Source organism: Exiguobacterium indicum HHS 31, from assembly GCF_001939065.1.
Taxonomy (GTDB): Bacteria; Bacillota; Bacilli; order Exiguobacteriales; family Exiguobacteriaceae; genus Exiguobacterium_A; species Exiguobacterium_A indicum.
The window spans coordinates 632,983-688,242 of the sequence record NZ_MPSZ01000001.1 but is presented as its reverse complement, the minus strand read 5'-3'; the positions used below and the strand labels follow the sequence as shown (position 1 = coordinate 688,242).

Here is a 55,260-nt window from a genome sequence, read left to right as displayed (position 1 = left end):
GGAACGAAAACGACGTATCATGTTTTACACTTGAAAGCTTCAAATTAAAAGGACATGACGATAAAAAGCTTTTAGGTCATTTACACCACGATACTTTACGAACTAAAAATAAGCTTAGATCTACTCAATTGAGAGATCTAGGCTTATTTTAGTTCGATGACGTAATAGTAGCGATTTTTTTAAATCCAAATGACATCAGAACATTACGTTAAATATAAATCTAATATATCCGATACTTATTTGAAAGCTATTTAAACATAAGGGAGGAAAAAAATTGCGTACAACTATAAGTTATCCCTTCCTTCTGTCCATCGGAATTGGTTTATTGTTTTGGTATGGGAACCATTTTTTTGAAGGATCTGAATGGATGCGATTGGTTCTATTAAACACGGTCCAGTTGTTCGTCGGTATTTTAAGTACGAGTTGGATCATAAAAAGTTATCTCAAGAATGAATCCGCTAGACGTTTTTGGATGTTTTTAGGTCTTGGAACGAGTTTTTCTGCCTTTGGCACACTTGTTTGGATCATCTTACTTGTTACGAATCATGTCATAAATACACCGGACTTATCATCTTTAACTTGGGTCTGCTCTTACTTTTTTTACTTTGCTGCCCTGTTAAATCAACTTATGAATCAAACGAGAAAATTTTCAAACTCGGCATTCTTCTTTAATACAATGATTTATATGATAGCCGCGACTTCAATTAGTTATCATTACCTGCTTTATCCGCTTTATCAGATTAATCAGCAGTCTTTGTGGTACATCGCCCACACGTTTCTTTTCCAAATTGCCGATTTAGGAATTCTTTTTTTTATCATCACGCTTTATTATTTAATTCTATTCAACAAACGAAATGCATATTTGACTTATCTCATCATCGGTTTATTTTTACAAGTCATCGGAGATATCACTTTTGCACAATTTACAATTAAGAATAGCTATATATCAGGTGGCAGTGTCGATTTGATTTGGACTATCGCATTACTATTTATCGGTTACACCGCTCGATATCATGAAAAAGAGCCTAAACAAGAAAGTATGATTGATCCATTTGCTCTTAATGTCTCAACCAAAAAAGAATTTATCTTTCCTTATTCGAGCATCTTGATCCTCTCCATCCTAATGATGCAAAGTTATGCCTGGAATTTAAATGCCTTAAGTACAGGATGGATCATGATTTTTTTTCTTATCATCATTAGACAAGCTTTTACTGTCATGAAAAATAGTGAATTATTAGCTGAATTAAACCAAATCGCATATATCGATCCATTAACGAGCTTAGGTAATCGTGCATCATTTTTACAAGACACCAAAAATAGCCTCAAAGATGAACACGCACCGCTTGCCTTCATATTGCTTCAAGTAGAACGAGTGCGGATGTACACAGATATTTTCGGGCATCATGTTGGAGAACAGATCATGAAAGAAGTATCTTTCCGCTTAAAACATGTATTGAAAGAGAATTTTAAAATGTATCGGTACAGTGAAGATGAGTTTATGATTGTGCTTCTGAAAACAGAGAGATCTAATATCACTGTTGTGAATGAAAAGATACTTATTCATCTTGCAGCTCCTATCCGTTTGAAGGAGCTAGAATTGAATATTGTAGCGCATGGTGGTGTCAGTGTATTTCCTGACCAAAGTTTGACGATCGAAGAAATACAGGCTCATACAGCTGAAGCTCTTTATCAAGCTAAACAGAATGGAAATTACGCATTTGTTTACTATGGAACTGAACTTCAATCCAACTTAGTACGAAAGCTTGAAATTGAATCCTATTTACGAAATGCGATACGTGAGCATCAATTGAGCGTCTACTATCAACCTAAAGTCAATCTTCGTTCTGGGAGAATCGTTGGTATGGAAGCATTGCTCCGTTGGCATCATCCAAAGTTCGGATGGATTTCACCAGCTGAGTTCATTCCAATCGCTGAAGAAGCAGGTCTGATCAATGAAATCGGAGAGTGGGTCCTATTCACTGCGACTTACCAAAGTAAACAACTTCAGCTTTTAGGATTCGAACCCTTACTTCTATCGGTCAACGTTTCTGTTCTTCAATTTCAGAGTCCAAACTTCTGCCGGCGTGTCATCGAGATTCTCGAGGAGACATCTCTTGACTCGCAATGGCTCGAGCTTGAGATTACAGAGAGCATTGTTCAAAACATCAAAGAGAGCGTTTCGATTTTGCAATGTTTGAAGACCTCGCAGATTAAAACATCCATCGATGACTTTGGAACAGGGTATTCGTCCTTGAATGTACTCGAGCAACTTCCGATTGATACATTGAAAATCGATAAGTCATTTATCGATCGCCTGACTTCTAATCAAAAATCGCCTATGGTCAAGACGATCATCGAGCTCGGCTTGAATCTTAATTTAACCGTCGTAGCGGAAGGAATCGAAACGATTGAACAAAAAGAGGTTCTTACTTCTTACGGATGTACGATCGGTCAAGGTTACTTATTCTCTCGTCCAATCGATTTTGACGCATTTGTTACATTGCTTCAAACACAAGATGTTTTGAAGACCACATCTCTCTAAAAATTTTAAAGTGCATGCCGTAGATGACGTTTGATCGTTTATGTCATGCACTTTATGATGGCGATTTATTTTTCTATCTTGATCTTAAGGAATAATTTTAAGATGCTCTGCTGATAAACCAGTATAGACCTGTTTTATAAACAAATTCTTTTCAAAAAATAAGCTCATTGTATACTAAGTGAATATGATAAGAAGGAGTATAAGATTAGCATGTTTAAACAACCTAAAAGCTTTATCCTCATCATTCTACTTTATGCTTTAGGCTATTATGGATGGATTGTCACTTTTTCTGATTCTCAATTTCTTGAAGCACTAGGGGGAAATATTTTTTCAATTGCAGGATTGTTGATCGCCCTTCTCTACTTGAGGATTGCTATCAAATGGGCTGATTCAAATGATCGTAAGTTCTGGTTACTTATCACTTTCGGCACCTTTTGTTATTTAATCGCCGAATTGATTTGGTTTTTCACAGAGAATATTTTTCACAAAAACGTGGCGTTTCCAGGATGGCCAGACGTGTTTTACATTCTACAAGTTATCTTCCTGCTTTACGCTCTGATTCACAAAATTTTGAAGGATGCAGCTATACAGCAACGCATTTCATTTTTATTTGATGTCCTAATCATTCTAGTCGTTGCGAGTACCTTCTCTTGGCACTTTTTAATCGAGCCTATTTTGGATACGAGTGCGGCAACCATGAATGCTCTCATTGTCTCCCTAATCTACCCTTTAGGAGACTTGGGCATGTTAGTCGCCGCTTCCTTTTTATTCTTTAACCTTACGAGTAAGGATAAAAGTTTATCTATGTATCTCATTATCGCAGCCGTCACGATACAAGCAATCGCTGACTCTGTTTACTTGTATTTGATTGCTCAAGACACATACATCTCAGGTAGTTTAATTGACCCTCTGTTCATCATAGCAATGATCGTTTTAGCTTTTGCAGGTCTTCAACATCAGCCAAATACTATATGTACAACGTCAACAACTCATCCTGAAAAGTTAAATATTTTTCAAATGCTCACGCCTTATGGAGGAGTCTTGATTCTGTTCGTCTTCATGGGTTTTCACTCGCGTAGTTTCGATATCGTGACAGTGGGTTCAGGACTCTCCATTTTACTCGTCATCACTCGGCAAGTCTTAATCATTGTCGAGAATCATAAGTTAGTCCGGCGCTACTACGATCAAGCACAAACGCTTGAATTAAGTGAAGAACGGTATAAATCCTTGTTCGAATATCATCCAGATCCAGTGTACTCAACTGACCTTAAAGGTCAATTTGATAGTGCGAATACTGCCTGTAGCGATCTTCTCGGCGTCTCTAAGACCGACTTGATGGGTCAAAATAGCCTTCGCTATGTCAAAGATACACATCGGATGACGGTCGCAGAAGAACTAAAGGAAGTATTTAAAGGTATGCCCCGAAGTTATGAGACCGTTGTTGAAAATGCATTCGGTTCCAGTATGTATATGAACATCACCAATGTTCCAATCATCGTCCAAAACGAAATTGTTGGAATCTTCGGTATCGGTAAGGATGTGACTGAAATAAAGCGAAATGAACAACGTATTCAATACCTTGCCTATCATGATGCGTTGACAGGATTATTCAATCGCCTTGCGTTCGAAGAACGCCTGTTAAAGCTCATTAAAAGTGATTCTTTTCATCCTCCATCAAATGTGTCTTTATTTTTCATGGACTTAAATCAATTCAAAGCAGTCAACGATACTCTGGGACACGATGTCGGTGACCAATTATTGAAAGCGGTCGCTAGAAGACTACAATCATTCGATGCGGATTTTGACATGATGGCACGGCAAGGCGGTGATGAATTTACATTACTTTTAAAGAATGTTAAATCATACGAACAACTTCATCGTATTGCAAATCAGTTGTTGAGCACGTTACAAGCACCTTATGAGATTGCCAATCATATGATTTCATGTCCGCCAAGCATCGGTATCTCCTGCTATCCGACGGATGCCTCGAGTATGCTCGAGATGCTACAGCACGCAGATCTCGCCATGTATCGTGCGAAAGACATTCCTTCAGGAAGCTACATTCTTTATAATGAACTGCAACATATGCCGAGTTAATCATGCTATATTTCATTTTCTTCGTAAAATAATCCGTAAGTTAGGCTGCCATCGATTAGAATGGCAGCCTTGTCTTCGTGTCGTATTTTTTTAGAACATTAATGATTTTAAGAATATACATCACGTACGATAGGAACGATTTTTAATGGTTTCATGTTTTCGGCTAAATGACTTTAATAGCCAGATATGATAGAAATACTCGACGACAGCAACGATCAGTGCAACATAAAGTGACATCCAAATCGAATCTCCACCAAATTCATCCCTTACTGTTCCAACAAAGAACCAGGTCAAAAGAAACGTTAGACCTAAATCCGCAATCGTAGCAACGAGATTCCCACTCTTTCTTAAAATGATGTAATCTCCGAGAATATAAGCAACTAATCCTACAACAAGCGCAATCCAAACCGAATGATACCACTGTATTTCATACCCTACGCTCAGTACGAAATAAAATACGATAACGAGAATCGGTAGTTTGACACTAATTGATTTTGTATGATTCCATTTCATGTTAGTTCCCCTCTCTTTTATTACACTGACCATATAAAACTCCTTATCTAATAAAAAAGGAAGCCAGCGAATAATTGTTACTGAGCTTAAACGGTAGACAAATCACTTTTGCTTTCTAGTGTTCGCTTTGCCACCTGCTTTATTGCGACTTATTTTGTTGCTGTTTCCTTCTACCATGATTTTCGTCCTCCTTTTGAAGTGTAATCTGTGATACTCTCTTTATATACCCAAACATATATTTTAAATACATGTTAAAGTGATTTTTTTTCTTGAGCATTTACTCATTCTCGAATTAAGAAATAATGTTTAATCTAATGGTCTAGATTTTAGTGGACACATTATGGATAGAATGGTGATGGACTTCAATCTTTTTTTCATTTATTCGTTTTTTCTCCACAAAATATAATAATTAATTACGAGAATTTATAATTTTTGTTCGTTATATAGGTTTAACAATCACGAAGTATTGGGATAGAGATACATAGCTGTTTCAAAATGATTATGCGGTTAATGAGATTTTTGATAAAAACACGACCTAGAGTTGTTCAAAAATTTTCAATTGACTCGTATACTCACATCCTCATGCTCATGGAAATGTTCCAGAGATCGTTACTCATCATGTAGATGATCGCATAGACACAATCAATCGTTCATCACGCCATATTAAAACGAAAAAGTGAGGGATAAACATGGTAGATACCAAACCTGTACATGAACAATTGACTAAAGAAGAGTACAGTCATTTAATAGAATTTGTATTTCCATTCAACATGGACTTAAAAGACCACGAAACATTCATCATTTTTCGAAATAAATATGAATTGTTCGATTTTTTATATAGAAATAAACAATCTGATCATCAAGTACTTCTCCATTTACTTCACAAACTAGATATTCTAACGATTGATGATTGTTACCCAGGTGAGTCGATACTAGACCATTTATTAAATGTTGATTATACGATTGCATTACCTGGAGGAAGATGGATTTATTATTCTGATTCTAGACCTTGAAAGATGTTAAGGTAATATCTAAAAAAATGAATGTTCATCTTTTGTATCCCGGATATTCTATGTTTTTTTGGCATAAAACACCCCTCCTGTTTCACTGTGAACTAAGAGGGGTGTTTCTTGTATATGTGTTTAGCGTAGTGTGAATCACTTTTAAGAATCTGAGCGTCTTAAACGACACAAATAAATGTCATATTACAAAATTGCTTAACTATTTCAAACGTCTAATTCCTTTTGATGAGGAGTGTTTTCTGACTCTTGATTTCTCGGACTTCCAGTAATCTTTGTTCTTCCGTATAGAAAAAAATGAGCAAATAGACAGTAAAACGCTTGATTTTCATTCAGCTGGAATAGCCGATCCTCTTTGACGATCAGACCAAACGAAATCGTTTCGTTCGAGTACGTACCTTTTTCAACATAATATTCCTTTTGAAGTCATACCATTATTTAGGTGGTTGTCCCTTCTACTATTTATGAGGTTTCTCATATCCCCTTTAAATAAGATTGCGAAAATTCATTCCACCCCCCATAATATGAACATACGTTCTTATTATGAGGAGGTCCATCATGCAGCACCTTCATACCAACCCGACACATTTAATTTCTCAACACTCGTTATACTCAACCCTCAGTCTTTCGATGAACGAAACTCTTTTCTTTCACGACACGTCCTCTACACCCAGTACCGACCAAATCGAAATCGTCCTGTTTATCGTGTTGCGCGAACGGATTCCATTGTCTTTGCAGACAACAGAAGATGCCGAACCTATATCGGAACGCGTGTATATCGAGGAGATCGATTTTCAAAAGCGTCAGCTTACACTTTGTCGAATCAATGATGCATCATTAACAAGATATTGCTACGTTCAGGACGCTTCATCGTTAGCGGCTTCAGGACTCTTACTTCGCCTCGTGTAACCAATCGTTATATGAAAACAACCTTCCTAATGCATTGTCGAATCAAGAAGTAGGAATGTTGTCATTCCTTTCTGAAACATTGTGATGAAAATTCACGGTTCTAATTGGAATTAATTTTACATACACCTTACTTAATAGTATAATAATGGTAACCTTTTCATAAGGAGGAGATCCCTTTGAAAAAACAACTTGCTTTTGCCGGTTCTTTTGCACTCTCAGCTATTACCATCATCATCATTCTTAAATTTGTTGGAGTCGATCTCTAAAGCAATCACTCAAATGATGTGGATTATCAATTTAATGATTCAATCGCTGTTATGATGCATCGTCTTTCGATCATCTGTAACAGCTTTTCTAGGTTTAATGCTATGGAACGTCGGAAGTGATGAATTGAAGAAAATCGGAATCAACCTATTTGTCGTATTCCTAATATTAGGTGGACTGCTGTTTTATTTAGACGTCCGTTACGATGAACGATTTGAGCGACATGTCAGCGCCCAAGTCGAAAACTATGTCGAGAAATAATACGGTCCAGCTCATGTCGTCTCACTCCATTCTGCTTACGATGACAAACATCGCAATAAGGAAAAACGCTATCAGATTGCCTTAAAGGTGCGTGGTCAAGGACTTCAGAAAGAGGAATACTTCCTGTATCGACTTCAAGACGACCGAGTCGTTGAGATGGGCACGACGACTAGTTTGCCAAAGCAAAACTAAATCAGAAGCCTTCCCGATTCAATCGGAAAGGCTTCTTCCTATGACCTCATTCATGGTAGACATTATTATATTTTGTTCGTTTTTTTTTGTAATTTTTTTGATTTTACTTGAACACTGAACACTCAAAAATAAGCCCTTCCATTTTTCTCAATCACTTTATTTCTCCTGCAATTGAAACGACGACGTTACCGAACTTTTTTCCCGTATCGACATAGCGATGGGCTTCGACGATCTCATCAAGGGAATAGATATGGTCGATGACGGCTTTAAATCGTCCCTCTTCAAACAGTTCATTCAAATAGTGTAGATCCTCTTTCCGTTCTCTCGCTACACCTTGCCCCGCGACGGATGCAAAGGCACCGTTTTGTTTGACGTGCCGTTTCGCTTGTATCTTCTTGATCTTTCCGGACGCATCGAAGACGGCATCATACTTCAGCAATAATCCATCATAACCGTCCCTTGTATAATCGATGACGTGATCGGCACCGAGCGCTTTGACCCGCTCCGTGTTTCGTCCACTACAGACAGCCGTCACCTGTAGCCCTTTTGCTTTGGCGATTTGAACGGCTGCTGTTCCGACAGCACCCGACGCACCGTAAATCAAGATCGTCTTCATCTGATCGATTTGAAGTTTCCGGAAGAAATGGAGCGACGTCGTACCACCGAACGGGAGACAGACCGCTTCCGTGTACGATGCGTGTTGCGGCATTTTTGCAATGCAACGTTTCTCAGACACGCACGCATATTCGGCGTATCCACCGAAGCCAAATCCCGTCAAGGCATGGACATGGTCTCCGACTTGGAACTGCTTGACGTCCTGACCGACTTCGACGACTTCACCGGCAAGAACAACGCCAAGGATCGGTTGTCGCGGTCGCTTGAAGCCGACAGCCAGACGCATTGGAAGTTTCCCTAACAGTGGGACATCGAGCGAACGCATGCGACGATCTCCGGAATGGACGGCAGATGCATATACTTTAATCAGTAGATCGTTTGATTTTGGAACCGGACGAGGTACCTCTGTGATGTGCAGGACGTCCGGGGATCCGTAGCGGGTACAGATGGCTGCCTTCATCGTAATGCCTCCTCATATCGAGATGATGGTATTCCCTTAATCATACGCCGATTTCGATCTGAATTCCTGTTGTTTTGGAGTAAGAAAATTTTTTTGTTTTACATCAATCGTTTTTGAAACTGGTAAAATTTATATAATAATACGATTTCATATAACCTTATTAACTGACGAAAGCAGGTGCCTGGTTCATGCCGACACGTCGTTGGCTTTTTGCTTTTATTCTATTCCTTTGTATACCGCTTAGTGCCTGTACACACGAGAACGATGCACGTATCGTCGAGAAAATTACAGGTGATACGTTATTCGTCGCTCCGAGTGAACAAAAGCCGGACGAGCAATATGCATTGACGGAGATTCGCATCACGCCGGACACGATCGTCTATGGCAAAACGGATAACACGTCTGCCATTCAGACGGGTGACACGATTCAAGTGACGTTTGCAAAGGACTCGATTGTCGCGACTGAAATCCGTCGAACAAAAGACTAAGAAAGAGGAGTTCTCCATGATAGTCCAAGTACTTCGCCACCAACGCAACATTTTCACGATTACCACTGCGATTTTTGGTTCATCCTATTTTTTTCAAAAGAATATCGGTAATGATCTCATTGGTTTCCTGTTCATCGAAATCATAGGTGCGATTGGTTTTTTCATTACTCTCGGACTTCTCTGGTATCTCAAACGAAAAGAAACGCACGGTTTTTAATAAACTTGTTAAAGGAGACACGATCATAATGGTACATACGAAAAAATCACACCTTGTTCGGTTAAAAGTACTCTTCGCGCTTTTGTTCACGCTATCGATGTTAAGTGCTGTTTTCGCATCTCATTCTGTCGACGCAGCGACAAAGGAATATACGTCGTATAAAAAACTAAAACTCGGTATGACCGCGACAGACGTCGCAAAATCGCTTTACGGAAAATCATATAAGAAATACATAAAGAAAGAACATGGCGTCACGACACTCAATCACAAGGTAGTATTGAGTGAGATTAAAGACGACTATGCTTTATACGCTTTCTCATTTTATCCGTACGATGAAAAAAACGATCATTGGTCTTTACAGCGCATGCATCTGATCTTCAAAACGAAACAAAAAGGTCACACGTTATATCTTGCGCAAAAGGAATACACTCCTAAAACGCCTTCGAAAAAGCGACTCTTACCTGGAAAGAAATTTAAACCAGGCATGACGATAGCTGAATTCGATCGTATTCTTTCTGGTAAGGGGCTAGGTGTCATGACGGCTCATCGCACAGAAGATTACTCTAAGATCGGAAAAGCCTATAATGACAGTACAGTCGAATATCCAGAAAAACAGACATCACTCTTTTACTCGTATCGGAATCCTACGGGTGATGATTGGATGATCGTTGAATTTAAATATGATTTCGATCAAAAGAGATACATCGCTCAAAAATAACGAGTATTCATCTTCGGATGAATACTTTTTTACTTTTAATTGAAATTGATTGAATCTTTTTACATAAAGATTCGTAAAAATCTGTATACACGAAAGGAGCTCGACACACATGTATGATTTGTTATTGGCCGTTGGTATTTGTCTCGTTGCCTATTGGTTCTACTATGTCTTCTTACTCGGATTCAAAAAAGGAAATATCGTCATGACGTTTAACGAGCGGTTCATCCATCATGAAGACCATATTCAAGCTGTTAAGCGAAGATTAAAGGATGACGGTCGCCACTTCGAGTATCTTGGAGATCGAAAATTCATCGTCGATGGAAAACCGTACCTGTTCATGGAACGGACGGTTCCAGGGGACTTTGGTCCTCTGCAACAGACGATTCTAAAAGGTCAACGCAAAGCGTTTTAACCAAAGCACCGCTCCTTCTGTCAATGACAGAGGGAGCGGTGCTCATTTGATTAAGCATTATTCAGGTGTATGTGCATACAATTCATCCATGACGCGTCGAATCGCGGGCAATGAATGCTCTAAATCAATCCAGGTTTTAAAGTAATACTCGAAAAAGACACCTTGGTTCCGCATTCGCTCTAATGTATTAATCGGATCTCCCTCGGTGACCCAATCTAGGTTCTCAAAATTTGTATAACTATCCGTAAATGATACGTCCTCCTCGAGAATGCCTGACTCTAAATAATCATTCGAACAAGTCTCATTTTGTACATCAACTTGTCGATAAAAATCACGAAGTCCTTCCTTTGGACGATTGATATGGTAGGACTCACCCGTTTGATAACTCTCCTGGTAATACCATTCCCACAAGATGACCCATTTCCAGACCAACCCATCGATTAGATAATGGCCGATTGCCCGGTCCATTCGGCAAAAGTTAAACCGAAACGTCCGTTCACCAAAGTTCGTCTTCAGATCAAGGACGACTTTGATGTCGCTAGTTTCCGGTGGATGACCGAAAAACAAGATGCCATGCTCGAATCCTTGTGCAAACTCATCGATTGACTGGCGTCTGCCGGCTTTATCCTCAAAACTAACGGTAATCGAATCAAATTGAACGATTGGTTGTTCCATCTGTCTACCCCTATTCTGTATATGATGTACTCAAAAAAGTGAGCCTCAGGCGAGACTCACTTTTATTCGTCATGACGAGACGACTTCTCCACCCGTCAAATCGATATGTCCTTCTCCCCATGCGCACATCGCGTCAAGAATCGGCTTCAGCGACCAGCCGTACTCAGATAACGAGTAGACGACTTTTGGTGGGACTTGTTCAAAGACCGTCCGGATGATGACGCCGTCTTCTTCTAACTCGCGCAATTGTTGCGTTAGCATTTTTTGAGTGATCGTCGGCATCAGCTTGCGGAGCTCACTCGTCCGACGCTCGCCTTTGATCAAATGACACATGATGACGACCTTCCACTTTCCACCGATGACTTCAAGTGTTGCTTCGACCGGGATATTGTATGGCATATATGTTCCATCCTTTCGTGATTCCGTTAAGGGCATAGGTACTTTTTAGTGCCTATCGTACTTGAAAGTGCGTACTTCCCAAGCAGATTAGCTGGCTATATGATAGCAATTGTCAACGGAAAGTACAACCTCCTTTTAGACCTTGCATCTAAATGAAGGAGTAGGGTACTTTTTAGTGCCTATCGCACTTTAAAGTACGTACTTCCCGAAATGAAACACCCCCGTTATGCTGGGGTCATGTCAATCGGATCATGTTTGGTCGGGCCCACTGAACACGATCCCTACTGAAATTATTTTTAGGAGGAATCCCCATGAATCAATTAAACTCACGGATCCAGGAGGAACAGGTCCCAAGAAACGGCGGACTTGCCCTACTTGCCTTAGCAATCAGCGCCTTTGGGATCGGTACGACTGAATTCGTTCCCGTCGGACTGCTCGCAGCGATCGCTGGTGACTTAAATATCGGGATCACACTCGCTGGTCTCATCATCTCTGGTTACGCGATCGGTGTCGCTGTCGGTGCTCCGATCTTGACAGCACTAACGAACCGAATGAATCGGAAAACGTTACTGATGGCATTGATGGTCGTCTTCATCGCTGGTAACCTCGTCTCAGCGATTTCACCGACGTTTGAATTGTTGATCGTCGCCCGTTTCATCACTGCTTTCTCGCACGGTGTCTTCTTCTCAATCGGTGCGACGATTGCCGTCCAGCTCGTACCAGAGCATAAAAAAGCGAGTGCCATCGCCTTGATGTTCACAGGTCTGACAGTCGCAACGGTCACAGGTGTTCCACTCGGGACATTCATCGGTCAATCATTCGGCTGGCGCGCGACGTTCTTCGCGGTTGCCGCACTCGGAATCATTGCGATCATCGCAAGCTTCTTCTTGATTCCAAAAGACTTGAAACAATCACCACCTGCTAAGTTCTCCGACATGTTCAAATTGTTGACGAACGGACACTTGATGCTCGGCTTCTTGATCACTGCCCTCGGTTACGGTGGAACGTTCGTCGCCTTTACGTACTTGACACCGATCATGCAGGACGTCACGAAAATCAGTCCGAGCTTAATCAGTATCATTCTGCTCGTCTACGGAATCGCGGTTGTGATCGGAAACACGGTCGGCGGAAAACTCGCAAACGGTAATCCGATTAAAGCGTTGTTCTATATGTTCATTATCCATGCCATCGTCATGATCGCCCTCTCGTTCATGATTCCGTTCAAGGTTGCCGGTATCATCGGTATCATCTTAATGGGACTCCTGGCGTTCATGAACGTCCCTGGACTCCAGCTCTATATCGTCCAGTTGGCTGAAAAATATGTCCCTGCAGCAGTCGATGTTGCGTCTGCCTTGAATATCGCAGCCTTCAACATCGGGATCGCACTCGGAGCAACGATTGGTGGTCTCGTCACCGATACGATCGGTCTCGTCCACACGCCATGGGTCGGCGGGATCATGGTTATCCTTGCCGTCATCTTGACGGGTGTCTCGCGTCGTCTCGAACATCAATAAGGAGGACTACTATGTTTAACGATCATGCAAGTTATCAGCGGATGTACCGGGAGGGCGAGCTCACGCTCGGTCTCCACGTCCCGCTCGAGAATTTCAAGATGCGAACGCCGACGCTTGCCAATCAAGTCGAGCTCGCACAAAAAGCAGAGAACTATGGTTTTACGACACTCTGGTTACGCGACGTCTTATTAAAGGATCCTTATTTTCTTGATCCGGCTGTCGGACAGATTCATGACATGCTGATATACGGGACGCATCTCCTCAGTCAGACGAAACAGATCGCCCTCGGAACGTCAGCACTCGTCCTGCCGCTCCGTCATCCGTTACGCTCTGCGAAGGAAGTCGCGACGATTGATGCGTTGTTCCCGGAACGTTTGATTCTCGGTGTCTCGTCTGGTGACCGGCAAGCCGACTTCCATGGACTCGGTGTCGATCATCCGAGCCGTGGTGCTCAGTTCAAGGAAGCTCTGCAAGTGATGGAACAAGCTTTATACGAAGACTATCCGCAAATTGATTCGACGTATGGAGAAGTCCATGTTGCGACACTCGTGCCACGACCAAAGAAACGAATCCCGACGATGATCACGGGTTTCGCACAGCAAGATATGGACTGGCTCGCTAAAAACGGCGACGGCTGGATGTATTATCCGCAAGGACCGTTCGAACAAGCACGTGCCATCGAGCAATGGCGTGCCGCGAGTCAAGCAGCCGGTAATACAACGTTTCGTCCGTTTTCGATGCCGATGCATCTTGATTTATCCGCGGATCCAAATGAAGAAGCGACACCGATTCGACTCGGTTTTCGGATCGGACGCAATCGACTGATCGAGTTGCTGGAATTATATCGCGAGCTTGGCGTCAATCATCTGTTCTTCGCCTTATTCGACGGTGAGCGATCAGCAGAAGTCGTCATCGATGAACTCGGAACGTACGTCGTGCCGCATTTCCCTCCCTTATCATAATGACTTATATAATTAAAAGTAACATGCATGAAACCCAGTCCCTTCTCGGAACTGGGTTTCATGTCGTTTTATTGCACATCACGTCGAATACATTCGTCCACTTTCGGGGATTGTTTTTTAACCAATTGCACATTCCAAACATTTTTCGCTTTACTTTTGAGTTCTCATGACCTTATAATAAATTCAAGATAACAATTACCTTAAAGGAGGAAGCGCTGTTGACACTACTCATTGCTTTTCTAGCCATCGTTTTCATCATGCTTGCCCTTGACCTTGGAGTCTTCCATCGTAAGGCACATGAAGTTTCGCTTCGGGAGGCCTGGACGTGGACGTTCGTCTGGATCGCAATCGCCGTCGCCTTCGGTGGCTGGCTCTACTTCGATCAAGGTAGCTCCGCTGCGATCGAATATACGAGCGTTTATTTCATCGAGAAGGCTCTCGCGATCGATAACGTCTTCGTCTTCTCACTCGTCTTCGCGTACTTCGCGATTCCATTGAAGTACCAGCACAAAGTCTTATTCTGGGGTATTCTTGGTGCAATCTTCTTCCGCGTCATCTTCATCGTCGCTGGTGTTTCGTTGCTTGAGAACTTCGCTTGGGTCTACTACATCTTCGGAGCGTTCCTCGTCTACACTGGTTGGATGATGTACAAGAACATCGGTCAAGAGACGTCGCTCGAAGAGAACAAAACGATTCGTTGGTTAGAGAAACGTTTACCGATCACGCAAGACATCTCGTCTGGTAAGTTCGCGAAACGAATTGATGGGAAACTGTTGTTCACGCCACTCTTGATCGCGCTCGTCTTCATCGAGATCTCGGATATCGTCTTCGCCGTCGACTCGGTCGCAGCAAGCTTCGCGTACTCGCGTGACCCGTTCATCATCTTCTATGCGAACATCATGGCGATCCTTGGACTCCGTAGTCTCTACTTCGTCCTCGCGAACTTGATTGATCGTTTCTACTACTTGAAACACGGTCTTAGCTTCATGCTCGTCTTCATCGGAGCGAAGATGATCTTCAGTGACGTTTACAAAATGCCAATCTGGATGTCACTCGGTACGATCGTCCTCGTCATCTTGATCAGCGTCTTCTACAGCTTCTACAAGACGAAGCCAGGGAAATAATCAATCGTATAAAAAAGTGGAAGTGATGAAAATTCATCTACTTCCACTTTTTCTTTTCAATTCAGTATTTCTTTTACTTTCAGTTCATCTTCGATAAAAGGCTTTGTGAACGCCTTAAGTGCTTTCTCATTATCGTACGACGTAAAGTCTTCTATCAGATGCTAAAGGATAAAAGCAAACTGAGGAATAAATAAGTGATGACAACAATAAGAATACATCTTTTGATAATCATGATATTTTCCCTCTCAATTATAATGGAATAAAATAACTATTCGTTCATATAATGAATAACTCCTTTAAAAAATATAGAAAACAACAAGTCATTTCCCTATATAATGTTAATTACTATGTTACTCTATTATTATTCGAAAGTTCGAAAATCCAGCTATACCTATTTACGGAGGTCTTTGATGTTAAATCTATCTGCCTACCTACTAGTTACGCTTCTTTTATTCGCACTGCTGACATGCGGATTTGTTTTTGCGATACGCCGGTTCATCAAAAAAATCAAATCGTAATCACGACAACCCGGTCTCTCAGACGAGAGAAGCCGGGGTGTTGTTCGTTTCATAGAGTTGTCGGATACGATGCACGATGTCGTTTGCCGTTTCCGGTACAGGTGGCATCCATAGACCCGTCACAGGACCGTAGACGACGGGATTGATTGCCACCTCGTACCCACCATACGGATGTTCTTCCGCTGTCGGCAAATAACCAATATAACCGTTCGTATAGCCTCCGAAAAAGGCGAGTTCCGTTTGACGCATCTGTTGAATCTGTAGCGCTGTCTCACAGAACGGCTCCATCGGGATGCCTGAGAACGAACCATCATTTAGTTCAAACAATTGAACTTCGACCGGGATGGTGAGTGTTGTTCCCGATTGCTCTTGAACGTACGCCAACCAGCGCGCTGCGCTGACGCCCCATGTCTGTTCAGCGTAAGTTGCCATGTCTTGCAATACGTCCGCAACCGGTATTTCTGTTAAGCGCATCGGATAAATCATCGACTGAATCCGGTGGTGCGTTAACGGTTGAAACGACACGTCTGGAATCGTCGTCAAGACGTGTCCACTTAAAGCAAACGCCATCTTCTGTAGACTTGCTAGGTCACCACGATATTTCGCATTGACGTTTCCCGTCGCCCCTTGGACGATCACGACTGGACAGCCGAGTGCCTGTTCGAGGATCGTTCGAGCGACGCCCGGGTAATCACCGGATAAGACGACACTGTCTGATTTCAAGACGTTCGGATGCGCTGTACAGAAAACGAAGGCTCCGATGAGACACGCATCATCGGCACGGCGAACCAACAGCGTCCCGATTCGATCATCCGTCACCCCAAGCGGATCCATTCCCATCACCGCGTGACCATTCCTTTTCTCCCGTCGGTTGACGCCAATTTTTCCAGACGTCACACCCCAACCCATCTCGACCGACTGCATCGCTTCGCTTGCTTTGACGGCAGATACGATCGCTTGTTGCGTCAAGATCGTTTTGTAGGCGACGGTCAACGGTTCAGTTCCCGCTGTCGCTGGTCCCGAATGCGTATGCGTGTAGACAACCGTGATCTGTTTCTTCGACACGTCTAGCTGGTCTGCGATACCTTCACGGATGGTATCGGTATCTGCAACGAGCAAACCGATGTTATCGATGCTGACGAAAACCGATGTCGTCTGCTCACTTTCAAAGATGCTCGCTGTGACATATAGCGGATCGTGTATGCTTGCGACACCGACTTCTCGGTGATAACCGATGAAGGCGGCACCGAGCGGTGGATTGATTACTTCTCGATGCATTCCAAAACGACTCATGTCTGACGTTCCCCCTTGAATAACACATTACTTCTTCCATATACTAACATTAACTATAGCAAAGGAGGAGATGCAGATGTCGATTCGTTGGAAGGAAGAGATGCTTCAGTTCGAGACATACCGTGAAGCCGAAGTCTGGGCGGATTCGATCACGAACGAGATCCATGGTCGGTCAATCACCGGTTATTGCACTCCTGACTTTAAAGTCGCGACGATTCTTGCATTTTATTTAGCGGAAAACCCAGACTATCGCGTACGGTCGGCAACGGTTCACCTCGATGAAAAGATTTAATATCAAGTCTGGGTCGAGATACTCGATTCACTTTGACTTCGTGAATTGGTCCAGAACGATTTCCTGAAACGCGCGTGTCACGGGTGAGCCCCACTTCGACTGTTTCGTAAGCAGATGGGCATACATCGGTTCGAACGTCTCATCATGATGAATAACTTTCAACGTACCAGACTCCACTTCATCCGCTACCGTCACATACGGTAACACAGCAAAACCAAGCCCGTTCATCGCCATCTTCTTGATCGCCCCGATACTCCACAATTCTTGTGTCTGAAACGAGATGTCTTGGTTTCTGACGCACGCCTCAAACATCGATCGGTAACTGCATCCTTCTTCATTCGTCAGAAAGACGTATGCGTCCACGGAAGATCGAATCGCGTCAAAATGATCCGGCATCGTCGGATGACCAATGATGACGATCTTCTCTTCTGTCAAAACATCATGCGTACAACGTTCAGCGGAAAACATTGGATACAGCATCAAGGCGACATCGACCCGTCCATGTAAGAGTTCGTCTTGATTTTCCTTACAAGTTCCATTCGATAAGATGATGTTGACATTCGGATATGCTGTCATGAACGTCTGTAAGACGGAACCAAGACGAGAGATCGTCAGTGACTCTGGCGCAGCGACCTTCAAGACGCCTTCAAAGGGATCCTGTTGTTGAATCGACTTGATTTTCTCGTGTGTCGCTAGTAAATCTTCAGCAAGCGGGATGATTTCCTGACCTAGCGGTGTAAGCTGAAGCGTACGATTGGAATAGAAAAACAAAGCATCGCCTACTTCTTGTTCGAGCAGTTGCATATGGGACGTAATCGTCGATTGCGTATAGCCGAGGTCACTCGCAGCTGCCGTATAACTCCTCGTCTCAATAATCTTCAAGAAGCTGATCAAATGGCGAATTTCCATTTCAAGACTCTCCTTTCATCGTCCATCGAAAAAAATGATGGAATGATTTTTTATTTCAATTTTATTTATCGATCTTGACATCTTACACTAGAATTCAAGTATTCGATAGAATGAAAAAGGAGTTTTCTCATGAATGTTGTTGCTTTTTTATCTTATGTCATCATTACGTCCATTACACCTGGACCAAGTAATCTGTTAGTCATGCATGAATCGAGCCACTTCGGTTTTCGTGGTGCTTGGCGATTTAATACCGGAATCTTACTAGGGTTCATGATACTCGGGTTGATCAGCGCATTAGGGACGACAGTATTACAAGCGACCTTACCTATGATCGAACCGATTCTACAGTGGCTCGGTGCCGCATATCTCGTCTACCTTGCCTATAAGATTGGTTTCCCGAAGCAGACAGCAAGTCAGATCGATACCGTGCCAGCGACATTTTTATCCGGTCTGTTGTTCCAACTCATCAACGTCAAGAGTATCCTTTTTTTCTTAACCGCTTTATCGACGTTCATTCTGCCGCACAGAACGTCTACTGTAGAAATCGTTCAATACACGTTGTATGCCATCATTCTCGGGTGGATCGCCTTATTGCTTTGGGCAGGAAGTGGCTCGTTGTTTCGTTCGTTATTTCAAAGATACGACGTCGCGTTTCGCGTCATTATGTGTACCTTACTTCTTTATTCAGCTGTGACGATTTTTCAGTGAAATGCCGAAAAAGGACAGCACACCTCAATTGCGAGGCCTGTTGTCCTTTGTTAATGCGATCATCGCTTCCACTGCCGCGTCCATCCGCTCCTCTAAGCCGATCTTATTCATGACGACGAGTCCTTCCGTGAAGACGAAGAGTAGCGCAGTTTGCTGATCGACATCTTCCCCCTCTGTTGGTACATAGATCTGTTTAATCCAATCGTCGAACGATTCCCCGATCGTCCGCGTGATCGACGTATACGGCTCCCCCTGACTCGTTGCGAGATGGGTGATCTCGAACCAAAGATTCAAGTAGGGCTTGATTCGTGGCTCATCGATCGCTTGTCGCAGAAAACGGACGAATGCCGTGAACTCGAGTTTTAGATCCGGTTGCTGCAGTAAATCGATCAGTTCTTGGCTGATCGAGGTCAACACCGCGGTCTCGATGTCTTGTTTATCCTTGAAATAATGCATCAGCATCCGATCACTCGTCCCGGCAGCGGCCGCCATCTTCTTGAGACTCATCTCCTTGATGCTTGATGCTAACGTCGCTTTTGCGATGTGATGCGTATAGTCCTGTCGCTTCTGTTCAAACTTATCCATTATGATCGATTCTCCCTTCTCCTTTTTCATCATACAACATCTAAGTAGATTGACGCATGAATGTAGTACATGCTACATTAATTTGTAGTAATCACTACATTTCAAGGAGGATCCTTCATGAGAGAATCTCAAGCTTCATTTGTAGACAGCATCCCGAAACCTTTATTGCTCGTCATTACGATCGCTTTCGCTGTTTTAACTGCCTTTTCGATCATTGACTTTGGTGTACTTGGCATCTTTGCGGAAGCGACACAAAACACGGCGACGCTCCAGATTTTCGTCGACCTGATTCTCTGCGCCCTCTTCATCATCGTTTGGCTCCGCCATGATACACGTCGTACCGGACGAAGCTTTCCGCTTTGGGCAATCATCACCCTCGCGATTGGTGCGTTCGGACCTCTACTCTATTTATTGACTCGAAAATCATGACGTTCTGACACGTGCCGCATCTTCGGTACGTGTTTTTCTTAAGACAAACTTAAGAATGCGACTCCGTCTATCAAAAGAATTCGATCGTATCCTAAGAGGTAGATTACAACTTAAAGGAGTTTTTACCTCATGAAGAAAGCCATCTTTGATACAATCGTCCACTTAAATGCTCGACCAGTTGTCGCGAACACACTAAAACGGTTTGCAATGAGTCGCTTTAGTAAACCACTCATCCGACCTTTCATTCGCACCTATCACATTCAGACGGATCAAGCGCTGAAGTCCGTTGATTCGTTTACCTCGCTGCACGATTGTTTCGTACGCGAGTTACGTCCCGGTATGCGACCAATCGCAACCGCGCCGGATGCCTTCGTCAGTCCGAGTGACGCCGTCCTTTCCATTGTCCCAGCATTAACGCAAGATAGTCGGTTTACAATCAAAGGACAGGATTATACCGTTGCTGAGCTGATCGGCTCGAGCGAACGCGCCGAGGATTACGCGAACGGTGTCGCCTTGATTTTCTATTTGAGTCCGACCGACTATCACCGTGTCCATTCGCCAGTCACGGGCGAAATCACGACGAGTTATACACTGGGGCGAGAATCGGCACCCGTCAATGACATGGGGCTACGATTCAGCAAACGTCCGTTGACACGTAATTATCGCCGCGTCACGCGTCTGCAAGTCGATCACCGCACGATCGAGCACGTCATGGTCGGTGCGCTGAACGTCAATACGATCGTTCAGACACATCAAGGACGCCTGCTGGAGCGTGGTGCAGAGTTCGGTTACTTTTCGTTCGGTTCAACTGTCATCCTCGTCTTGCCACCGGACACGGTCGAACTCGCCCCAGGCATCGAACGTAGCGTCAAGATGGGTGAGCAGATCGGACGCTGGATATCCTAAAAATGGATTCCCCTTTTTTAAGATTTCTGACTAAGAAAAGCATTTGAATTTGCTAGACTAAAGGAAACTGCTGTTCAGAGGTGAGCCTCATGTCCGAACGCTTATTTAAGCGAACCTTACTGATTGCATGCTTACTTTTCCTCACGTTTTTCACGCTCTATGGTATTCACCGCGCTTCAGCGATATCTGAACCCGAACACCTCATCTTTCAGGCAAAAGGCGAATCCTGGAACGCCGTGATTCATGTCCGGCAAGTCAAAGAACGTCCTTTATCTTACCGGGTAAGCGAAGGCTACGCCCTAACATATATCGGACAGGATCTAAAACGAGTGGAGCACCAACAGAAACCTGTGACCTGGTTTGTCGATAGTCAGTTGTCAGATGGTCGATATGCTAAACACTCTAGCCATTTCCAAAGCTTCATTGGAACCGAAAGAGATGGCGCCACCTTTGAGACGAGTGCCGCCTTACAAATCTTTAAAGATACTGACACGTACCATGTCCGAATCAAATGGGATGGCAACCGTGAAGAGCAGTTGACGTTAACGTGTATCGGCATGGAATAACTTACAAAACGGGAAAGAGGTTATATCATGAAAAAAGTCGTTTTATCATTCGCTTTTTCGATTATGACGGTATGGATATTAGTTGGTTGTAATAATGAAGAGATAATGCAAAGTACTAGTGAAAAACCGACGGCATCCGAAGTATTGAACGAAGATGCTAAAGCAGACATTTTTCAATTCGATAATACGATCTACAAATCAGATGTAGCATTGGCAGAAAAAACCAAAGTCACTCAGAATGAAAAAGTTGGAGAAATTAAAAGAAGAAGTTCGGATAAAGACGCTTTTGATAATGGGACTGCTACGAAACTCTATAAGGGTACCGTCCTATACTCTACTAAAGAAAGAAATGACATTTTGCTAGTGAGTTTCAATGGGAAATTAAAAAAGTACGTTGCTTTAGGAGAAGGTTAATTTGTCTATAAGAAAAGGCATCCTCAGCTAAGGATGCCTTTTCTTATTTAGATCATGCTGATAATTGAGAAGCTAATCAGCCGTTGACGACTTTTTCAGATACATCTTCATTCATCGACTGACGATTGATCGAGAGCGTTTCTCCCTCTTTAAGTCGTTTTCGATATTCTGCTGTCGCAGTGAATAAGACATCTGTTGACGAGTTGAGTGCTGTCTCAAACGAATCTTGTAACACACTGACTAGAACACCCGCTGCTACGACTTGCATCGCGATGTCATTCGGAATCCCGAATAAGCTACATGCGAGCGGAATCAAGAGGAGCGAACCGCCAGCGACACCGGATGCGCCACATGCACAAACGGCAGCGAGAACACTCAAGATGATGGCTGTCAGAAGGTCGACTGGGATACCGAGCGTATGAACCGCTGCTAACGTTAAGACGGAAATCGTGATAGCCGCTCCCGCCATATTGATCGTGGCACCGAGCGGAATCGAGATACCGTACGTCTCTTTATCGAGGTCAAGTTTCTTACATAATTCCATGTTGACCGGAATGTTTGCAGCTGAGCTTCGTGTGAAGAAAGCGGTAATTCCACTCTCCCGGATACATTTGAAGACGAGTGGGTATGGATTCTGACGAACGTTGATGAACACGATGAGAGGATTAACAATGAGTGCTACGACAAGCATCGTGCCAATCAATACCAATAATAAATTCCCGTAATCGAGCAATGAAGAAAGACCGTTTTCCGTAACAGAGCCAATGACGATTCCCATGATACCAAGAGGAGCCAGTTTGATGACCCATCCGACCATTTTCGCAATGGCGTCAGAGAAATTCGAGATGAATGTCTTCGTCGTATCGGACGCATTCTTTAAAGCTATTCCTAATACGATCGCCCAAGTCAGAATGCCAATGTAGTTCGCTTGGATGAGCGCATTAACTGGATTATCAACCATATTCAAGACGAGTTTCTGAAGAACTTCAACCGTGTTCCCCGGAGCAGCCAATTGTTCCGCACCTTCTGTTAATCGAATGTTTACTGGGAAAAGGAAACTGACGATGACCGCAATGGCTCCCGCTAGGAACGTCCCAAGCAGATACAAGAAAATGATCGATTTCATATTCGTCTGCTGTCCTTTTTTATGCTGCACGATTGATGCCATAACTAAGAAAAAGACCAAGATCGGCGCGACTGCCTTCAGGGAAGAAATAAATAAAGTCCCAAAAATGGTCAAGGATTTCGCCGCTTCAGGAATCGTGACGGCTAAAATAATACCCACGATCAAGCCAATCGCGATTTGTTTCACTAAACTGATTTGGTTCCACATCTTCAACACTTTCATACGTTCCCCTCCAGGCTTACAAAAAATAAGTTATTTAGAATTCGAAAAACGATGACTTCTCTCTTCTACTCAAAAGGATGAATAGTCTAGTCATTCACTTTTCTAAAAATTCTCGCAGTTTGTTGTGTTCTATTCTTGCATAAATCGTGTGAAATAAAAACTAGTTTTTTGCAAGAAATATAATTCCTTTTACTGGATGTTGAATTAGCATACGAATGCAATCGATTGCATAATTACAAAAAAGTAGAAGAAGAGACATGCCTCCTTCTACTTCATTATGTAAACTAAATCTTTTTTTTAAGTGTTAATTATCCTTTCTTTACTTTTCAAGAGATCGTTGTTTTTTTGCGTTTGACGATCAACAAAACGATCACGAATAGAAACTCAAGGATTGTAAAGATGCCGACGAAGAAATAGACGACTAACACCTGACTAATCCCATCGACAGCAATCGTGTAAAACCACAGTAATGAAATGCCCGTCGTATAAAGAAGATTGATGATTGTTCCACTAATCAGACTAGCTTTCAAACTTTTCTTACTCCGCGCCTGGCTCACGATGATGATGATGGCACCGATCACCCAGACGATGAGTATGAGTTCAAGGATAGTCTTATCGTTCCATTGTACATCCATGATTTACTCTCCTTTTCAATAGGCTGATTGAATGCGATTGATACCTATATTTTACAGCAATACAAACTCTTCTAGCCTTATGAAAGTTAAGCAAATAAGTTTTTAAAGATCCAAATCAGAATAGTCTTTCATTTTCCTAACCCGAACACTTTCCTCCTGACCGATTTGATCGGTTTCTTTCAAACGGTGCTGAACGACGAGCAACACCAATACGATCGCAGATAGCACACAAATTGTCGCATAATATGGGTGTGTAAATCGCTCCAACTCAATCGCCGATAGCACCTGTAAGATTGTCAATCCCGCAAGCATTCCGTGGAAATACCTTTGATAGCTGCGCGGCATTCCTGGCTGTCCGAACGTCTCATACCAGACGTATAAGCCGAGTCCGAACGCGAGTCCGTTCAGGATTGGCGAAGGAAGGAGAAAAAGAAGAATGCCGAGACCAAGCATCAACCAAGCGTATCGAATAGCGGGCTTAAAGAATGCAGGATCGAGCTGCGCTTCCTCTTCCTCGATGACGGGCGCTGCTTTCTCTTCTTCGGTCAACGGTCGAAACCCAAGGGCTGCTTTCGCTTCTGCTAACTCTAGCATTCGTTTCTTCATCCCGAAATAAAACGGAAAACGTTCTTTGACGACCTCCCCTTCATCCGTTTGACCATCCGCTTGCTCTTGCACGGATACCTGATACAGCGTGCGCCCCATCCGGTAACTGACCCAGTAGTCGGTCGTTTGACCATTGTCGCGCTTGAGTTCAATCACCTTCGTTTGTTGATTCGTCATGATATGTGATTCCTTTCGTCGCAAGTTCCTGTAATTGTTCTGACGCATACAACAGGAGAATGAATCCTGAGATGAGACAGATCGCTCCGTTAATCGAGAGATTGATCGGTGATAAATAGTTTTTCGATGAGCCCGCTAAGGCGAACATGAAAAGTGCTCCTGACCAGCGATACATGCGAGCACGTGCAGATTTCCCTTCGAGATGCATCGGCCAGAAAATCATCAGAACGACGAGTGTTATGCATCCTGGGATTGGCAAGATATCAGTCAGCGTCAGTAATCCACTGAACAAGATCAATAGAGCGCTTAAAATACGCAACTTTATGATGCGTCGGTTGGCTCGAAAATCCATCGCTTCAGACAGAGCAAAAGGTGACCGGATGTAACCATCGTCTAATTTTTCACGAACCCACGTTTTTTTCTGACGATACGCGAGGAACGGATTTTTAAAAACAACCCGCTTCGTTGCAGACTCTTCATTCGTTTCCATCATATCCTCGCTATCGATTGCCTGCTCTTTTTGGGCAACACCTTCCCGGCAGAATAAAGTGCGCCCCTCTTGGTGAAAGACGATGTGATACACACGATCGTCGATTTGTTTTACTAATTGAATCATGATTTGTGCTCCCTTTATCTTACCTTCTACATTTTTATAGGTCTCACCATGCTGCGCTGACCACGTATAGTATGAACAGTCCACCTAAGACACAGACATAACCATAATGTCTGACGGTCAACGAACAAAATAAGATGACGCCAATTGACAAAATGATACTGAGTACGAATGAATCCACCGTGTCGATGCTATCCCCGTGTCCCGCTAGCGGTGTCTTTTTCGCATGCTTTGAGCGGATAAAATAGATGCCTAACGTCAACAAGAATATCCCGACACCAAGACCAATAAACGGTACCACCATCGACGTCTCCTCCGATTATGTATTCTTTTAATATGTTTGTTTCATGAAGTTATTATACAACTATTAATTACGATATTTTTCTTTATTAAGTTTCATTGAAAAATTTTCTATGTATGATTTTTTCTTTTAAATCTTCTTTTTTACAAAAGGAGTGCAGAACTATGTACGCATCCATCGCACCAGTCTGCACTCCTATTTCGCATTGATGTATTCACTTTTCTTATGTAAGATTCTTGTCCGAAAAAAATCAGGTCATGGACCTGTACCACAAGAGACCGCATACTTTTCTTCACTCACCTTCTTCGAATAACAGACAAAAGGAGTTCCGCCTGTTTCACTTTTCCAATGGTACCAAAACATATGGTAACGCTCTGCTTGTGGATCTTGTTCCGTAATGATTGCGAAGTAACTTTGATAAAAATAGCCTTCTTTATAGAGTTCGTGTCTTAGAGCACCCCTCGGCGAAGCATCCGTAAACAGAACCGGTGATAGAATCGGCATAAGTAGTATGATGATGGCTAGCGTTCCGAAACATATCAGGACTATTTTCTTTCTGTTCATTTTCTTAGAATTCGATTTACCCATCATTTCAATCTTTCCTTTTTGGTTTTTTTGTTATATAGTAGCATTATCCACAAAACAGAAAGAGGTTTTGATATTGAAGAAAACTATTTTATTATCACTCTCTCTAGGTGTACTTCTATCTTCTGGTTTTTTGATCAGTAACGCAATAGCGACTTCTAATATTTCACAGGAAAAATCTGAAAGCACCATTTCAAAGGAGCAAGCCTTCACTTTTTTCACGAACATCCTGGAGCAACAAAAAGCGGATTTTTTAAACAATACAACGTTAGCACACACCAATCAATCGAGATTATCTTCACGCGACGAGGCTGTATTAATTTTTCTATCTAGTACAAAAGTGGATAAACAACAGCTACATTCATTTAGTTATAAAATTTCTAACGTAAAAGTGTACTCCGAAAATCAACGAAATTATGCTGAAGCTTATGTAACACGAACTTTTAACTTCGGAAGTGGGCTTGAAACGGGTTTAGGTGATACATTAGTGCTCGAAATCCAATCAAGTCCAGATGATTTGAAAGGATCATCTCACACCATTTCCTCGAGTAAATCAACGAGTGAAGTAAATGAGAAGTTCTCTGTTGATGAATTTTTAGAAAAGTATGAAGCAGAGGCAACAAAATAAAATAACGTACAGCTACGTCTAAGAAAAACTACATCGGATATTTTGCTAACGTCCTGCTTTACAACACGAGTAATGCTCAGTACTAGTTGATATAGTCATACGAGTTCACTTCTTTTGAATAAAGTACAACTTATGCTATATTTCGTTTTGGTAATTCTTTTAACGAAGGAATCAGTCATTGTATTTTAATTTTATGGATGAAGGAGTTATCGTGTTGAGTAAATTTAGTATTCCTGTCGAAGCTGCTTTAAAAGTAATCGGCGGGAAATGGAAAGTCGTCATCTTGTGCCACTTGTTTAAAGATAAGTACCGAACGAGTGAGTTAAAACGTCTCATGCCGAATGTCTCTCAAAAAATGCTGGTCCAGCAATTAAGAGAATTAGAACAGGACGGTGTCATTCGACGGGTCATCTATCACCAAGCTCCACCTAAGGTCGAATATGAGTTAACGGACTATGGACGATCGTTAAAATCGACCATGGATGTCTTATGTGACTGGGGAGAGCAACATCTCCAAAATGAACACTTGAAGAATAGCTGTTAATTTTTATGTACTTCCCTAAACAGCCCTGCATTTTCGAATGCAGGGCTGTTTGCTGTTTAATTTTTGTACTTCCCTCGTCCCTGTGATTTAGGAAAAGTCACTTTTTGGTGACTATGGAACTTTAAAGTGCCGTCTTCTTATTTCTGATTGCTCCCGATATGATGATGTCACACAGACAGCATGATTTTTTTGCTGTAATTTTGATAAAGGAGCTAGATGAATATGAAAATCTCTACAGTACGGTTAAACAATGGTGTGGACATGCCACAAGTCGGATATGGCGTATTTCGTGTCGAGAACGGTGCGGATCTCGAGCAAGCGGTCGTGACTGCGATTCGCGAAGGCTATCGCAGCATCGATACTGCAGCCATCTATGGTAACGAGCAGAGTGTCGGCAGAGGCATTGCGAAAGCTATCGAAGAAGGACTCGTAACACGCGAAGAACTATTCGTGACATCAAAAGTCTGGAATGCACATGGATCATATGAAGCAACTCTTGCTGCTTACGCAGAATCCTTAGAAAAAATGCAGTTAGAGTACCTCGATCTCTACTTGATCCATTGGCCGGGGAAAGCCAAGTATCAAGCTCCTTGGAAAGCACTTGAAGAATTGGTTCAAACGGACAAGGTCCGCGCGATTGGTGTGAGTAATTTTCAAATCCACCATCTCGAAGACTTACTGCAACATGCATCCATCATACCTGTCGTCAATCAAATCGAACTCCATCCGAAGCTAACTCAGTCAGAGTTACGTCAATTCTGTAGCGAACATGGGATTCAAATTGAAGCCTGGTCACCGCTCATGAATGCGGAACTTCTAGAAAATGAGGTCATTCAGGAGCTCGCTACACAATACAAAAAATCAGCTGCTCAAATCATTCTACGATGGGATATTCAGCAGGGCATCATCACGATTCCTAAGTCCATGACGCCTTCACGGATGCAAGAAAATCTGCGCATCACTGATTTCGAAATCCTTCCAGAAGATATGGAACGATTAAACCAATTAAATGAAAATCTTCGGAGTGGACCGGATCCAGATACGTTTGACTTCTGATTGCTCTTAATAGTCATATTTCAAGTTCGAGGATGTAGTAGAAAAAATCAATCGGACGAAGAAAGTTTATTATTCGGGTCTATAAAATAGAAGCACACATCTCTTTTACGATGTGTGCTTCTTTGCAATCATAACTAGATTACGTAAGTGAATAGATTAGTTAGATACATCGCTAGACCAATGAATATCAATCTCATAAAAAGAAGTTGTACTCTCCTCAATTCCTTCCATATCAATCGTATCTAACACTTGAACGTCCTCATGTGATAAGGTAATAACCTGAGATGGATTCTCTATTTTCAAGTGATATAATGTTTCTAGGAGCACCAGCTGTCGTTCCGTGAGTTCGTAGTACTCTTCCCAATATGCCAGTCCAGCTTCGTAACCCGACGCCTGTATTTCTAATAGACTTGATCCCCGATCCATCATTTCTTCGTATTGATGACTAGAAAAAGATTGCCGATCATCTCCCCACAAGACAGTAGTGACGACCGGGAGAATGACTCCTTCAATATCATCTAATAGATATTGAAAAGTATCATCTACAGCTATTTTTTGTACTTTTTCTGGAGCTTCGATTAGCAAGTCATTCGCTTCTATAGTCTCTTCAAAAAATTCTTCGTTTCGAAAGCCCGCCACAAAAAAATCCTGTCCAAATGTTACTGTTCCTCTACAGCCTTGACCATCATTCGTACTGTAATGATCACCATCCCACGAATGCTCATAAGCAAAATCCGGGTTATTCGCGACAAAGATAGCATGAGCGATTGAAGCGAGTATACATCCCTGCCATATGGTTTGACGATTCCATCCTGAATCCATGATTTGATTCTTATTCATTCATACCTCCTGTTTTTAAAACAGTTATGGAAATTCTTCTAATTCACTTGAGCAGTTCAAACATCCACTAGATGATTTACTGTCATTGTGCGATATATCAAGACTTTATTTAAACTTCTTTCTAAGCTTCTGATGATCGTTATTCTCGATTTTTTGGAGTTCTTTCACCCAATCACGGATATCTTCCTCACAGTGCAGATATTCGCTAGGGCTATAGAGTAAGTCCATGCCATACACTGTAGTTAAGCCTTGAAAAACTAAAATATCGTAATCTGTAGTCTCCCATCCTTCTTTTTTTTCTAAAACCATCATCCATTTATTAGCCCAATCAGACACTTCTTCTCTAGAAAGCTTATTTTCTAAAACCAATTCTAATTTCGCTATGATGTCAGGTATACGAGGCGTCTTCATTTGATCCTCCATTATTCTCTAAACCTCTAGGATGTTCTATCAGATCGTGTATGATCGATGTTCTATCTTTCAAATAGCTATCAATAACCATTTACACGAGTGGTTTACGGTTAAAATTTACTAACTCATCTGTCTCAAACAAAAGATCTTCAAATTGATCCGCTCCGTGTTTTTCAATATATTTCTCCTCAGATTCAAAAATCGGTACGAACCAGACTAGCAATACGGTATCTGGCTCATTCCCAACATTAGAATCTGTTTCAAATAGGAAGAAGGATTCATCAAAGTACACAGGACTTGTAACATAAACAGAGGAGAACTGATACTTTTCAAATATTCCTTCAGGGAGTGGATAATACTCTGCTGCATTAAATGCATGTCCTGTTCTCATAGCGTACTCAGCCAATTGCCAGAGTAAATAAATGATCTCGTCCTGAACGTCTGGTTGTTCCGCTGACATCATTATTTCTTGATGCATCAGTGAATCATCTTCCGTTTGGAGTGGATGAAAAAGTAATCCAAGGGATGCAATCGTATAGGTTTCCTTAAATGGTGCATCTTTGAATTTCAAGATTTGGACGTTCTTTTGTTCAAGTTCCTCAATTGGAAATGCTTCCGTGAATTCTCCGCAATGCTGTTCTAAATGATCAAGATAATTCATTAAATCAACCTCCGTTTGAGTATCGTTTTAATACTTCTAAACCAATCTGTGATCCCAACATAAATAGTCATTTCAAATTGTCATTGATTTCTTTTAATCGATCTTCGAATTCGTATACAGCTGCTCGATCACCCCACGTTCCTGAGGGATTGATTACCGCTCGTGCCTTTTCCTCTTCCACATACACTCTTTCTCCATAAATACCTCGAGTAATGTAGTAGTATTCTTCATCAGAATCTAAGCTAGGTACACTACCAAATAGTAATGGCGTCTCAAAAGTTTCTTCCCGATGCCTTTTTCCGATCGTTTTCCATTCCTCTTCTCTTATTCCCTGTTGTCCTGTATCCATGATGATACAAGTCTCAGGCTTTTTTTGATCTAACTCGTAAAGGGAAAGAATCGTTTCTGTTCTAAGGTTGTAGTATTGAACGTATTTCATAGAATTTATTTCTCCACTCTCAAAGTTTTTATCTTTAGAGACTCCTATTTCTGCATATCCGTATCCTTCTAGTCGGGGTAACGGAATCGCATAGACAATTCCTGATGATAGGTTCCAACGTACAGGCTTTTTTTTGGTTCGAATGGAAAGGGTCGAAATATCTTTTTCCTCATCTTCTCGTGTACTCAAAAGGCTATCCAATGCATGCTCCAGCAGGTATCGCCATTCCTCAATCAAAAATTCGTGATCCACTCTCTTTTCGAATTCTTGAAGTGTACTTCTCAATTGATTTACATACAGTTCTAATTGCTCTTTATTTTTCAATGTTTTGTATCCCCATTAACTTATTATGAATTCTTAAAATCATTCATTATTTTTAATCGTTCTTCATATTTGTATACAGCAGATAAATCACCACAGGTTGCAGAAGGATTTATCACCTCTCGTGCCTTTTCTTCTTCCACAAACATTCTTTCTCCATTGATACCTCGAGTAACATAGTAGTTTTCCCCATCAGAATTTAAACTAGGTACACTACCAAATAGTAATGGCGTCTCAAACGTTTCTTTTTCTCGATGCCGTTTTCCAAGTACGATCCATTCTCCTTCTGTAATCCCGTAATACCCCGTATCTATGATGATACAAGTCTCAGGATTCTTTTGGTCTAACTCCTGGAGCGAAAGAATTCTTTCTGTTCTAAGATTATAGTATTGGATGTAATCCATAGACTCTATCTTTCCAGTCTCATGATTCTCATCTTGCGAAATTCTCATCTCTGCATATCCGTATCCTCCAAGTCGAGGTAACGGAATGGCATAGACAACTCCAGATGTTAGCTTCCAACGAATAGGCCTTTTTTTCGTTCGAATGGAGAGCTTTGAAATCATTTGCTGTGTGTCTTCACGTGTGCTCAAAAGACTATTTAATCCGTTCTCCAGAAGGTACCGCCATTCCTCAATCGAAAATTTGCGTTCCATCTTCTTTTCGAATTCATAAAGTGTATTTCTTAATTGATTTACATGCTGTTCTAATTGTTCGGTCGATTCCATTGTTTTTTATCCTCCTGATCCATTACGCTAAAGATTGTTACTTGATTAGCAGCATTTTTACTTCTAATTACTGCGTTCATATTCAAAAATCGCCCACGGCAGCCATAAAACTGCTTCTGTCGCCTCGCCTAATTCATTACAATAATCTGAGTAACGATCCGCTTCTTCGAACGTATGGATCAAACCATGGCTGTTTAGTAAAGTGTTGAAATGATGATAAAAATCGCGTTCCAGTCCGTTACACAAATACGAATGAAATGATCCCGAATCAAATCCTAACACTTCGTACCCGATTTTTTTGGCACCGTCCGTGTCAGGGCTGAGATGTTGTGATACCATTTTTTCTACTCCATAAGGTTCAGGGTTTTGACTACTAAAAGCCGCTACATCTTCCAGAAAATCTACTTTAAACTGTTCAGGCAAACCGATGCTGATGATACGTATGTCAGGAAGATGATTCAAAAAACGATCTACGAACGTTTGCGCAGCATTTAAGTTAGAGAACACTTGAGGAAACAACATATCTCCTGTCTTCCGATGTTCTTCTATCCATTGTTCGAGTAACTGAAAGGTGGTAAGTGAGAGACCGAGTTGATCCATATAACGGTCTTTCTTTAATTCCGAGTTTCCCCATAAGATACTGATGTCAGGATAGTGTGTACAGATGCATTCACTTACGGATAGAACGGACTCATGAACAACAGCCTTGTCCATGTATTCTTTTCGAGGAGTTGGCAGAATAAGATAATATCCCGCAGATAGGTAGCTCATAAATTGGCTCCTTTTTATGTAAAATGAATTCAATGAGTGTATGTAATGGATTTGATTCGCTAAATTGAGTAGAAAGGAAATGAAAACATGGATAAAGAACAAGAAAGAGTGCTCGTCCAATCATTTTTTGTCAAGCGCGTTCAAGAGCGCGTTCTACATGAATTGTTCACGCCAAAAAAACGAGATATGGCGCTTCAGCGGTTAGATCACCGGTATTTAAGCATGCTGAAGAATGATTATTTGATTGAAATCAAACCACCTAATTCATGGCCAGACGATACGTATGATTTGTTGAAACAATATGGTGCACCGGATACGTGCTATTGTCTATCAGAAAACGAGCTGATTAGCGGGAAAACGTTACCTCTCCGTGAGGCACTCGAACACGCCATCGGCTTTGGATTCGCCTCGATCATTTCTTGTATTCCAGGCGAATTGGCGTATTTCGAAGCGGAGCAATCTTTCGGTCCACCACCTCGCTATTTGTTGAAGAAACCAAGCAATCGGTAATCATCATCCTTGCATGCTTGGTTTCTGACAACTACGTCATGATCGCACGCCAAGATTTGCTGAATCCATACCATCATCCTCATGTTCCTCTTAATTTGCTTCGTATATGCCCTCTCTGAAGTCATACACTTGACTCCATATCTTGATCTTAGTGCCATTGATCGTCACCGTATCCTTCGTCCACTTCATTTCTTTTATTTCGCGACAAGGATACTCCCAGTACATTCTGCGCTTTTCTCCGTCCTTGTTCTCCATAATGCCGAGCATCGCATAATCCACCGTCGCGCCACCATTCGCGCGGTAAAAGCGAATCGTGTGCGCCTGATCGGGCGAGCTACTTTTTGAGATATACTCTTCTTTTGGTACAACATTGATATCAACCAAGAAAAATAGTCGGTAGATCGTCCACACGACATATATCGAAAGACTTACACCTGCTATAATTCCCGTTATCTTCAGCTTTTTTCTCACTTTTCAAAACTCCAATTTTTATATATTCTTCAACATTCAATCGTTTAGTCGCCCCAAAAGCAAATCAACGTATTTTGATAGACCGACGCGATGCACATCCGCTTCAACAATTCTAAAAATTGATGTAGTTCCATGATTCGTTTATCTGATTGATGTATCATCCACGGCTCACTCGCATAATGATTCGCTTGATTCATCATCCACGCTTCCTTCGGTGTGCAATAGCGTTGAATAAGCAGCTCGCAAATTCCAATCAACTCGTTCACTTCTCTCACTCTAAACAACTTATCGCCGTAAGGATCGAGATCAATCAAGAGGTCACAGCGATTGGAGGTACTTGCGAATTCTTCTCTTAAAAAGCGTTGGATGTGACCCGGAAATGGGAGAATCTCTTTTTCGTTTTCTGGCACTTCTTTTAGACTCATACTGATCCCAAACATGATCGTCCTCCTTTATATCGTTCCTATGAATGTCAATCATAGTAGTCGATGCCTTCTCCTTTTGGAAGAAACGCTTTTACCTTGTCTTCACTATCAAAACAAGCTTCATTCGAAAACAGATAATAGCCCATGAAATCATGCTCCATTGTGATGAACGACATCTCTTTCGTCGCACGAATGACTGGAACGATACGTTCTTTTTTGAAAAACCATCCTTTGACCATTTTCCGCTCAAACGTCAGGAGATTCGTAAAGGATAGGAAATAAAAATCGTTTACTGCCGCATACCAATACGTTTCATCCAGCAGACGCTCAAGTTCGCTCGCATCGTTCACTTGAACGCTATAAAAAGGACTGCACTTATCTGGTTGAATCTTTGTATAGCATAGGTTTTCCTTCTGAAAAAACGGTTCCACTTCTTCATTGGTAAAACCACCACCGAACGTGACGAATAGCGGAAAGCGATTCAGACGCGTCAAAAAATGCTTCAGTACTTCATTGGAGTCATGTTGATAGTCTCGTTTCTCGTCATTCGGAAGACATCCCATCGAATAAATCGACTTAATAACACCTGGTTGATCAATATCGAGATAACGGTCTTTGATCACTTTTGCATGATTCGTATGTTTTTCGAGATCGATGTATAACATGGAAATCCCTCCGCGTATTCTGCTTGATCCATCTACATCATCCAACTAAATCGAGTTGCTGGTTTCATCAATAGAATTCAATGGTACCGTCGTCAGGAAAGATGGCTTTCACCTTGTCCTCGGTATTAAAACAGGGTTCATTCGAAAACAGATAATAGCCCATGAAATCATGTTCCATCGTGATGAACGACATCTTTTTCGTCACATGAATGACGGGAACGATACGTTCTTTTTTGAAAAACCATCCCTTAATTATTCTCCGCTCAAACGTCAAGAGATTCGTAAACGATATAAAGAAGTCTTCGTTCACAGCCCCATACCAATAGGTCTCATCTAGCAACAACTCAAGTTCGGTCGCGTCATGCACTTGAACGTGATAGTATAGGTTCTTGTTTGGTCGAACCTTTGTATACGATAGATTATGCTTTTGAAAGTACGGCTCGACCTCCTCGTCCGTAAAACTTCCACCGAACGTGACGAAAATCGGGAACCGATTGAGACGCGTCAAAAATTGTTTCAAGACTCGATTTGAATCGCCTTGATAGTCGCTTTTAGTTTCCATATCCGGTAGACACCCCATCGAATAGATGAAGTCGATACGTTCTGGTCGATCAACGTACAAGTATCTGTCTTTGAACACTTGTGCGTGATCCACATGCTTCTCAAAATAGACATCTAACACGATTCCACTCCTCTCTCAATCACTTTATTACCGCTCGATTTCATCTTCTGGAAACAGTGCTTCTATTTTTTCTAACGCATCGAAATCTGTTTCATTCGAAAAGATCAGGACATTCTCGAAATCAAAGCCGGTTTTAAAAAATGTCGTCGGTTTCGTCATATCGATTACTGGCACTGCTCTCTCTTTTTTGATCAACCAGCGTCTTACTCTCCTCGTTTCAAACTTCAATACATCAGTGAAAGCAATCAAATAGTAACCGTTGTTCCAAGCCAATGAAATGGTCTTCGCTAGTATTTGCAATAAGTCAGTCGGTTGATTCACTTCGACGGTCATATATCTTTCACGCTTAGTGATTGAGGTCTCTGTATACAGTAATTGTTTGTGCTTAGCCGTAGACAGCAAATCTTCTTTTTCTAAATCAGTCAGTTCATGGAATCCAAAAGAGAGATAGATTGGAAAACGATTTAACCGCGAGAATAACTGGGTTAACACTATTTCGTAAGAGATGACTTCATCTTCTTTTGAATCATCGTCATAATACTCGAAAGAAAAAATGGATGTGATTCGGTCTTGTCCTTTCACTGTCAGATGATATTCTTTAATCGTCTTCGCATGATTTTGCTGTTCTTCGATGTAAATGTGCACGTTAATCCCCTCACTTTCTCTGGATTGTCACGGTCTTCATCAGGATTCTCTACTAACGGGTGTTACACTACAAGTATGCTCTCTTCTAACGTTCGACAACGAGACATACATAACCCAACTTAGAGGTGATTCCAGTGAAAAAACTTATGCCTTGCGCCATCTGTGGCGAGAGACACGATGAACTCCCGACTGAATATGAAACACTCGGACCGGTCTACTACGAACAAATGTCTGAGAAAGAGCAAGAAACGAAAAGCGAGATGCATGATACGTGGTGTGTCTTAGAACTGAACGGTCCGCATTATTTCTTGAAGGGCATTCTTGAACTCCCGATTGCTGGACAAGACGAACCCTTCTGGTGGATTACATGGGTTAGCCTGAGCCCCGAAAACTTCGCTCGCTTCATCGAGAAGAAACGTCCTCGCATCGAGGAGCCGATGTTCGGCTGGTTTTCAAGCGATCTACCCGCTTACCCGGATACCGTCAACTTAAAAGTGATGGTTCATGATGAAGGAACCGGTCAACTCCCTTTCTTTGAACTCGAGCCGACGGATCATCCTTTGTCGATCGAATTCTATTCCGAAATGACGCTTGCTCAGGTCCATGCCATCGCAGACATCGTCTATGCACAAGAGTGAACCAAATAAACTGAAGCCGCTGTGGATCAGCGGCTTTTTAGTTTTTACTCTGTTTCGTGATCAAAATATGCGTTCTTTCAGGAATCTCAATGTCTTCTAACTGATCAAGTGCCAATGATAACGTCATACTTTTCACTTGCGGATCGGATTCTTCCCCAATCCAACAGGTATACAATTCGAACGATTCACCCTCGTCTAAGAAGTCATTCATGAACGTAAACAGATAACGTAGCTTTTCTTTCGATTCCAGTGCAATTTCGGAATCAAAAGGTTCAACGATCTCGATGCCCCAGTTACTCGAAATTTCATATACATACCATTTGTGAAAATGCTTCGTTTTTACTTCATACAGACAGTCTTCATCCGCAAAACAGGGACCGATATATAAGGGAACGGTCTCATCTTCCTCATATAAATTGAGATACTGCTCAGGAATTTGTCTCTCCATACAAATATATGACGCTAAGCTCATTATGCTTCCTCCTAATGTATGATGTTTCCATCGTTACTTGAAAGACGTCTCTCCATCGTTCACCTTTCCAAAATGCGCGATCTTTCCATTCGTACAAAAGTGATCGAGCATGCCAAATCGATTTGTTGCATCGCGGGTCACGATGAAGTTATAGGGCATCAATAACGAGAATTCAGACATGAAGTCTTCAAGCGTTTGCCGTGCGGGACGTGCATCTCTCGAAAAAAATACTGGCGTGAATTCTTTTCGATTCAGCAAATGCAATAAACATTCTTCAAATACCGCTTGCCAATTGGAGTCGTGCAACGTCAACACGTGAATCGAATCGTCATTTTCTAAAACATCCCGACCACAAAAGACGACCTCGACTGGAAACGAGGCATTCGATAAAACTGCATCGAAAAAGTTCTCATACTCTGTTCCAACGTCATCAAGCTCCTCATACGCGACTCCATACATCGAGACACAATCGTTCGTGACTCGGACGATTCCTTGTCCTTGTTTTTGGATAATGAGCGTCACTTCTGCTTCAGTCGCCATTTCCTGCTGTTCGATGACAAGGTGTTCGAGAAATCTTTCAAGCTGTGAGTCGTCGGTCATAATCATGTGAGATCGGACCGTCCAATCCGAAAAATCACCGATGTTCGGATTCTGCTTGAGTGGTCGTTTCAGAAACTTTACTTCAACCGGATACGAATGCTGACTTACTTGAAGACGGACGAGGTCTTGCCAATCGTCGCGTGGTAGCAGTTCCCGGAACACATCGATCCAGTCGTTTCGGTCAAGTAGCATCCTATTCTTATTTTTCATCTTTCATCCGACCTTCTAGTTTGCTACAAAGATAGCCCACGATATGTTCATGCGTCGTCCGTTCTTCAAGATCATCATTGTCGACTAATTCATTGATTGTCTCCGAGATGACCTGCCATAATGCGGTTCCGTGATACTCGTCGTATGGTGTTCTCACTTCCGGTCCTCCTTTTATCCTCTTCGGATTTCATTCGAAAAACTCTCCGTTCTTTGAAACGCAGAGATCATGTCTTCTCCAAACAACGTGATGCTACCCTCCCACGGGTGACCGAGATATCCCCAGCGAAAATCACGAGCGATGAAAAAGGAGTAATCGCCATCTGGAACTGCTGGAATCATCCAGTCTCCTTCTTCATTGCGAAGAAACGGATGTCTTGGGTCGATCCAATACCCTTGATGATTCCAATCGAGCGCCATGACGCGTTCTCCTTCAACACTTAGCTCGATCAGAATACGCTTTAACGTTTGCTCGATTTCTTCGCTTTTTTCATAATCCACTTCGTATGTAATGAACGGACTCGGGGCATGGTATGAGGGGAAAACTGTCGTACTGGGTGCGAATTGAAATTGTTGATCAATGACGTGCCATATCTTCTCGTCCTCCGCTTGCGTCATCGGAATCCAGCTCCATGGTTTACCTTCACCAATCAAATCGAACGTCGCTCCTTGAGGATATAGAACGGTGTACGCTGCTCCTTCTTGTACTGCAATTTTTGGTTCGTCTTGTACATCGCGTGCTTTCGTCTCTTCAAAAATTAGTGCAATGGCTGCCTCGACATCAAGGACATGGTAAAAGATATTCGTCGTACCGCTACCGATATCTCCCCCTTCGCAGTAGCCGTTCCCCGTATGAAGCAAACCATCATTGATTACTTCTTCCATCATGTAACGTCGCTCGAGCGCTGTTTCTTCCTGATCCTTTTCATAAGAAAACTGGACGATTAATTCCCGGTAATCTGTCTCGTTCAGCTCGCGATAGCCTTGACGTTCAAACTTCTCGATCAGCTGCAAAATCTGTACACCTAATCGTTTGAAGCGCGAGACACGCATTTGCTTTACGTTTTCTGCTTTCACCCACGCTCCAACGATTCCTTGATGTTGAACGATGAGGCGTCCCTCTGTATAGATTGTTTGGTAGAGCGTATCCGAGCCGTTTTGTTTTGTCAGTTGGATCATGAGTAGTTTCGCTCCTCCATCAACAGTTCGTAGTTCATGTCTCTTATCTTGAACGTTTAGCTTTTACATCTGTTCGTCTGAACAGTGTCTTATTCTGACCATACCGACAAACGAGTCCGAGGATCATTATCATCTGTCACCCATTCGATTCCGGTATATCCACGTCTCACGGCGTTCTCATAAAATGCTTCGGATACGTGCTGCTCCTTACAATAGATATCGACGTACGTGCAGTCATACACCAAAATCGCGATGTGACAATTGCTTTTCTGAAACCACTCATACGTTATTCCTACTTCTTCAGTCTGACCACTTTGAAATGCAAACAATTCAGCAAAGATCAAGTAATTGCTTGGTCCCCTTAGCCATTTCGCTAGTTCATGTCCTGTCGCTATCCGATCGATTGAAAACTCTTCTAAACTGTCATACAACTCCCCACCCATGGTTTGGATCGGAAAATCAAAGTTACGAAGAAACCAATCATACGCCTTCATTTCAATCGCACTTAATATGTCGAGCAAGACACGTCCCGGTTCATTCGGAATTTCAAACGATACGCCACGCAGACTCATCGAATTCCTTCTTTCTACATTGTTATAAGAAAGCTGCCGTATAAAAACACTGTAGTTCCTGTTCTTCACTCGAACTTCCCCATGTGCAAACGGCATAACCTTGTGCGGTTAGTGTCGTGACCATCTCGACAACTGGTAAGTTTCCACTTTCTGTTAAGCCAATCTCGAGCACCTGATCAAGTAACTCCTGACAGTGTGACGGTCGATCATGATTCGCACAAATAATGGTATACATAGCTGGAGAATCACTAATCATCTCGATAGCTGTCGAGAGCTGTTCGATACCAAATTCAGCAATCCCAACGTAGTACGGTTCTTTCCCCACTTGGACCAGTACTTCTATTCGAGAGGTGAAGCCCTCGAGCATCTCTTCTCGTTCGAGTAGACGCCACAGCTTGTAGTAATCAAAGATTCTTTTGGACTGAAACTCATTTCTGACACACACTACTACATAAAAGCGATACGTGCTTAGCGCATGCTTTTTCGCTAGCTCATCACGGAACATCTCACTACTGATTTGTTTGAACTGGACGATATCTTCTGGAAACAAAAGCATCTCACCGACCACACATAGACAGCGAATTGATGAACTCGCATCCGCAAGCCATGGAAAGATGCGTGTCGCATCGCTATGCTCTTCAAGATACGTTTTCATGAAGTATCTCCTTTTTCATTCCCATTGACACGTTACGCTTTGATTGGTTTCAAATCGTAGATGTACGAGTTCATTTGTTTTGAGATTAGACAGTTTCAGCGAACTTTGAGCTTCATTCGTATAAGGCCATTCGAATCTGACACCTTCGATTTTCTTCAGTAAAAAATATGCCCAGTGCCGATTGTATTCATTTTCGGATAGGACATCCCATAACGCATCTTCACAATGATTCGCCTCGTAGACATATAATTTCATGACCGTGTTCTCCGATATCACGTGTAACCCCGCGAATACAGGAGGATTCGGAATTCGCGGTTTTTGAATGACCAATGTATAATCATCTTTTAGAAGACGATCCAAATGTTCGCGGCTATCCGGTAGCTCCTCTTCGATAACGGAATCCGGAAGTTCTCTGATGCGGACTGGCAATCCCACCTCATATTCAAAGGAATCTTCGAGTGCGAGTAAGTCTTCACGAGAATAGATTATTTTCATGAGATCATCCTCACATTCTTTTATGGAGTGCTTTTAGATTACACGCGCGCCACGCATCACGGACGATATCTTGGAAAGTCGTTGCCTTAGGTTTAAGTTTTAACGTTCTATAGTCGAAGCAATAGACAGCTTCGTCTGGACGCTCTTTCAATACTGCATAGTATTCGTCCTGTCTAAACGACGAGCCAAAAAAGAAATACTTGTCACGGATTGCATCGAACTCGGTTAACGCGTATTCATCGAGACTGTCCGAGAGATTGCCCTGGATCTCATGCGATAACCCGTTCCAGCTCGTCAACGGAATACCGTTTAAGTTCAACTCTTCGGAAAAACGCACACCGTTACAGACTCTCAAAATCTCTTTATACCACTTCGGAATCGCAAAATGATTGGTCTCGAATGCTTGGAGGCGGGCTTCTGGACAAGGACTCTCCACGGACACTTGATAGTTTTGGATGGAGGATGAATAATCATACAAATACAGCTTGTACTCAACCTTCTCACCTTCGATTGGAATGCTGTATTTCAAGGATTTTTGATCGTTCACATAAAATAGTCGCATCGCCTGAAGGATATTTGTAAGAAAGACATCGTCTGGTAAAGCAGTGTTCTGATGATTCAGTCGTGGAACTTCAACGTCTTCCAGCGATATTTCTTTCTCGTCATCGTTTTCTTCAAAAGCCTCATGTTCTCCGAGGACGATCGCAATCCCTGTCATGTCACCGTTTTCCCGTCGGACAAGGACTTCATAGTGTCCGTCCCCCATTAACTGAACGGCGACACCGAACGGAAACAGGAAGATTTCATCTTCCATCATTTCATCTGAGATTGCGATATAGAACGGATCGATTTCTTCGTCGAACTCTAGCGTATTTCGAATCTCCCAGTCGATGGCTTCCCGTCTCCCGTAATCCGCTGTGTTCATGACGACGAGTTGCGCTGAATCGACGACGACTAGATCGGATAGCGGTTCGAAATCGGATGGAGCTATCTCCGTTTTTTCGTTCACTGTTAGGTAAAGCAAATTGATTGATTCGAACTCATCTTCGTCATAGAAGACCGTCCAAATCGAACCTTGTTCAACTGGAATTGTCACGTTGTATTCTACATCCGGCTCAAGGAAAGCCGGATCCGAGACAATCAGATTCCCTTTGTGACTTGTAAACGTGCCTAGTTTTTTCATGTTAAATACCTCTTTCTTAAATATAACGGAGAGGACATTTCTAACTTGGTAATGCCATTGGATTAATCAAACTCAACCCTTGATTCTTGTTGCATGCGCCACTCCATGAATCCGGTGGTTTGCTCTTGCCGGAAACGAGTCCAATCCGTTAAGGTTTGATTCATCTTCTGCCATTCGTTAATATATTCCGATTTGAAAACCGCATCTTCGAGTTGCTCGATTAGTAACCAAGCCACTGATAAGGTTGCTGCGTCCTCTTCTATTTCTCCTAAATACAAATCATCATCGAGATGGTGGAAAGAATACCAAAGTCCATACAAGTGATGATCAATCATCGTCTCGATCGCTAACTGCTCCCGTCTTCCTCCACGTGTAATCGCCTCTTGTAAGTAGATGAAACGGTCATCTTCATCAAAGAAAAGACCATACCAGCGATACGGTCGGACGTCATCCGGCAACTCTTTCATCCATTGATTCAAGATTGGTTTTAGGAAGCGTTCTTTTAGTGGATGAATCAAGATGACCGAAGCGTCTGCCTCTCCTTCACAGGTAGTCAATAACCAACTCACAAACGTCCGCTGTCGTTCGAAGTACCATGTATCCGCTTCTTCAATGAACCCCTCCATATGTAACAACCACGCTTTGCGCAAGCCTCGTCTCGTTCTTTCGCAAGAAGAGCACTATGTAAACGTGGTACCTCAGAAACGGCAGGTTCTTGTAGTAACTTATCTAGAAGCGACATCTTTCATCTCCTTATAAAATGTCATTGCTCCACTTTCATTTGTTGTCTCGTTTTTCGAAGATGAAACCAGAGGAGTAAACCCGTTCCAATCGACAGAACCGGAAATAGATGCGGGATATACTGCTCTTGCCGAAAACTGACATGCATTAAGAAATAATCGACGAAACAGATGACACGTAGCCACATCGGAAACTGATCTTTACTAAGAAACGCTAAGAACATCAGAGTGATACCGATACCTAATACAACAAACGGTAATATAGTGAACGGTGTCACGAACTGGAACAGACCGAGACCCAGAAGAAGATAAGCGAGCCACGACGTCCGGCGGCGAAATTTCTCACGCTCTTTCCGTCCGGGTTGTATCCCATAAATATCATCCTGCCTGTATCCTTCAGCCTGTTTCTTAGCAATCAATTCCTTCAGTCGTCGTTTAGCTTGACGCCGAAATGTATATCGTTCTTCAATAGAATCTCTGACATCCTGATCGAGTTTCCATTGTTCGGTGACACCATGATACATCTGGATTGTTCGACCATCCCGGTACATGACCCAGAAATAGATGATGCCATCCACTTGTTTACTGAGCGTGACAATCATTTAATTATCATCCTTATCAATTGAATTGGTCTTCTGTAGCAGTTTTTAAATAGAAGCATGGTTCGGCTGTTCCGCTAGAAAATCCGTTTGATTGTATCTGTTTTGGACATAAAACAACAGGAGTGTACCCGTTCCAATCGCGAAACCAGCGTATAACCCCTCTTGGTATTCAACGTTCATGACACAGCAACTGATGAAGCAAACCTTGCGTAGCCAGCCCGGTAAATAGTCTTTACTGAAAACGACCATTCCCATTTGAAGTAGCGCAAGCACTGCGATGATAATTGGAGAGACGAGAAAAGGCATCACTACCAGAAACAAACCGACACTAATCAGCAGAGACGCGAGTCCTATCATTCGACGCTTGAACGTCTGTCTTTTCTTGCGGTTCGGTGTCAGTCCGAATACGTCCTCGAATATGTATCCTTCTGCCTGTTTTTCCGAAATCCACGTATCCATCCGACGTTTCGCTTGATATCGGAACAAGTAGCGCTCTTCCATCGCTTGTTTCATATCGTCCTGATGAATCTCGTTCATGACACCGTGATACGTATACAATTTTCGTCCATCGCGATAGATGAGCCAGACAGACGTCATTCCATCGACTTGTTTACGAAGCGTCCGAATCATGTTAACCCTCCAGATCTGCTAGGACATCTTCTGGATCTAGCTCAAGTCCGACGAGCTCTGGTCCCCAGTTCAAGCCACAATACAATCCATCGTCAATCATGTTCGGTAACCAGCCATCCATGAATAGATCCAAATCCAAGCGAATCAAGTGATAGTCCGCCCATTCCTTCGTCTGTAGCGCTTTCGCCGCTGATTTCGACGAAAAGAATAACAATACATCCGATTCCTCTTGATTCGAAGGACAATAGGTCCAACCCGACTGTTCAAATTTTGATAGACCATAGACGGCGCCTGTCTCGATGACCGTTTGTACGAAGAGTTCTGCTTGTTCTGCACTGCGATCCACTTGTTGCTCCTTTTCAATGAATATCTTCAACGTTGGTGCTACCGAAAATAATTCTTGTTCCTCATGATCCCATAAGACGATTGTCTCTGTGTCCGGAAGCTGATATCCGAGTTCGTCATCTGTTCCGTCACGTGCGATTCGTAAGAAACCGGATGGGTAGTCCTCCGCATCCGTCGTATTAACACGAACAAGGTCGTCCCATGTCCGCTTGATATACTGCTCGTCCTTGATCGGATGAAACTCCCATTCGCCGATGCTGAATTTATTTTCGTGCTTGTACCTATTTCGTAGTTCTTTCGGAAGCTTAAAGCCAAGTTCTGCTTCTACCTCTTGTAATCTCTCTTCAGTAACGCCTGGTAAACCGATTTGAACTGTCATCTATGTGACTCCTTCTTATACATTTTTGTCTTTAATTTTTTCGGTTAAAGTTCTTTCCTGCGGGATAAAGTCCGGTCAATCGTCTGCCATAATGAACTTTTGCCTGTCCCATCCGAAGCCGCGTCACGCCATACTGCTTTTTAAAATAATCAATGACGGGTTCAACGATATAAGACGGCTCCAAGATATGAAGGACGAATTCGATCGCTTCTGGACCATACTCATCTTCAAAAAAATACCCATTGCCGATTTCAAAAAGAAATTCATTGAGGTCTTCTTCAATGCTCGAACGATGCTCAAAGATGACATCATACTCTGTATCCTGACAAAAGATCTCGACGACAACTTCATGGTAATTCGCTTCTTGAACGACGGAGTATCCGTCCTTTTCTTTCTCCGCTACGAGCTCTCGAATGTAGGCATCCAGATTAAAAAAGCGCGAGAACTTTTGCTCGCTCATTGGTTCTGTCAACCTCTCTCCCATGATACCGTGAAACGTGTAGAGTGTCCGTCCATCCTTTTCAAACAGCCAAAAATGATTCTGACCGTTCATTGGTTTGATGAGTTGCATATTGTCACACAATCCTTTATGTAATAAGTCAATGAAATTTATAATTTCTCCTAAATAGCTGTTTTCTTAAAAAATCAATTTCTCTACTTCATTATAAAAGTCATAACCATTTATGGGAATTTTTATTTATCATTAAACTCCTCTTCTTTCTAATTAATTCTTATCAGCGTAATCGCTATTAATTTAAATCAAATACAGTTGATATATTCTATTTTGATTACAATTCAAAATTTAAGATCTTTTATGTCAGCGTTATTACGCTCTATACGGTACTTATTCTTTCTTTATGGGTGGAATCGAATGGACACAGTGATCAGTCATTATTCGAGATTCAAGGATGAGATTCTCATCGAAGATTTACATAGTATATCGTTTTAAGAAGCGGCGCTTAGGTGTTGAAATATAATGTACCTGTCCTAAGGCACTTCCCTATTTCTCAAGTATGCTACGTATGAAGTATTTCCTTGATGTACACTATCGGTAGTATAAAAACGTGTACTTCGGAGGTGTTCGCACTTGAAAATGAAACGTTCAGCTTTCCTCCTTTTTTCGATCGTCTTCCTAGCAGGATGTAGTGATTACGATCAAGACGGTAATACGACGAGCGAGAAAGCAAAACAGAAATATGATGTAGCTATCAATCAAGTCTTCAAATCTGAAAATCAGTACTTGAAGAAGCAACAGGTTGATCGACAACTAAAGCGAAACACCGGTGAAACGGGCGTCATCGTTTATGAGGATCAAGACCTCATTGAAATCTATTACGATCAATCAGCTAGAGGAGAAAGAGCTATTTATCAGAAAGACGGATCAACTTACGCGCGGAAGACATACACGAAACAAATCAGCCGTAAAATCGATGACTCTGAAAAAAAATACCTTGAGAACATTGGAATCAAGTAACTTTCATCAGACTAGCCCAATTTTTACTTGTTTATATCAAAAAGAGTCGATGACTCTCCTCAAAGAAGAGAATCATCGACCCTTTTTCAAAAATACGATGTCATCGAACTATACTGTCACAAGAAGATTAGAAAATATGGAAAAGAAGTGCGCCGATGAAAGGTTACGTTAGAAACCGATGTAAGTAGTCTGCAGCGTTCCGTTGCATGACTTTTAATTGATCTATTCTATAGTTAAGTCAAAAAAATACGTTTTTGGAGTGATAAAAATGGAAGATAAGGAAGAAAAATCACCTTATTATCTAAGAAGAATCCCCTTCTTTATTATTTCTTACTTATTTGCACCTTTAGCGTACATCTTACTTTTCATCAAATGGCGGACGTTAGATTCTTCCGTGCGAGATGCACGACTAATTGTTGCATCACTATTTTTACTACTCTTCATCGTTGATTTTTTTCCAGTTGGTCTATATCAAAACATCGTACTTGCTATCGCTCTCACAGTTGGTTTGTTTATTACCTTTATTGGATTAGGTGGCGGAAAAAAATAGTCGATTAACCGTACGTCCGGATTTATGAACGTCGTTTTGTTCCGAATCCCATCAATCCATTCCATTTTCTATTCTATATCTCCATTTTATCTACTCATTATTTAATATACTTAAACAAATCATTGTAAGAAGGGATCAATCGGATGTGGAAGGGACTCTTATTTTCTTCCATCTGGATCGGTATCACGATCCCATTTGTGTTAGTTGTCATCTTTACGCATTTCGAACCCTTACTTACTTTTGATACGAGTGGCATCCTCATGTTGATCACAATGACGATCGGTGCGATGGCTGATCTCTATTTAGTAACTCGTATTTGGACTTGGATCGAACATAAGCTGTACAAACGAAAGCATTACATGTGAAAACGCAGATTATTCGTTCGTCATCGAACAGATAATCTGCGTTTTTTTAGATGAATCGTGCCATATAATCGGAAAAAATTTTTGTCATGACTTTCGGCGTATTCGCGATGTAAATCCGCATCTGTTCAACGTTTGCCTCAACAGCATTTTCTTCCTTCTCTTCGGTCGGAAAATCGGAGATCCCTTTAATGATGATACATTCGATTCCGTTTTTCTGACAGATGTACGCGATTGCCCCCGCTTCCGTATCGGCAATCGTCAATCCGTTATCCCGCAGTTCGATATAGTCTCGCCACATGACGACAGCCCGATCTGCCGTTCCGATCGTTCCGAGATAAAAGTCGTTGCCATACTTCGATACATCGAGATTGACGACGAACGAGGGTTTGATCAGTGGTTCAATCTCTTTAACCGTGCAATCATATTGAACGGCACGATCTGGAACGATGATATCAAGTACGTCGTACTTGGGATCAATCCCGGCACACGTTCCAGCAACGATGACCTTCGTCAATGGAAAGCGGAGGATCATATATTGATTCGCACCGATACCGTTTACTTTTCGAACACCCGTGCTGTAAAACAGAAGTGTCTTCCCATTCATCTCACGCGTGAAGTATTCACCATATGGATAGGCAATTCTTTCTTCGGGCGAGACACGAAAATACGCTAGTGTTGCGTCGAACTCCCATTTGGTTGCGATACTGATTCCAATCATTTCATCCTTCACCTTCCAATCTCCATGTTTAGGAACATATTATTTTTTAATTTTACGATAGTTCATTTTGTTTTGAACTGTTTTTTCCCAGAAGATAGCAATTATTATCAAAAAACATTTTTCACTTATGCCTATAATAAGGATGTAAACAAACAGAAAAGGAGTCCTGCCGATGATTCTAGATTTATTGACTTCCATCGTAGCCGAAATATTGCATAGCCTGATGTACACTTCGTCTACGGAACGCTCGGAGCAAATCAATGACTACCATTGATGTCATTCTAAAAGATATCGAAGACCATCTATTCGATGAGTCCTTACTTGAACAACTCGCAGAGCGCCATCATTACTCTACGTTTCATTTCGGACGACTCTTCAAACGACAAATCGGTCAGACGCTCGGAGAATATGTCCGTTTACGTCGTTTGTCGGTCAGCGCCACTCTTTTAAGAGACGGCGTCGACTTACTCGAAGTTACATTGATGTGTGGGTACCAATCTCAAGAAGCCTATACGCGCGCGTTCAAAGGGTTATATAATTTTCCTCCACGAAAATATGTAAAGCTGATGGAACTAATGACGAATAAGGAGATGATTCAAATGGAAGAACAGCATGTAGAAGGTTGGTTCTTAAGCGGTAGTATGCCGATCTTACACGCTTAAGACCGATTCAGAGATCGTCCATCAAGGACGTAGCTCTGGAAAAATCAGTTTTACGTCTGACACGGAAGAAGCAGGCATGTTCGGTACGATGATGCAAAGCATACAAGCAACTGCTTATCGGGAGAAGCGAATCATGGTCGCAGGTTTTCTGCGAACGGAAGCAGTCGAAAGGGCAGCCATCTGGTTTCGTGTCGATGACGTCCACGGTGATCCGGTACAGTTTGATAACATGACGAATCGTGGATTAACTGGTGACCAGGATTGGACGTATTGTGCCTGTGTTCTTGACGTTCCCTTTGAAGCCGCATCGCTTCACTTCGGTGTATTACTTGAAGGAAGCGGAACCGTTTGGGCAGATTCATTCACCTGTCATGAAGTTCAGACATCTATTCCGTCTACAAATCAATTACATCAGGAGCTTCTTCCGTTACATCCGACGAATTTGTCTTTCGACATGACGGTTTAATACTAAGATGAAAAAATCCAACACAGAAGAACCCTTTACAGTTCTTCGATGTTGGATTATTCATCATTCTCTATCCTTTGCATCGATCTCTTTTTGTCGTAAAATCTCCGCAATTTGATGATGCTCGTTCGCAAGAGCTAGATCGCGTGCGGAACTCCCTGCAGCGTCGCGGTGAAGCGGATTTGCTCCATAAGAAAGTAATATGCGGACGATACGTTCGTATCCCTTCGCGCTAGCTAGCGTCAATACCGTCTCCCCGTCCTCTGATGGACTCATCTCATGATCTGCTCCTGCTTTGAGTAACGCCTTAACGGCTTTCGGATGATTATTTTCAACTGCTACATACAGTGGTGTGATGCCCTCTGGACCCTCTGCCTCGATTTCCGCTCCCGCTTCAAGCAATAAGGTGACTTTTTTTGCTTTCCCTGCCTGAGCGGCAATGTGTAGAGGCGTCATTCCCTCACCCTCTTCAGTTCGTTCGTGTAATAATTCCATATCCTGAGCCAATTGACGCAGGATTTTTTTATTGCCAGACCGACCTGATATTAGATGTAGTGCTGTAAATCCATCACCTGTTAAATCTAAATATGCGCCGCGCTTCATTAATAACAAAGCAATCTCAGATTTCCGGTCATACAATGCGATGTGTAGCGGCGTCATTCCATCTTGATTGGGTAGATTGATGTCTGCTCCGTGGTCGAGCAACAATGCGACGATCGCGATGTGTCCTTCCTGGATTGCCCAGTGTAGTGCCGCGAATCCTTCTTCATCCCACTCATTCAGATCATCCCCTCGTTCGATACAGCGCATGACCTGCTTCTTCTTCCCTAGAAAGGCTGCATCTTGAATGGATCGCTTCCCCATTTCGGTTCGCCCCTTTATCAACTCTGTCTTTAGTTCATTTTACAACAACCGGCTTCAGGAAAGCGAAAAAACCATCTTGAGCAGCGCCAAGATGATTTTACCTAGTGAACAAATTTTTTTATATGAATTTTCCAAACGCAAGTAACTGCATCGCTGCTTGTCGGACTTGTTCCGACGTTTTTGCTGTCGTATCAATCGAATAGACCGAAAATTGTTCATACCATTTCTCTTCGAGCGTCCAAAGCGGTTGATGCTGTTCAAAAGATTGACGAGTTCTTTCTTGATCAGCGTCGCGCCGCTCTCGTAAGAGATGGTCTAATGCCTGTAAATAAATAATCTGGTCGGATCGACATTCTCTTAATGCTTCAAGTTCCGTCTTTAAACGAGATTCCATATCCCAGTCATGCCCATGTATCCGCGGATAATGAAGCGTGTAGAATTCAAGATCCTCCGGACCACGATCTAATATGATGTGTCCATCTGGAAAGTGGCGAAATCGTTCGATTTCCGCTTGAATGAACAGGCGCTGATTCTCAACGAATCCGTCTTCGGTATGGATGTCTAATCCGAGCTCTTTTCGTTTTTGAACGATCGGATATGGATTTTCATAATAGACATGCAACTCCGGGTAAGCGTCTTCAAGCGCTCGCGCTAATGTCGTCTTCCCTGATGCCATGCCGCCTTGGATCGAGAGGATGGTTCTTATGAATGGTGTTCCTCCTACTTGTATATACTTTAAGTATTAAAAAAATAAGCGCCTAGGTCTGGATGACTGATCAATTCCTTTAACTGCCTTTGTTCTGCACTCGGGATTTGCTCAAGCGTCCTAAGAATGGCCATGAGTCGTAACCAGTCTGAAAGATTCGATAGCTGGATTGACGAAACAGCTTGATAACGGTCAAGATATTCGCGACAGACGTATCGTCGCACCTCGTCCGATACTGTTGTTTCACCTGCTGTCCACAGCAAGAGCAACGTCCGCGCGACATCCGCGATCGGTGGACCTGTCGTCGCATCATGCCAATCGATGACGACGAACGTTTCATCTGCTGTCACGAGGATGTTCTGGAAATGGAAGTCCCCGTGGAGCAATCCTTGCTGTTGCGGAACGTAAAGTGTTTGGAGTAATCGTTCCGCCTTCAAGCGTAACTCTAGTGATAGATGACGTATTTTGTGCTCGGTGACATCGTACCATTCAGGAGCTACACGCGATTGTTGCTGATGAATCCGTTGATGTAATGTCGCGAAGGCGTTAAGAAAATCTGTTATTCGCTCCGGTTCGAACAACTCTAACAATTCGCTGCCGTCGACCCGCTGCATCTCAATGAAAGGCGAATCTTCTAATTCAACGGCATATACGTTTGGTGTCGGGATGGCCGTCCGCTCAAGTTCTTCGAGCATGCGAAATTCCTGAGTGATCCGTTGTTTTTCAATCGATGCTTGAAAGTACTTACGGACTCGTTCGTCAGAGATCGTCATCACGGTAGCGGTAGCACCGGTTTTTTCCTTATTCATCTGTATAACCCCCAGTCTCTTATGTCGTTTGTCGAATCATCAAAGAAGGTTCCAGTAAAGAACTAGCGCTTTCACTCTGATTCAGCGCGTCACTCAATAATTGTTCTGCTGCCAGTCTGCCAAGCATTACAACCGGTTGTCGGATCGTTGTTATTTCAAGCGCTCTGGCAATTGGTACATCATCAAATCCCGTAATGGCGATATCCTCTGGCACCCGAATGCCATCCTTGCGAAATTGATCGATAAGACCCGCTGCGACTTCGTCATTGCCGACGATGATGGCGTCTGGCAAGTCTATCGTTAGAAGTTGACCTGCTAGTGCTTGTCCGTCTTCGAAAGAATAGCACCGATCCGCGTACCATTGAATTCCATGGCAGAGCGTAGACGTCTTGAGATATTGGTCGAACGCCTCCCGTCTGACTCTTCCGACTCCGCTATCTGGATTTCCAAGACAGAGACCGACTGTTTTTGCTCCTCGTTCTTCTACATGTTGCAGCAACATTGTGATCGCTTTTCCATGATTAAAAAAGAGCGACGGCACGATATCCTGATGGTCTTCGCAGGCAACGACTGGTCCAACCGTCCGCATCGTTTCAAGTAACTGCGGCTGACTGATGGCGCCAATGATCAATCCGTCAATCCGCTTATCGCGAAGGTATTGCATACTCGCTTCTTCTTTTGCTGGATCGTGTTCCGTCTGGATGACAAGGAGTGTGTGGTTTCGTTCCATGCACACCTGACCAATCCCCTCGAGTAATTGATGAAAAAACGGATGACCCACACGCGGCACGAGGACACCAATCGTATTCGTCTTACCGCGTGAGAGGTTGATCGCATTTCCGTTCGGACTATACTCCAGTCGCTCCATCACGTCTAAGATGATCCGCCGCTTTTCTTTTGAGACATGCTTATGACCGTTTAAGACACGGGATACCGTCGACTTCGAGACACCCGCTTGTTTAGCGATATCCGAGATGTTCGCCATACTGTTCCTCCTTCGTTTGTTCCCATCGTTCTAAGCCGTTTAATGCCTTCGCTACACCGTCCTCGTCATGATCACTGGTGAGGTATGTCGCTCTGCTTTTGACAGATGCTTCAGCGTTTCCCATGGCAATCGATGTTCCCGCCACTTCGAACATCGGTAGATCGTTTTGATTATCACCGATCGCAATGATGTCCTCGGCTGTCATCCCGTACGCTCTCGCGATGTCTTGAAGGGCAGTCCCTTTTGTCACGCCGTTTGCCATGACTTCTAAGTTATAGGCACCTGAACGTGTCACGGAACAGATCTTCAGCTGATGGAGTTGTTGCTCGAGGTGTTCGAGCTGCCATCTGTCAGGTGAGACGAACATGAATTTGATGACGTCCAGTTGATCGATTGCGATTTCGTCAACTTCCTCAACACCGTATTGCGTTAATTGAGCCTGAATCGCTTCTTGAAACGCACGATCTCCGCCTTGAAGAGCAGCAAGCGAAAATTGCGGTAACAAGATGTTGTCTTGTAGATAAATATGTATGAATACGTTTGTAGATCGTACGATCTCCCAAATCGTTCGACTGCTGGAACGGTTCAAAAAACACCGTCTACCTTGTCCCACCTCGACCTCTGCCCCGTTCGCACCAATGACCGGACAATCCAGTCCGTGTTGCGCTAGAATCCGTCGTGCATCAAAGGCAGCTCGCCCGGTGACGATGATGACGATATCTCCTTTATCCTGCCGTCTCTTGATGGCTGCCTGATTTCCCATCGAAATTCTGTGTTCCTTATTCAATAACGTTCCATCTAAATCAATCGCAAAGCATCGCATCGCGTGTCCTCCTTTTCGTGTCCTCTTGATGCTACAGGCTGAAACGCGTCCCAGTGCAACAAAAAATCTTGAATGAACAGTTCATTCAAGATTTTTGTTTTACCCTTTGCTTCAAATGGAGACGTGATGCGCTGTCCGTTGTTTTTGAACATACTCCATCAAGATCGGTCGTTCCGGTGGATTGAGGTTTTCTGGTAGCTGATCGATAGCGAAAAAGCGTAATTCCGCGACTTCTGACGGATCCCGAACTACTTCACCGGTATACGCCGTACACAGAAATGCCGAGATCACATTATAGACTTCATCCCCGTGCGGATACTTATAGTAAAACGCATCACCCGAATAGACGTTCAATAATTCGAGCTGCTCCGCTTCAAGACCGGTCTCTTCCCTTAATTCTCGTTTTGCTGTCTCTACGAGCGTCTCCCCAATCTCAAGCGCTCCACCAGCGAGTCCCCAGCAACCGTTATCTTGCCGAAGTTGTAATAAGACTTCTTGTTTATCGTTGACGACGATGACACACGCCCCTGTCATGACGAGCGGTCGTGTGCCGACGAGTTTGCGTAATTCTGTGATGTATCCCATGTCATTCAGTCCTTTTCCATTTAAATCACTTTCGTTCGGACGCGCATCCGTTTGAGTCCCGTCAATAGGAGACACAACAAGATGATGCCCGAAACGAACAGTACGTACGTATGAATCGTAAAGAGGGAACGGAAATCGATTACGGCAAGATTCTGCTGCACCTCAATCCAACTACTTAGTATGATTCCACTGATTGCAAGTGAGATGAGTACGCCGACCTGTCGACGTGTCAGCGAGACATACGTTAAAACACGCATGCCTTCACGGATCACGAATGGTAGGAGAACGAGGAGTGCTGCGACCGGTAAGATGACCGGGTCACCGCCTTGCTGAATCGGCATCGACCGGGCCAAATAGCCAAACAGAAAAAAGAAACCACATACGAACAACAATAATCCGAACACGATACTCGCATTCACCGCTTTGTTCATCTTACTTCCCTCACTTTTTAGAATAATGAATTATGAAGACACGGTACTTTGATGCCATATACCCGCTGCATCAAGCCGGACCCGATGTCTGCCGTCGAGTTCCATCTCGATCGGACTGATCTTCGCCGTCTTCGATGAGAACAACCATGTCCGACCTTCTGGGACGATCAAGATATGCGTTCCATCTGCGACCGGTCCGAGGAAGTTGATTGACGCGCCATTGAGCGGACGTTCACGTCGCTCAAGAACACCGATCTCCGCTAGCTGCTCACCGACTTCAAGCACATCTTTCACTGTCAGACTCATCTCACCAATCCCGAGGATGTCCGATACATCAAACGTCAGTTCCGCTTTAGAGGGATTGATTTGATGCCGCGCAATCAGCTCCAAGACGTTCTCATCCGGGTCATAAAAGTAACAGGAATGTGAATCCGTGAAGTCAAAATAAATCTCGTCCTGTCCATCTTCGATCAAGAGTGGTGTCCGTTCTACGAGCCACGCTTTTCCTTGTTGGAATACGTTTTCCGGAATGTTGAACGCCATATGGTATTGCGTCTCAACATCGTCCGTCTGTCGATATGTCAGTTGATCGGTACCGATTTGCATCGTAAACGAGTCGTTTGTTTCCGAGACGAGCGGGAATCCGATCTGGTTTATGTAAAAATCCTTCATTGCCTGTAGATGGCGTGTCACAAGAGTGGTTTTTGAAATGTTCAAGCTGATGACCTTCCTTCATTTGCAGTAAAATTTATCAAAAAGAGATATGCTTTATTTTACCACTAATGGTAAAATCATGACGAATGGAAAGTCTGATTTTTCAGATATATTTATACCTGAGAGGATGTTTTGATGAAATTATTAATCGCTCAACCAAAACGCGAGACCGGACTCGAGCAATTTGAACGTGAAATCGCCGCTTATCCTGAAGTCGATCTGATTGTCTATCCGGAAGGCTATTGTACGGTCACGGAACTCGAACGCGTGCAACATCTTGCTAAACAGTTCGAAACAGCCATCGTCCTCGGTTACAAAGATGAAGCGAATCTCGATCGCGCTGTCATC

Annotated in this window: 76 protein-coding genes (2 of these 76 cut by a window edge); 30 read left to right on the top strand and 46 right to left on the bottom strand. The window is 42.8% G+C overall.

Annotated features, from left to right (window positions below; translation table 11 throughout):
* The 3 genes from N179_RS03635 to N179_RS03625 form a co-directional block, all read left to right on the top strand.
* Positions 1-48 carry the 3' portion of a hypothetical protein gene (locus N179_RS03635; RefSeq protein ID WP_075642242.1) on the top strand. Its footprint begins 1,128 nt before the window's first position, so 48 of the gene's 1,176 nt are visible here — the last part of the coding sequence; its start codon lies beyond the left edge, outside the window; its stop codon occupies positions 46-48.
* 226 nt (positions 49-274) lie between these two features.
* Complete coding sequence (locus N179_RS03630) at positions 275-2,542, top strand: putative bifunctional diguanylate cyclase/phosphodiesterase (RefSeq protein WP_143404449.1); 2,268 nt, start codon at positions 275-277, stop codon at positions 2,540-2,542.
* A gap of 210 nt (positions 2,543-2,752) precedes the next feature.
* Complete coding sequence (locus N179_RS03625) at positions 2,753-4,639, top strand: DUF4084 domain-containing protein (protein WP_075642241.1); 1,887 nt, start codon at positions 2,753-2,755, stop codon at positions 4,637-4,639.
* Between the two features lie 120 nt (positions 4,640-4,759).
* Here the strand turns inward: N179_RS03625 and N179_RS03620 are convergent, their stop codons facing one another.
* Complete coding sequence (locus N179_RS03620; RefSeq protein WP_075642240.1) at positions 4,760-5,152, bottom strand: DUF2512 family protein; 393 nt, start codon at positions 5,150-5,152, stop codon at positions 4,760-4,762.
* Between the two features lie 689 nt (positions 5,153-5,841).
* On the opposite strand from N179_RS03620, the gene N179_RS16870 reads away from it, so the two are divergent.
* From N179_RS16870 to N179_RS17200, 3 genes are all read left to right on the top strand, one after another.
* Positions 5,842-6,165 carry a hypothetical protein gene (locus N179_RS16870; RefSeq protein ID WP_143404448.1) on the top strand — a complete coding sequence of 108 codons (324 nt, stop codon included), beginning with the start codon at positions 5,842-5,844 and terminating at the stop codon, positions 6,163-6,165.
* Positions 6,166-6,729: 564 nt separating this feature from the next.
* Positions 6,730-7,080: a hypothetical protein gene (locus N179_RS03615; RefSeq protein ID WP_075642239.1), complete on the top strand. Its 351-nt coding sequence runs from the start codon at positions 6,730-6,732 to the stop codon at positions 7,078-7,080.
* 390 nt (positions 7,081-7,470) lie between these two features.
* Positions 7,471-7,605, top strand: coding sequence for a hypothetical protein (locus N179_RS17200; protein ID WP_276327328.1), 135 nt, complete (start codon positions 7,471-7,473; stop codon positions 7,603-7,605).
* A 343-nt stretch (positions 7,606-7,948) separates the two neighbouring features.
* On the opposite strand, the gene N179_RS03610 is transcribed toward N179_RS17200, so the two are convergent.
* Positions 7,949-8,872: an NAD(P)-dependent alcohol dehydrogenase gene (locus tag N179_RS03610; RefSeq protein WP_075642238.1), complete on the bottom strand. Its 924-nt coding sequence runs from the start codon at positions 8,870-8,872 to the stop codon at positions 7,949-7,951.
* A gap of 188 nt (positions 8,873-9,060) precedes the next feature.
* Between N179_RS03610 and N179_RS03605 the strand changes: the two genes are divergently transcribed.
* From N179_RS03605 to N179_RS03590, 4 genes are all read left to right on the top strand, one after another.
* Complete coding sequence (locus N179_RS03605) at positions 9,061-9,360, top strand: hypothetical protein (protein ID WP_075642237.1); 300 nt, start codon at positions 9,061-9,063, stop codon at positions 9,358-9,360.
* A gap of 16 nt (positions 9,361-9,376) precedes the next feature.
* The gene (locus N179_RS03600) at positions 9,377-9,577 is read left to right on the top strand and encodes a hypothetical protein (protein ID WP_075642236.1); all 201 of its coding nucleotides are present in this window, start codon (positions 9,377-9,379) and stop codon (positions 9,575-9,577) included.
* A gap of 28 nt (positions 9,578-9,605) precedes the next feature.
* Positions 9,606-10,295 carry a hypothetical protein gene (locus tag N179_RS03595; RefSeq protein WP_075642235.1) on the top strand — a complete coding sequence of 230 codons (690 nt, stop codon included), beginning with the start codon at positions 9,606-9,608 and terminating at the stop codon, positions 10,293-10,295.
* 109 nt (positions 10,296-10,404) lie between these two features.
* Entirely contained in the window at positions 10,405-10,707 is a 303-nt protein-coding gene (locus N179_RS03590) for a hypothetical protein (protein WP_035397713.1), read from the top strand.
* A gap of 57 nt (positions 10,708-10,764) precedes the next feature.
* Here N179_RS03590 and N179_RS03585 read toward each other — a convergent pair whose 3' ends face one another.
* Positions 10,765-11,382 (bottom strand): hypothetical protein, encoded by a 618-nt coding sequence (locus N179_RS03585; protein ID WP_075642234.1) that lies wholly within the window; start codon positions 11,380-11,382, stop codon positions 10,765-10,767.
* A 69-nt stretch (positions 11,383-11,451) separates the two neighbouring features.
* The gene (locus tag N179_RS03580; protein WP_023468096.1) at positions 11,452-11,781 is read right to left on the bottom strand and encodes a winged helix-turn-helix transcriptional regulator; all 330 of its coding nucleotides are present in this window, start codon (positions 11,779-11,781) and stop codon (positions 11,452-11,454) included.
* Positions 11,782-12,092: 311 nt separating this feature from the next.
* On the opposite strand from N179_RS03580, the gene N179_RS03575 reads away from it, so the two are divergent.
* From N179_RS03575 to N179_RS03565, 3 genes are all read left to right on the top strand, one after another.
* Positions 12,093-13,295, top strand: coding sequence for an MFS transporter (locus N179_RS03575; RefSeq protein WP_075642233.1), 1,203 nt, complete (start codon positions 12,093-12,095; stop codon positions 13,293-13,295).
* Positions 13,296-13,306: 11 nt separating this feature from the next.
* Positions 13,307-14,257: a TIGR03571 family LLM class oxidoreductase gene (locus tag N179_RS03570; protein WP_075642232.1), complete on the top strand. Its 951-nt coding sequence runs from the start codon at positions 13,307-13,309 to the stop codon at positions 14,255-14,257.
* 218 nt (positions 14,258-14,475) lie between these two features.
* A complete protein-coding gene (locus tag N179_RS03565) occupies positions 14,476-15,381 on the top strand; it encodes a TerC family protein (RefSeq protein ID WP_075642231.1) in 906 nt (301 codons plus the stop codon).
* 536 nt (positions 15,382-15,917) lie between these two features.
* Here N179_RS03565 and N179_RS03560 read toward each other — a convergent pair.
* Positions 15,918-17,192 (bottom strand): alkaline ceramidase, encoded by a 1,275-nt coding sequence (locus tag N179_RS03560; protein ID WP_075642230.1) that lies wholly within the window; start codon positions 17,190-17,192, stop codon positions 15,918-15,920.
* A gap of 76 nt (positions 17,193-17,268) precedes the next feature.
* Here N179_RS03560 and N179_RS03555 point away from each other — a divergent pair, with 76 nt between their 5' ends.
* Positions 17,269-17,484, top strand: coding sequence for a hypothetical protein (locus tag N179_RS03555; RefSeq protein WP_244150201.1), 216 nt, complete (start codon positions 17,269-17,271; stop codon positions 17,482-17,484).
* Positions 17,485-17,511: 27 nt separating this feature from the next.
* Here N179_RS03555 and N179_RS03550 read toward each other — a convergent pair whose 3' ends face one another.
* Positions 17,512-18,393 (bottom strand): LysR family transcriptional regulator, encoded by an 882-nt coding sequence (locus tag N179_RS03550; protein WP_075642229.1) that lies wholly within the window; start codon positions 18,391-18,393, stop codon positions 17,512-17,514.
* 129 nt (positions 18,394-18,522) lie between these two features.
* Between N179_RS03550 and N179_RS03545 the strand changes: the two genes are divergently transcribed.
* Positions 18,523-19,101 (top strand): LysE family transporter, encoded by a 579-nt coding sequence (locus N179_RS03545; protein WP_075642228.1) that lies wholly within the window; start codon positions 18,523-18,525, stop codon positions 19,099-19,101.
* Positions 19,102-19,125: 24 nt separating this feature from the next.
* Here N179_RS03545 and N179_RS03540 read toward each other — a convergent pair whose 3' ends face one another.
* Positions 19,126-19,686, bottom strand: coding sequence for a TetR/AcrR family transcriptional regulator (locus N179_RS03540; protein WP_075642227.1), 561 nt, complete (start codon positions 19,684-19,686; stop codon positions 19,126-19,128).
* Between the two features lie 117 nt (positions 19,687-19,803).
* Here N179_RS03540 and N179_RS03535 point away from each other — a divergent pair, with 117 nt between their 5' ends.
* The 4 genes from N179_RS03535 (at position 19,804) to N179_RS03520 (ending at position 22,001) form a co-directional block, all read left to right on the top strand.
* Positions 19,804-20,115 (top strand): DUF2834 domain-containing protein, encoded by a 312-nt coding sequence (locus N179_RS03535; protein WP_083639897.1) that lies wholly within the window; start codon positions 19,804-19,806, stop codon positions 20,113-20,115.
* Between the two features lie 129 nt (positions 20,116-20,244).
* Complete coding sequence (locus tag N179_RS03530) at positions 20,245-21,021, top strand: phosphatidylserine decarboxylase (protein ID WP_075642226.1); 777 nt, start codon at positions 20,245-20,247, stop codon at positions 21,019-21,021.
* Between the two features lie 89 nt (positions 21,022-21,110).
* Positions 21,111-21,587: a hypothetical protein gene (locus N179_RS03525; RefSeq protein WP_035397741.1), complete on the top strand. Its 477-nt coding sequence runs from the start codon at positions 21,111-21,113 to the stop codon at positions 21,585-21,587.
* 27 nt (positions 21,588-21,614) lie between these two features.
* Positions 21,615-22,001 carry a hypothetical protein gene (locus tag N179_RS03520; protein WP_075642225.1) on the top strand — a complete coding sequence of 129 codons (387 nt, stop codon included), beginning with the start codon at positions 21,615-21,617 and terminating at the stop codon, positions 21,999-22,001.
* A gap of 76 nt (positions 22,002-22,077) precedes the next feature.
* Here N179_RS03520 and sstT read toward each other — a convergent pair whose 3' ends face one another.
* The 6 genes from sstT to N179_RS03490 all read right to left on the bottom strand — a co-directional run bounded on the left by sstT (position 22,078) and on the right by N179_RS03490 (position 26,272).
* Positions 22,078-23,349: a serine/threonine transporter SstT gene (gene sstT, locus N179_RS03515; RefSeq protein ID WP_075642224.1), complete on the bottom strand. Its 1,272-nt coding sequence runs from the start codon at positions 23,347-23,349 to the stop codon at positions 22,078-22,080.
* A 326-nt stretch (positions 23,350-23,675) separates the two neighbouring features.
* Positions 23,676-23,984: a hypothetical protein gene (locus tag N179_RS03510; RefSeq protein ID WP_058265365.1), complete on the bottom strand. Its 309-nt coding sequence runs from the start codon at positions 23,982-23,984 to the stop codon at positions 23,676-23,678.
* A gap of 102 nt (positions 23,985-24,086) precedes the next feature.
* Positions 24,087-24,767, bottom strand: coding sequence for a hypothetical protein (locus N179_RS03505; protein ID WP_075642223.1), 681 nt, complete (start codon positions 24,765-24,767; stop codon positions 24,087-24,089).
* Entirely contained in the window at positions 24,739-25,383 is a 645-nt protein-coding gene (locus tag N179_RS03500; RefSeq protein ID WP_075642222.1) for a hypothetical protein, read from the bottom strand. The genes N179_RS03505 and N179_RS03500 overlap by 29 nt, the downstream gene beginning before the upstream one ends.
* Before the next feature lie 43 nt (positions 25,384-25,426).
* The gene (locus tag N179_RS03495) at positions 25,427-25,684 is read right to left on the bottom strand and encodes a hypothetical protein (protein WP_075642221.1); all 258 of its coding nucleotides are present in this window, start codon (positions 25,682-25,684) and stop codon (positions 25,427-25,429) included.
* A 252-nt stretch (positions 25,685-25,936) separates the two neighbouring features.
* Positions 25,937-26,272: a hypothetical protein gene (locus N179_RS03490; protein WP_423752120.1), complete on the bottom strand. Its 336-nt coding sequence runs from the start codon at positions 26,270-26,272 to the stop codon at positions 25,937-25,939.
* 70 nt (positions 26,273-26,342) lie between these two features.
* Between N179_RS03490 and N179_RS03485 the strand changes: the two genes are divergently transcribed.
* The 3 genes from N179_RS03485 (at position 26,343) to N179_RS03475 (ending at position 28,494) form a co-directional block, all read left to right on the top strand.
* On the top strand, positions 26,343-26,894 hold the full coding sequence (locus N179_RS03485; RefSeq protein WP_075642220.1) for a hypothetical protein: 552 nt from the start codon (positions 26,343-26,345) through the stop codon (positions 26,892-26,894).
* Between the two features lie 214 nt (positions 26,895-27,108).
* Entirely contained in the window at positions 27,109-27,438 is a 330-nt protein-coding gene (locus tag N179_RS03480; RefSeq protein WP_035397757.1) for a winged helix-turn-helix transcriptional regulator, read from the top strand.
* Positions 27,439-27,654: 216 nt separating this feature from the next.
* Complete coding sequence (locus N179_RS03475; protein ID WP_075642219.1) at positions 27,655-28,494, top strand: aldo/keto reductase; 840 nt, start codon at positions 27,655-27,657, stop codon at positions 28,492-28,494.
* Between the two features lie 156 nt (positions 28,495-28,650).
* On the opposite strand, the gene N179_RS03470 is transcribed toward N179_RS03475, so the two are convergent.
* The 6 genes from N179_RS03470 to N179_RS03445 all read right to left on the bottom strand — a co-directional run bounded on the left by N179_RS03470 (position 28,651) and on the right by N179_RS03445 (position 32,665).
* On the bottom strand, positions 28,651-29,334 hold the full coding sequence (locus N179_RS03470; protein WP_075642218.1) for a hypothetical protein: 684 nt from the start codon (positions 29,332-29,334) through the stop codon (positions 28,651-28,653).
* A 105-nt stretch (positions 29,335-29,439) separates the two neighbouring features.
* Positions 29,440-29,745 (bottom strand): hypothetical protein, encoded by a 306-nt coding sequence (locus N179_RS03465; RefSeq protein ID WP_075642217.1) that lies wholly within the window; start codon positions 29,743-29,745, stop codon positions 29,440-29,442.
* A gap of 91 nt (positions 29,746-29,836) precedes the next feature.
* Positions 29,837-30,406, bottom strand: a complete 570-nt coding sequence (locus N179_RS03460; protein ID WP_075642216.1) for a suppressor of fused domain protein — start codon at positions 30,404-30,406, stop codon at positions 29,837-29,839.
* Between the two features lie 67 nt (positions 30,407-30,473).
* Positions 30,474-31,169 (bottom strand): Imm26 family immunity protein, encoded by a 696-nt coding sequence (locus tag N179_RS03455; protein ID WP_023468068.1) that lies wholly within the window; start codon positions 31,167-31,169, stop codon positions 30,474-30,476.
* Between the two features lie 23 nt (positions 31,170-31,192).
* Complete coding sequence (locus N179_RS03450; RefSeq protein ID WP_023468067.1) at positions 31,193-31,894, bottom strand: hypothetical protein; 702 nt, start codon at positions 31,892-31,894, stop codon at positions 31,193-31,195.
* A gap of 63 nt (positions 31,895-31,957) precedes the next feature.
* Entirely contained in the window at positions 31,958-32,665 is a 708-nt protein-coding gene (locus N179_RS03445) for a hypothetical protein (RefSeq protein WP_244150200.1), read from the bottom strand.
* Between the two features lie 87 nt (positions 32,666-32,752).
* On the opposite strand from N179_RS03445, the gene N179_RS03440 reads away from it, so the two are divergent.
* Positions 32,753-33,175 (top strand): hypothetical protein, encoded by a 423-nt coding sequence (locus N179_RS03440; RefSeq protein WP_023468065.1) that lies wholly within the window; start codon positions 32,753-32,755, stop codon positions 33,173-33,175.
* Positions 33,176-33,265: 90 nt separating this feature from the next.
* Here the strand turns inward: N179_RS03440 and N179_RS03435 are convergent, their stop codons facing one another.
* The 5 genes from N179_RS03435 to N179_RS03415 form a co-directional block, all read right to left on the bottom strand.
* Positions 33,266-33,646 (bottom strand): DUF5412 family protein, encoded by a 381-nt coding sequence (locus tag N179_RS03435; protein WP_075642215.1) that lies wholly within the window; start codon positions 33,644-33,646, stop codon positions 33,266-33,268.
* Between the two features lie 44 nt (positions 33,647-33,690).
* On the bottom strand, positions 33,691-34,086 hold the full coding sequence (locus tag N179_RS03430) for a hypothetical protein (protein WP_058265354.1): 396 nt from the start codon (positions 34,084-34,086) through the stop codon (positions 33,691-33,693).
* Between the two features lie 32 nt (positions 34,087-34,118).
* Entirely contained in the window at positions 34,119-34,736 is a 618-nt protein-coding gene (locus tag N179_RS03425; RefSeq protein ID WP_075642214.1) for a hypothetical protein, read from the bottom strand.
* 67 nt (positions 34,737-34,803) lie between these two features.
* Positions 34,804-35,418, bottom strand: coding sequence for a hypothetical protein (locus N179_RS03420; protein ID WP_075642213.1), 615 nt, complete (start codon positions 35,416-35,418; stop codon positions 34,804-34,806).
* A gap of 27 nt (positions 35,419-35,445) precedes the next feature.
* Positions 35,446-36,063: a hypothetical protein gene (locus N179_RS03415; RefSeq protein WP_075642212.1), complete on the bottom strand. Its 618-nt coding sequence runs from the start codon at positions 36,061-36,063 to the stop codon at positions 35,446-35,448.
* Between the two features lie 134 nt (positions 36,064-36,197).
* Between N179_RS03415 and N179_RS03410 the strand changes: the two genes are divergently transcribed.
* The gene (locus tag N179_RS03410; protein WP_083639896.1) at positions 36,198-36,701 is read left to right on the top strand and encodes a DUF2199 domain-containing protein; all 504 of its coding nucleotides are present in this window, start codon (positions 36,198-36,200) and stop codon (positions 36,699-36,701) included.
* A 37-nt stretch (positions 36,702-36,738) separates the two neighbouring features.
* On the opposite strand, the gene N179_RS03405 is transcribed toward N179_RS03410, so the two are convergent.
* From N179_RS03405 to N179_RS03350, 13 genes are all read right to left on the bottom strand, one after another.
* A complete protein-coding gene (locus N179_RS03405; RefSeq protein ID WP_075642211.1) occupies positions 36,739-37,173 on the bottom strand; it encodes a hypothetical protein in 435 nt (144 codons plus the stop codon).
* 33 nt (positions 37,174-37,206) lie between these two features.
* Entirely contained in the window at positions 37,207-37,983 is a 777-nt protein-coding gene (locus N179_RS03400; protein ID WP_244150199.1) for a hypothetical protein, read from the bottom strand.
* On the bottom strand, positions 37,973-38,140 hold the full coding sequence (locus N179_RS17020) for a hypothetical protein (protein WP_167368361.1): 168 nt from the start codon (positions 38,138-38,140) through the stop codon (positions 37,973-37,975). The genes N179_RS03400 and N179_RS17020 overlap by 11 nt, the downstream gene beginning before the upstream one ends.
* A gap of 14 nt (positions 38,141-38,154) precedes the next feature.
* Complete coding sequence (locus N179_RS17105) at positions 38,155-39,159, bottom strand: DUF2716 domain-containing protein (protein WP_083639895.1); 1,005 nt, start codon at positions 39,157-39,159, stop codon at positions 38,155-38,157.
* Between the two features lie 89 nt (positions 39,160-39,248).
* Positions 39,249-39,731, bottom strand: coding sequence for a DUF2691 family protein (locus N179_RS03390; RefSeq protein ID WP_075642210.1), 483 nt, complete (start codon positions 39,729-39,731; stop codon positions 39,249-39,251).
* Positions 39,732-39,753: 22 nt separating this feature from the next.
* A complete protein-coding gene (locus N179_RS03385; protein WP_055967594.1) occupies positions 39,754-40,386 on the bottom strand; it encodes a hypothetical protein in 633 nt (210 codons plus the stop codon).
* Positions 40,387-40,401: 15 nt separating this feature from the next.
* Positions 40,402-40,881: a hypothetical protein gene (locus N179_RS03380; RefSeq protein WP_055967585.1), complete on the bottom strand. Its 480-nt coding sequence runs from the start codon at positions 40,879-40,881 to the stop codon at positions 40,402-40,404.
* Between the two features lie 10 nt (positions 40,882-40,891).
* Positions 40,892-42,064, bottom strand: coding sequence for an SMI1/KNR4 family protein (locus tag N179_RS03375; protein WP_055967582.1), 1,173 nt, complete (start codon positions 42,062-42,064; stop codon positions 40,892-40,894).
* A gap of 62 nt (positions 42,065-42,126) precedes the next feature.
* Complete coding sequence (locus N179_RS03370; protein WP_158024749.1) at positions 42,127-42,714, bottom strand: hypothetical protein; 588 nt, start codon at positions 42,712-42,714, stop codon at positions 42,127-42,129.
* 113 nt (positions 42,715-42,827) lie between these two features.
* The gene (locus tag N179_RS03365) at positions 42,828-43,406 is read right to left on the bottom strand and encodes a hypothetical protein (RefSeq protein ID WP_055967574.1); all 579 of its coding nucleotides are present in this window, start codon (positions 43,404-43,406) and stop codon (positions 42,828-42,830) included.
* Positions 43,407-43,451: 45 nt separating this feature from the next.
* Positions 43,452-44,036 carry a hypothetical protein gene (locus N179_RS03360; RefSeq protein ID WP_075642208.1) on the bottom strand — a complete coding sequence of 195 codons (585 nt, stop codon included), beginning with the start codon at positions 44,034-44,036 and terminating at the stop codon, positions 43,452-43,454.
* A 1-nt stretch (position 44,037) separates the two neighbouring features.
* Positions 44,038-44,760, bottom strand: a complete 723-nt coding sequence (locus tag N179_RS03355; RefSeq protein ID WP_075642207.1) for a DUF2750 domain-containing protein — start codon at positions 44,758-44,760, stop codon at positions 44,038-44,040.
* Positions 44,761-44,791: 31 nt separating this feature from the next.
* Positions 44,792-45,331, bottom strand: a complete 540-nt coding sequence (locus tag N179_RS03350) for a hypothetical protein (protein WP_075642206.1) — start codon at positions 45,329-45,331, stop codon at positions 44,792-44,794.
* 516 nt (positions 45,332-45,847) lie between these two features.
* On the opposite strand from N179_RS03350, the gene N179_RS03345 reads away from it, so the two are divergent.
* The 3 genes from N179_RS03345 to N179_RS03335 all read left to right on the top strand — a co-directional run bounded on the left by N179_RS03345 (position 45,848) and on the right by N179_RS03335 (position 47,149).
* Positions 45,848-46,234, top strand: coding sequence for a hypothetical protein (locus tag N179_RS03345; RefSeq protein WP_075642205.1), 387 nt, complete (start codon positions 45,848-45,850; stop codon positions 46,232-46,234).
* A 268-nt stretch (positions 46,235-46,502) separates the two neighbouring features.
* Positions 46,503-46,784 (top strand): hypothetical protein, encoded by a 282-nt coding sequence (locus N179_RS03340; RefSeq protein ID WP_075642204.1) that lies wholly within the window; start codon positions 46,503-46,505, stop codon positions 46,782-46,784.
* A 143-nt stretch (positions 46,785-46,927) separates the two neighbouring features.
* Entirely contained in the window at positions 46,928-47,149 is a 222-nt protein-coding gene (locus N179_RS03335; protein WP_075642203.1) for a hypothetical protein, read from the top strand.
* A 46-nt stretch (positions 47,150-47,195) separates the two neighbouring features.
* Here N179_RS03335 and N179_RS03330 read toward each other — a convergent pair whose 3' ends face one another.
* Complete coding sequence (locus N179_RS03330; protein WP_075642636.1) at positions 47,196-47,867, bottom strand: 5'-methylthioadenosine/S-adenosylhomocysteine nucleosidase family protein; 672 nt, start codon at positions 47,865-47,867, stop codon at positions 47,196-47,198.
* 260 nt (positions 47,868-48,127) lie between these two features.
* Here N179_RS03330 and N179_RS16780 point away from each other — a divergent pair, with 260 nt between their 5' ends.
* Both N179_RS16780 and N179_RS16775 read left to right on the top strand, forming a co-directional pair.
* On the top strand, positions 48,128-48,529 hold the full coding sequence (locus tag N179_RS16780) for a helix-turn-helix transcriptional regulator (RefSeq protein ID WP_083639893.1): 402 nt from the start codon (positions 48,128-48,130) through the stop codon (positions 48,527-48,529).
* A 76-nt stretch (positions 48,530-48,605) separates the two neighbouring features.
* A complete protein-coding gene (locus tag N179_RS16775; protein ID WP_083639892.1) occupies positions 48,606-48,995 on the top strand; it encodes a hypothetical protein in 390 nt (129 codons plus the stop codon).
* 63 nt (positions 48,996-49,058) lie between these two features.
* Here N179_RS16775 and N179_RS03320 read toward each other — a convergent pair whose 3' ends face one another.
* The 8 genes from N179_RS03320 to N179_RS03285 form a co-directional block, all read right to left on the bottom strand.
* The gene (locus N179_RS03320; protein WP_075642202.1) at positions 49,059-49,859 is read right to left on the bottom strand and encodes an ankyrin repeat domain-containing protein; all 801 of its coding nucleotides are present in this window, start codon (positions 49,857-49,859) and stop codon (positions 49,059-49,061) included.
* A 118-nt stretch (positions 49,860-49,977) separates the two neighbouring features.
* Positions 49,978-50,535: an AAA family ATPase gene (locus N179_RS03315; RefSeq protein ID WP_075642201.1), complete on the bottom strand. Its 558-nt coding sequence runs from the start codon at positions 50,533-50,535 to the stop codon at positions 49,978-49,980.
* A 59-nt stretch (positions 50,536-50,594) separates the two neighbouring features.
* The gene (locus N179_RS03310) at positions 50,595-51,374 is read right to left on the bottom strand and encodes a phosphotransferase family protein (RefSeq protein WP_075642200.1); all 780 of its coding nucleotides are present in this window, start codon (positions 51,372-51,374) and stop codon (positions 50,595-50,597) included.
* A 19-nt stretch (positions 51,375-51,393) separates the two neighbouring features.
* Positions 51,394-52,359 carry a LacI family DNA-binding transcriptional regulator gene (locus N179_RS03305; RefSeq protein WP_055967520.1) on the bottom strand — a complete coding sequence of 322 codons (966 nt, stop codon included), beginning with the start codon at positions 52,357-52,359 and terminating at the stop codon, positions 51,394-51,396.
* Positions 52,334-53,182 (bottom strand): Cof-type HAD-IIB family hydrolase, encoded by an 849-nt coding sequence (locus N179_RS03300; RefSeq protein WP_075642199.1) that lies wholly within the window; start codon positions 53,180-53,182, stop codon positions 52,334-52,336. The genes N179_RS03305 and N179_RS03300 overlap by 26 nt, the downstream gene beginning before the upstream one ends.
* A 111-nt stretch (positions 53,183-53,293) precedes the next feature.
* On the bottom strand, positions 53,294-53,767 hold the full coding sequence (locus N179_RS03295) for an NUDIX hydrolase (RefSeq protein WP_075642198.1): 474 nt from the start codon (positions 53,765-53,767) through the stop codon (positions 53,294-53,296).
* Between the two features lie 20 nt (positions 53,768-53,787).
* The gene (locus N179_RS03290) at positions 53,788-54,198 is read right to left on the bottom strand and encodes a hypothetical protein (RefSeq protein WP_075642197.1); all 411 of its coding nucleotides are present in this window, start codon (positions 54,196-54,198) and stop codon (positions 53,788-53,790) included.
* Between the two features lie 30 nt (positions 54,199-54,228).
* Positions 54,229-54,915 (bottom strand): VOC family protein, encoded by a 687-nt coding sequence (locus N179_RS03285; RefSeq protein ID WP_075642196.1) that lies wholly within the window; start codon positions 54,913-54,915, stop codon positions 54,229-54,231.
* Positions 54,916-55,047: 132 nt separating this feature from the next.
* Between N179_RS03285 and N179_RS03280 the strand changes: the two genes are divergently transcribed.
* Positions 55,048-55,260 carry the beginning of a carbon-nitrogen hydrolase family protein gene (locus N179_RS03280; RefSeq protein ID WP_075642195.1) on the top strand. Its footprint extends 444 nt past the window's final position, so the window shows 213 of its 657 coding nt (coding positions 1-213); it begins with the start codon at positions 55,048-55,050; its stop codon lies beyond the right edge, outside the window.

Coding starts and splice junctions, on each gene's coding strand:
- N179_RS03375 (WP_055967582.1), bottom strand. CDS start 42,064: ATGAAAAAACTAGGCACGTTTACAAGTCACAAAGGGAATCTGATTGTC.
- N179_RS03425 (WP_075642214.1), bottom strand. CDS start 34,736: ATGTTATACATCGATCTCGAAAAACATACGAATCATGCAAAAGTGATC.
- N179_RS03450 (WP_023468067.1), bottom strand. CDS start 31,894: ATGGAATCGACCGAACAATTAGAACAGCATGTAAATCAATTAAGAAAT.
- N179_RS03305 (WP_055967520.1), bottom strand. CDS start 52,359: ATGGCGAACATCTCGGATATCGCTAAACAAGCGGGTGTCTCGAAGTCG.
- N179_RS03390 (WP_075642210.1), bottom strand. CDS start 39,731: ATGAGTCTGCGTGGCGTATCGTTTGAAATTCCGAATGAACCGGGACGT.
- N179_RS03610 (WP_075642238.1), bottom strand. CDS start 8,872: ATGAAGGCAGCCATCTGTACCCGCTACGGATCCCCGGACGTCCTGCAC.
- N179_RS03300 (WP_075642199.1), bottom strand. CDS start 53,182: ATGCGATGCTTTGCGATTGATTTAGATGGAACGTTATTGAATAAGGAA.
- N179_RS03320 (WP_075642202.1), bottom strand. CDS start 49,859: ATGGGGAAGCGATCCATTCAAGATGCAGCCTTTCTAGGGAAGAAGAAG.
- N179_RS03510 (WP_058265365.1), bottom strand. CDS start 23,984: ATGGATGTACAATGGAACGATAAGACTATCCTTGAACTCATACTCATC.
- N179_RS03560 (WP_075642230.1), bottom strand. CDS start 17,192: ATGAGTCGTTTTGGAATGCATCGAGAAGTAATCAATCCACCGCTCGGT.
- N179_RS03365 (WP_055967574.1), bottom strand. CDS start 43,406: ATGATTGTCACGCTCAGTAAACAAGTGGATGGCATCATCTATTTCTGG.
- N179_RS16775 (WP_083639892.1), top strand. CDS start 48,606: ATGTTCGGTACGATGATGCAAAGCATACAAGCAACTGCTTATCGGGAG.
- N179_RS17105 (WP_083639895.1), bottom strand. CDS start 39,159: ATGATCCAACTGACAAAACAAAACGGCTCGGATACGCTCTACCAAACA.
- N179_RS03620 (WP_075642240.1), bottom strand. CDS start 5,152: ATGAAATGGAATCATACAAAATCAATTAGTGTCAAACTACCGATTCTC.
- N179_RS03570 (WP_075642232.1), top strand. CDS start 13,307: ATGTTTAACGATCATGCAAGTTATCAGCGGATGTACCGGGAGGGCGAG.
- N179_RS03505 (WP_075642223.1), bottom strand. CDS start 24,767: ATGACGAATCAACAAACGAAGGTGATTGAACTCAAGCGCGACAATGGT.
- N179_RS03530 (WP_075642226.1), top strand. CDS start 20,245: ATGAAGAAAGCCATCTTTGATACAATCGTCCACTTAAATGCTCGACCA.
- N179_RS03520 (WP_075642225.1), top strand. CDS start 21,615: ATGAAAAAAGTCGTTTTATCATTCGCTTTTTCGATTATGACGGTATGG.
- N179_RS03490 (WP_423752120.1), bottom strand. CDS start 26,272: ATGATGGGTAAATCGAATTCTAAGAAAATGAACAGAAAGAAAATAGTC.
- N179_RS03310 (WP_075642200.1), bottom strand. CDS start 51,374: ATGAATAAGGAAAAAACCGGTGCTACCGCTACCGTGATGACGATCTCT.
- N179_RS03525 (WP_035397741.1), top strand. CDS start 21,111: ATGTCCGAACGCTTATTTAAGCGAACCTTACTGATTGCATGCTTACTT.
- N179_RS16870 (WP_143404448.1), top strand. CDS start 5,842: ATGGTAGATACCAAACCTGTACATGAACAATTGACTAAAGAAGAGTAC.
- N179_RS03540 (WP_075642227.1), bottom strand. CDS start 19,686: ATGGATAAGTTTGAACAGAAGCGACAGGACTATACGCATCACATCGCA.
- N179_RS03405 (WP_075642211.1), bottom strand. CDS start 37,173: ATGAGCTTAGCGTCATATATTTGTATGGAGAGACAAATTCCTGAGCAG.
- N179_RS03495 (WP_075642221.1), bottom strand. CDS start 25,684: ATGGTGGTACCGTTTATTGGTCTTGGTGTCGGGATATTCTTGTTGACG.
- N179_RS03360 (WP_075642208.1), bottom strand. CDS start 44,036: ATGATTCGGACGCTTCGTAAACAAGTCGATGGAATGACGTCTGTCTGG.
- N179_RS03430 (WP_058265354.1), bottom strand. CDS start 34,086: ATGTTTGGGATCAGTATGAGTCTAAAAGAAGTGCCAGAAAACGAAAAA.
- N179_RS03585 (WP_075642234.1), bottom strand. CDS start 11,382: ATGGAACAACCAATCGTTCAATTTGATTCGATTACCGTTAGTTTTGAG.
- N179_RS03595 (WP_075642235.1), top strand. CDS start 9,606: ATGGTACATACGAAAAAATCACACCTTGTTCGGTTAAAAGTACTCTTC.
- N179_RS03385 (WP_055967594.1), bottom strand. CDS start 40,386: ATGAAAACGTATCTTGAAGAGCATAGCGATGCGACACGCATCTTTCCA.
- N179_RS03315 (WP_075642201.1), bottom strand. CDS start 50,535: ATGGCATCAGGGAAGACGACATTAGCGCGAGCGCTTGAAGACGCTTAC.
- N179_RS03355 (WP_075642207.1), bottom strand. CDS start 44,760: ATGACAGTTCAAATCGGTTTACCAGGCGTTACTGAAGAGAGATTACAA.
- N179_RS03400 (WP_244150199.1), bottom strand. CDS start 37,983: ATGAAAAATAAGAATAGGATGCTACTTGACCGAAACGACTGGATCGAT.
- N179_RS03550 (WP_075642229.1), bottom strand. CDS start 18,393: ATGGAAATTCGCCATTTGATCAGCTTCTTGAAGATTATTGAGACGAGG.
- N179_RS03535 (WP_083639897.1), top strand. CDS start 19,804: ATGAGAGAATCTCAAGCTTCATTTGTAGACAGCATCCCGAAACCTTTA.
- N179_RS03290 (WP_075642197.1), bottom strand. CDS start 54,198: ATGAACAAAGCGGTGAATGCGAGTATCGTGTTCGGATTATTGTTGTTC.
- N179_RS03340 (WP_075642204.1), top strand. CDS start 46,503: ATGGAAGATAAGGAAGAAAAATCACCTTATTATCTAAGAAGAATCCCC.
- N179_RS03600 (WP_075642236.1), top strand. CDS start 9,377: ATGATAGTCCAAGTACTTCGCCACCAACGCAACATTTTCACGATTACC.
- N179_RS03555 (WP_244150201.1), top strand. CDS start 17,269: ATGTCGATTCGTTGGAAGGAAGAGATGCTTCAGTTCGAGACATACCGT.
- N179_RS03615 (WP_075642239.1), top strand. CDS start 6,730: ATGCAGCACCTTCATACCAACCCGACACATTTAATTTCTCAACACTCG.
- N179_RS03470 (WP_075642218.1), bottom strand. CDS start 29,334: ATGAATAAGAATCAAATCATGGATTCAGGATGGAATCGTCAAACCATA.
- N179_RS03500 (WP_075642222.1), bottom strand. CDS start 25,383: ATGATTCAATTAGTAAAACAAATCGACGATCGTGTGTATCACATCGTC.
- N179_RS03440 (WP_023468065.1), top strand. CDS start 32,753: ATGGATAAAGAACAAGAAAGAGTGCTCGTCCAATCATTTTTTGTCAAG.
- N179_RS03335 (WP_075642203.1), top strand. CDS start 46,928: ATGTGGAAGGGACTCTTATTTTCTTCCATCTGGATCGGTATCACGATC.
- N179_RS03445 (WP_244150200.1), bottom strand. CDS start 32,665: ATGAGCTACCTATCTGCGGGATATTATCTTATTCTGCCAACTCCTCGA.
- N179_RS03575 (WP_075642233.1), top strand. CDS start 12,093: ATGAATCAATTAAACTCACGGATCCAGGAGGAACAGGTCCCAAGAAAC.
- N179_RS03295 (WP_075642198.1), bottom strand. CDS start 53,767: ATGGGATACATCACAGAATTACGCAAACTCGTCGGCACACGACCGCTC.
- N179_RS03380 (WP_055967585.1), bottom strand. CDS start 40,881: ATGAAAATAATCTATTCTCGTGAAGACTTACTCGCACTCGAAGATTCC.
- N179_RS03350 (WP_075642206.1), bottom strand. CDS start 45,331: ATGCAACTCATCAAACCAATGAACGGTCAGAATCATTTTTGGCTGTTT.
- N179_RS03590 (WP_035397713.1), top strand. CDS start 10,405: ATGTATGATTTGTTATTGGCCGTTGGTATTTGTCTCGTTGCCTATTGG.
- N179_RS03460 (WP_075642216.1), bottom strand. CDS start 30,406: ATGAATTATCTTGATCATTTAGAACAGCATTGCGGAGAATTCACGGAA.
- N179_RS03580 (WP_023468096.1), bottom strand. CDS start 11,781: ATGCCATACAATATCCCGGTCGAAGCAACACTTGAAGTCATCGGTGGA.
- N179_RS03330 (WP_075642636.1), bottom strand. CDS start 47,867: ATGATTGGAATCAGTATCGCAACCAAATGGGAGTTCGACGCAACACTA.
- N179_RS03625 (WP_075642241.1), top strand. CDS start 2,753: ATGTTTAAACAACCTAAAAGCTTTATCCTCATCATTCTACTTTATGCT.
- N179_RS03545 (WP_075642228.1), top strand. CDS start 18,523: ATGAATGTTGTTGCTTTTTTATCTTATGTCATCATTACGTCCATTACA.
- N179_RS03465 (WP_075642217.1), bottom strand. CDS start 29,745: ATGAAGACGCCTCGTATACCTGACATCATAGCGAAATTAGAATTGGTT.
- N179_RS16780 (WP_083639893.1), top strand. CDS start 48,128: ATGACTACCATTGATGTCATTCTAAAAGATATCGAAGACCATCTATTC.
- N179_RS03475 (WP_075642219.1), top strand. CDS start 27,655: ATGAATATGAAAATCTCTACAGTACGGTTAAACAATGGTGTGGACATG.
- sstT (WP_075642224.1), bottom strand. CDS start 23,349: ATGAAAGTGTTGAAGATGTGGAACCAAATCAGTTTAGTGAAACAAATC.
- N179_RS03605 (WP_075642237.1), top strand. CDS start 9,061: ATGCCGACACGTCGTTGGCTTTTTGCTTTTATTCTATTCCTTTGTATA.